This is a genomic window from Mesorhizobium sp. M0870 (assembly GCF_040319775.1).
GTDB lineage: Bacteria > Pseudomonadota > Alphaproteobacteria > Rhizobiales > Rhizobiaceae > Mesorhizobium.
Window position 1 is genome coordinate 1 of the sequence record NZ_JAMYOI010000037.1, and the last position, 56,804, is coordinate 56,804.

The following is a 56,804-nucleotide window of genomic DNA, read 5'->3' on the forward strand; positions in this document are numbered from 1 at the left end:
CCCTTTGAATACATCTGCAAAATCTGGACAAAAGAGCCCGAACGATTCAGGCTCCATCCAACCCATCAAACCTTGGGACTAAACATCTAGGCTGACGAGAAGGTCGCGTGCCGACAGCAGCACCCGCACGACACAGGTGCCGTGGCTCTTGGTGCGAACCTGCTTAAACCATCCGGTCCGTCCGATCTGAGCAAGGCCCGCCGCTCGTGGCGGCCCGATTTGTTCGGCATCATCGAGAGGGCGGCGCTTGACACGATCGGAAGTCCGCGCTTCGTTAACTCGTTCCAGAGCCAGATCGCAAGCGGTCACGGCTCCATGCCGATCCGCTCCGTCTCCGCAGTTCCACAGTCCCGCCCGCATCTCCCGGTCGGGCCCGGGTAGCCATTGCGCTGCAAGGCGGGTCTGATCGCTACGGCGGCGCCCGCCACCATCTCCATCAGTCGGTTCGGCGACATAGCCAATCATCTCCCGTAAGAGAAGTGCTTTCAGGCAAGTTCCGCAGGTTCAAGGAGATCGTTGACGGCGCCGCCACTTGGGAGCTGCGTCGAGTGCATGGTCGAGCTTGCCGCCCAAGGTACGTGGCTTCGAAACGCGTGCGATTGCGCCTCATTCAAGACCGGTAGCGGGTGGTCGCCGACATACAACGGGGCGCAGGCGACTGAAACGAACCCGTCGGCCACTACGGAGCAATCCTGCCGCCTGACCAGGCGCGTGGAAAAGTATCACAACGGTGACCACAGCTTCGCTTCAGGCCGTCAAAAGCTATTGCCGTGCGTTAAGGCGGGCTAGGTGGCCCGTCGGGAAGCCGGCACCAGCGGCTTTGTCGGGACAAGACACATGCTATTGGGATTTGGCCGTCGCAGCCGCGAGCATCGCTTCTCCCATCGCAATGGCCCCTTGGGCACGCAGCATTTCACCAGGGTTCTGAATGTCGCGCAAGTCTTTGTTCTGGCTGAGTTTTGATTTTCCAACCAGGCCGGTGATCTCGATCTCCAGAGCGACGATTGCCTTGACCATCGTGTCGATGAAGTCCTTCGGCGCGTCGTCCATCTTCCATGGGACCGGCTGCGAGGTTTCTTGCTTGTGAGTGAGCTTCGCCACGTTGCGGCGCACATCCCGCTCATCATCCCGGACAGTGATGCGTCCGTGGGCATGGACGACGAGATAGTTCCACGTCGGCACCTGCTTGTGGAATTCATGCTTGCTTGGATACCAGTTCGGCGAGATGTAAGCGTCGGCCGCACGGAAGATTACGAGAACCTCATCGCCATTGGCGACTTCCTCCCAGACTGGGTTCTTGCGAGCGACATGGCAATTGAGAACGCCCTTGTCTCCCTTCGAGCGGTCAAGCTCGAAGGGGAGGTGGTTCGCGTCCAGTGTGCCTCTGCTTTGGGTGACGAGGATACCGAGCGGGTGTTTGTCAATAAGCTCGAACAGGGCGTTCTGATCAGGGACGGCAAAATGAGGCGGAACGAACAACGGTTTATCTCCTGTCGCGAATGTGCGGTTGTTAGTAATCGGCGGAGCCTTACGGAACGGGCCCCTGAATCTTCGCTGCCGTCGACGAGTGCCCCGGATCTCGGTGTCCACCACGCTCAAGCACCGCCATCTTGAAGTGGGCGGGCACATCAGATGCCGCCGCATATGAGTGCGGTTGGTCAGTGACAAGCCGCGCACTCTCGCCTTCGCTTAAAATTACCACATGGGCACCTACCACAACGCTCAGGGCACCCTGACTGACCGAGATCAGCTCGCGCGTATCCGGACTATGAGCGTCCGCGGAAAACACGTCGCCCGGCATCATGACCCAGCTCCACAGTTCGAACATCGTGCGTCCCGAGGTCGATGAATGCAGTTGCGCAGAGCTTCCCTTGGCGCTCGTCCAAAGCCTCCTGGTCTCTGTCCGCTCGATGGGAAGGCGCACCGTGGAAGGGTGCTCGTTCAACAAATCGGCCACCGAGAGCGAAAACGCCGCCGCCAGCCGACACAGTATGCCGATACTGGGGTTCGCCCTACCCTGCTCCAGCGCGACCACGGTTCCCTTGGACAGGCCACTTAGTTTAGCCAGTCGATCCAGGGTCAGGTTTTGGTCACGCCTCAAGTCTCGGATCCGGGCCGCTATCGCTTGCCCAAGGACCTGCTCGGCATCAAAGGCTGTCGTAACATCGGTCATTATATTGACTTAGGACCTCGGCTCACCTATTGCGGTCAGTATAATGACCGGGGCGAAATTGCAACTGCCCGTTAGGAAGGAAATAACCGATGCGTTTTGAGACGAAGGCGATCCACTGCGGCCGAGGGGTCGACGCGTCCACGGGGGCCGTATCCATGCCGCTGCACACCAGCACGACGTTCGAACGCGGTGTCAACGGGTCATTTCCGTCCGGCTTCGAATACACAAGGGATGGAAATCCTACACGCAATGCGTTCGAGGCGGCCATGGCGACGCTTGAGGGAGGGGAAGACGGCATCGCCTTCGCTTCGGGCATGGCCGCAATCGCTGCAGTTTTCGAGAGCCATCCGTCGGCGGGTCGGATCGTTCTGCCGGATGACATGTATTTCGGCATTCGTTCGCTGATCGAAGAGACCGACATTGGGTCTCGCTTCGACTTTGCCCCAGTCGACATGCGCGATTTGGACGCTTTGCGCGCCGCGGTGACATCGAAGCGGACTGGCCTCGTCTGGATCGAGACGCCGTCAAACCCGATGATCCGCGTTGTCGACATTGCGGCCATCTGCGCAATCGCGCACGAGGCAAACGCCTTGGCGGTGGTGGACAATACGTGGGCCACCCCAGTGCTTCAACTGCCACTCGAAATCGGGGCAGACGCGGTGATGCACTCGGCGACAAAGTACATTGGCGGCCACTCGGATTTGATGGCCGGTGTCGTCATTGTCCCAAACGCGTCACCCCTCGGTCGCCCATTGCGGATGGTCCAGAAACACAAGGGCAGCGTCGCAGCGCCCTTCGACTGTTGGCTGGCGTTGCGGGGTCTGCAGACATTGCCGGTCCGCATGCGCGCCCATTGCGAAGGCGCCCAGAAAGTGGCCGAGGCCCTGGCGTCTCATCCCCGCGTCGAAAAAGTGCTCTTTCCTGGTCTGCAAACTGATCCGGGACACGATCTTGCTACGCGGCAAATGAGCCATTACGGAGCGATGCTATCTTTTATCGTCGAGGGCGGAGCCGATGCTGCAATGGCCGTGGCCGGCCGCCTGAAGATTGTTGTCCGGGCGACAAGCCTTGGCGGGACGCATTCTCTGATTGAGCATCGCGCATCCGTTGAAGGTGCGAAGTCCAAAGCGCCAGGTGGATTGCTGCGAATTTCTGTAGGGCTTGAACATCCTCAGGACATTATCGATGACCTGATGCAGGCCCTAGGCGAAACCTGCAAAGCGGGAGTCCAATGACGGGTGCAAGACTCTGGCGCCGCTTTATGTGGCGGCTGGCGCAGCCGACGATCGGCAGAACAATGTTCCTGCTGAGTAGAACGCACGTCCTCTGGTGAACCGCTACCGCCGTGTCGCATCGTCTCGGGCGCGTGGTCGCATGGGTGATGAACGTCTTCGGGTTTCTGGACGATGGCCACGCGCCCGACCGGAAGCGGAAATACCCAGATTTTGCCGTTGACCTGCTGATGCTCAACCTCGTCGGAGATCGCGGTCAACAGATGGGATGGATGTGCTGGCACTACGGCAGTTTGACAAGCCGGCCATCGGGGCGCTAGCACCGTCCAAAGCCAAGAGTCGCAGGGCAGAACTGACCGCACCAAGCGGGCTGCGGGACCCATCAGCTAACGGCCAGGTTGGTACCTCAACGCGCATCAGCACCGTGGATGCCACATTGTCCTTGTTGCGAGCGCGATCTCGGAACTTCGTTGTGACGCAGTCAGTGCACAGAGCCGCACCGCTGCAAGCAAATGAGCGGAAGAACGACACCCAGTGGAGGCGAGAAGTGATGCGGCGTCAAGATCCTCCGCGCTTTGCGGCAAACACACTGATCCCTCTTCACAACCCGGTCTTTCGTTCTATCTGGACAGCCACGCAGATATCCAGCCTTGGCTGGCTGGTGCAGAGCGTGGCTATAAGCTGGCTCATGGCCACGATTTCAGCCTCCGATCTGATGGTTGCGCTCGTACAGGCTGCATCGACACTGCCCGCGTTCTTCTTGTCGATCCTTGCTGGAGCCATTGCAGACAGCTTCAGCCGCCGTGGCGTGATGCTTGCCGGACACTGCCTGATCGCACTGGCATCCACGGCGCTGGCACTCTCTGTGGGACTGGGCTTTGCTAGTCCATGGCTGATCCTGGGACTGAGTTTCTTGGCCGGATGCGGCTTTGCCTTGAACGATCCAGCCTGGCACGCCTCGGTCGGCGATATCCTGGAAAAGCGCGACATACCCGCTGCAGTGACGCTGATGTCGGTGGGGTACAACGTGGTTCGGAGCATAGGACCGGCGCTGGGCGGTGTAATCTTAGCTTTGCTGGGCCCCCTTACGGCTTTCGCCCTCGCTGCGCTAAGTGACCTGGTCCCGTTGAGCGCTGTTTTGCGCTCACAGTGGCAAGTTCGCTCTTCGCCTCTTCCGCGCGAGCGGATGACTACGGCCATTCATGATGGCATGCGATTCACGGCGATATCCTCAGAGATCAGAGTGGCGATCGTGCGTGCAACCCTGTTCGGGCTATCAAGCATCTCGATCCTTGCTTTGCTCCCCCTCCTGGTTCGCGACCAACTGGCGGGAGGGCCAATTGTGTACGGCGTGCTATTGGCCGGCTTCGGCACAGGCGCCTTCATCGCCGGCATTGGCAGCAGCTACTTGAGACGCATCACGTCCCAGAACCGATTGATCACGCTCGCATCCGTTGCTTGCGCAACGTGCTGCCTTTTGATGGCCCTCACATCGTCGGTGGCTGTGGCGGCGATCGCGCTTGCAATCGGTGGCGCTGGCTGGGTTGTCACCTGGACCGGAACCGACGTGTGTGTGCAGTTGGCAAGCCCAAGGTGGGTCGTTGGTCGCACTCTGTCCATCTATTACGCCCTGACCTACGGCGGCATGGCAGCGGGTAGCTGGATCTGGGGTGCTGTCGCGCAGTACTATTCGCTGACGTGGGCTTTGGAAGGTGCTGCAGCGGCACTGTTGCTGGTCGCGGCTGTGGGAAAGCTATTGCCGGTGCGGCTATGGGAGGAATCGGATCAAGCGGCCGTCGACTTCAGGCCACCAGAACTGGCCCTCCCTTTGAAGCCCAGGAGCGGTCCGATCGTGATCAAGATGGAGTACTCGATACTCGAGGAGAGTATCGATGAATTTCTGAGCTGCATGCGCGAAAGGCGGCGCGTTCAGAGCCGCGCCGGTGCGCGGGACTGGACCCTCCAGCGCGACCTTCAGAAGTCGACGCTTTGGACCGAGACATTCCGCACGCCGACATGGACGGACTATCTTCGTCTAAACCATCGACTAACGGTGAATGACAGGGACATAGGCGAGCGCCTTGCCGCTCTGCACATGGGTGATTCTCCGCCTCGCATCTCACTTTCAATCGAGCGGTCGACAAGCCCCGCCCCCGGCAGCCAAGTCCAGCCTGTGCCTTTTGTATCGCGCCCGTGAGAAAACCAAGACTTGTCTGGGCTTGGACACGGAACGAGCTATTGCAAATCGTTCCGGCCGGTTAGGCGAGCATGAGGATTCGCGTGGCAATTATGTCCATCACGGGTCCCATGTTCCGCCCGAGACCCCCCTCTCTGCCGCCAGATCGGCTTGAGCACGGATTCAGGTCGCCTGTCCTTTGCATAGCGGCGGGCAACGAATAGCAAGGGGGCGGAGGGTATCCCCGTCTGCGAAGCGGGCAGAGAAGGAATCCGCAAGGCGGGTTGCTGGGGAGACGGGCGCGCGCCTCTTTCCGCCTAGTTTTCTCCGTTACAAAGTCCCCCCGGGACGGACTGCCAGTTCACGCCAGGGCCAACAGCATGGTTGCTCGCACGGGCGACCGCCGCGTCTGCCGGTCCTGCGAGTAGAATGAGGGAAGTGCGGCTTCATCCTCGATGCCAGAACTCGCGTCGCCGTACCGCGGCCGCCAGAGCCCCTTTCGCTGTCACGAGTCAGCCCACCTTTCTAGCTGGCAGCCCATCGGGAGCCGATCCGCAGCACCTGTCGGCGCGCCTTCCGTGTCAACGCAGAACATGATGCATATTCCCAGCGCTTTTTGACAGAGCGAACTACAAAATGCAGAACACTGACTCTCCGCCCAATGAATGCTGCGAGCAAGCAGCAGGCGGAGGAACTCCGTCTGGGCTGAGTATGTGTTTCAACGCGGACAAATAAATTGTAGCCAGTTCACGAAACGCCGGGCCCGCTCCTCTGGCGTCCGATCGTCCAGGAAATCCCCTCGGCGCGCACCACGCCAGACACCTCCTTACCGATATGATGCTCAAGCACCGGCCGCCAAGGCACCAGCGTGAACTCGCGCGATTTCTCGATGACACCGTATTTTCCGCCGGCGAGCTCGACGCAGCGGCGCAGCGTTCCGTCTATTCGATTGCCATGCCGCGCTTCAGAATACGAGAGCCCGAGTTCGTCCGAGAGCTGACTGGCAACACGGTTCAGCTCTCGTTGGCGCAGCATTGAAAGCATGTTGGCGCGATAGATGACCCGATCCTGCGCATCATGGGCAAGACCTTGCGCGATCAGCCACTGCTGTCGGCGGGCCTGGACCTGACGTACTTCGCGACCGAAGCCAGAGTCGCGCAAGGACTCAGGGTGGGCTGATACCAGCTCCTGGTCGATCCAGGTGGCGCCGTCGAAGCCTACTTGGCTCTCCAGCGGCATTGATGAGAGCTTGTCAACGACAACAGGCTGGGCCCTCGCTCGCTGACGCTCGTAATCCGCGACGCGGTTGAGATGGTCGGGCGCGACTGTCCATGTGCCGTCCGGCTCGCGCTCGACGCCACCGGTCGCACGGCGGATCGCCTCCAGTCGCCGCACGTGCGTTTCGGCAAAGCGTTCGGTGGCCGAGGGGTCATGCTTGAGATGTATATCGATGCTGTAGCGCCCGTCGTTGACCGTCGCGATGCCGGCAATTGTGCGGTCGACTTTTCTTGGCCCGGTGTCCCTCGGCTTGACCCGCACTATGCAGCCCTCTGGTGTCGGTTGGGTGGCCTCGCCTTTGCCGATATCAAAATAGTGGCTTTTGCCGTCCACGCCGTCGACGACGAGGTAATGGCGGTCAGTGATTTCGTCGGCCAGCCCGCGCCCGACGACACGTCCGACCACGGTTTGAGCCGACCCGTCGGATCGATCGTGGATAAGATGGTCGGCGGCACTGCGGACGAGCCCCTTGCCGGTCAGCTCGCGATGGATGGTCTTGACGATGTCGCCGCGCGCGCCGATGCGGCGTAGCGTGGCTTCGAGCTCATCCTCCAGGCGCCAGCGACCCGCAGGCATCTCCTCGGCGAGGCCCATCCGCTCGAGCTTGCGCAGGCGGCCCTGGTGCAGCGTCTGGCGAAAGGTGTCTCGGCTGGCCGGTGAGACACACCCCTCATCGTCGCGCATGCGCATCAGCTGCCGGTCGATGCTGGTGAAGCGTTCCTGATCCATCTCCTGGCGCAAGCGCTGCTCGATCTCGCGGTCGGTGCGCGGGCCAAGGTCGAGGCTAACCAGTTCGGCTGCGCGCTCGCGCAAGCCAGAGGAGATGTAGTCCCGCGCTATGACGAGGTTTTCGCCGTGATTGTCCCTGCCGCGCACGATGATGTGGGTGTGGGGATGGCCGGTGTTGAAATGGTCGACGGCCACCCAGTCTAGCCTGGTGCCGAGGTCTTCTTCCATTTGCGCCATGAGGCGCCGGGTGAGCGGCTTCAGGTCATCATACTCGATACCGTCTTCAGGGGCGACGATGAAGCGGAACTGATGACGGTCACCGTTCGCGCGATCGAGAAAGGCCCTGCCGTCCGCGCGGTCATTGTCGGCAGCGTAGAGCTCGCCACGCTCGCTTTCCCGGGTGACGCCGTCGCGCTGGAGGTAGCGGAGGTGCGCACGAGCCCCGTCGACTCCCTTGCCGGCCAGCTTGACGATGCGTGCCTTGACGACTGCGCGCCGCTGCCGAAACGCCGCGTGGCGGTCGCGCGCTCTAAGAACGGCGGCAGCGGCCCCGCCGCGCCCCACCCGGCTTCCGATGAAGCGGCTGCCGCGTCCGCTCCTGCCGCCTGCTCGGTTGACCGCGGCCTGCACCTGGCCAGCGTAGCGTTTGCCCGCCTTCGAGCCGCGCGAGCCAATTTTGCCGAGCTTCGGCGTGAATTCGTTATCCTGCATGCGGCCTCCGATGAGCCAGCAGCAATTTCAGAGGCTTGCCCGCCAGACCCTCCTGGACTCGGAGGCAACCTCCTGGGAAAACGATGTGCAGACAAACACTTCGCCGTCTCCAGGAGGCGCTGCCTTTATCTTGCCTTCCGCGCACCTGCCCCCCTGGCCCCCGCCCGGACCACGGTAGCCGCTGCCCTCACCTGCGATCCGGCCGGCCTGATCTTGCTCGCTCCGATCCGAGCGGCACCAGGAGTTGGCCATTCGGGCCGGTCACGGAAACACCGTTTCGGAGAAAAAACAGCGACTGCCCGGACGGGATTCCCGGCGCGCTTTTGGAATGGGATTTGCCGGTGAGCGCGTCCATATCGGCGGCCGAAATGCCCGCCGCCTTGATCTCTTCCAGATACGAAACCGTCTCGCTAGGCAGCGGTCGCCCGCGCTGCAAATGCTGCTCGTAGCGCTCCGGCCCGGCGTTATAGGCTGCAAACAGGCCTGGAAATCCGAAGCGGTCATACATGGCGCGCAGATAGGCAGTGCCTGCCAGAATGTTGTCGCGAGGGTCGTGCGGGGCGGCTCCCAGGCCAAGCTCTGCGCGCAACTCCTCGTAGGTGCCTGGCATCACCTGCATGAGGCCAATGGCGCCGGCGCTCGACGTGACCGGCCGCCCATTGAGCGTCGTCTGCCCCCGGCTTTCGGCATCCATGACGGCATAAATCCAGGTCTGTGGAATGCTGAAACGCCGGCTTGCTTCGGCTACGAAGGGCTGCCATCTTGCAAGCTGCGGACTATGGGAGATGACGACCGGCTTCGTGTTGGTCGCGGCGGAACAGGAGCATGGTGCGAGACACGCCATGCTCAGCATAAGGAGGGTCACTCGGTCCATAGCGGCACGAGCCTCCCGATGATGTTTTCGGTCGGCACCGGCCCGAAATAGCGGCTGTCGAACGAGCGATCTTTATCGCTGCCGAGCAGGAAAACCTCGTCGGCGGCGAGTGTTCGGCATGCATTCCACCAAGGCAGCGGACGGTGCTGCGTGTCGGTGGCAAGCCGGCGCGCGGCTATCTCGCCGCCGATGATGATGGCGTCGCCGAAGGTGCAGACATGCTCGCCGGGCAGCGCCGCAAGGCGCTTGATCAGCGGCACGTTGCTGGGGAGATAGAAGCGTTCGGCGGCGAGATCGGCGACCGGTCTTGGTGGGCGGACGAGTACGAGATCACCACGAGCGGGCGATCTGGATGCGACGCGATAGAGGCCGACCGGCGCACTCGCCGAGGCGTTCCAGACCAGCCAGGGCGATGGTTTGCCGAAGGCGGCGAAGCCGATCAGGCCAAGGCCGATTGTGGCAACGACGATCGTCTTGCGGGCTCGAATGCGCCGCAGATGGCTGCCGATCAGACGGATGGTGGGACGCCGGCTCATGAGCGGCCTCCCTCACCGGCCGAGCCGGATTCGTGCGCGCCATCCTCGGGCGCGGTCTCCGGCGCGTGCCCCTTCGACCAGTCGTCGAGTTCGTCGATGTGATAGCGGACATAACGGCCGTGCTTGCGGAATTGTGGGCCACCGCCTTTGAGGCGCATCTTCTCCAGCGTGCGCTGGGACAGCCCGATATAGAAGGCCGCCTGCGCGGTGTTGAGAAACGGACTGCCCTTCTTGGCGCGGGCTGCGCGTTCGTTTTCGTCGTCCATGATGATCCTCGGTTCGTTACGGGCAAGCGAGGCGAGGATCGGCGAGCGAGATCGTTTTGGGGACGGGCGAAGAGTGGGGGGCGAGTTTTCGCCGCCCCTTCGGCGGCCTCACGGGTCCTGAGAGAGGCCCTGCGCCGGTTGGCGGCGCAGGGCTTTGCGGGTCGGCCGGTCAGTCGACCGGGTTCCAGATGATGGCGTAAGTGTCGTCGTCATCCTGGCCGGCGGCGCGGCCCAGATTGGCGTAGAGCTTGCGCGGGCCAAACTCGGGGGCCGCAATCGACAGGCTCACATAGTCCTTGCCGGAGGTCTCGCCGGTGCGGATCCAGGCCGCACCCACTTCGACCCCTTGCGTCAGCACCCGGTAGTCCGGATGGGTGTCGGCGCTCTTTGCCTGATTGGGCACGATGTCGATGTCGGCGCGGACGCTGAGCGTCTTGAGCTGGCCCTTGTAGCCGCCGTTTTCCTGTTTGGTGACGTATCCGATTGCGGTCATTTTCAGTCTCCTCTTGGTGCTCGCAGGGGACCATTCCCCTGCGATGGCGGACCGTGATGGGCGCGTCCGGACCGCCGGAACCGGCACGGCCGCAGCGATAGCGGAGGACCCGAGCGGGGAGTTTTTTTGAAGCGAAGCGGCGCGAGGAAGCCGCCGCAGGCGGCGGGGAAAAAAGCTGCCGGCGAGGGTTTCGGGCCGGCCGGATCCGCCCATAGGTCGTCAAGCCAGGCGCAGGGGAATGGTCCCTGAGACACAATGGAGACAGGTTGCGCGATCGGGGGCACAACGAGCAGGCGGCAATATGCGGGGGGCCGGCGGCGCGGGCTCTCTCGGCAATCGGATGTACAATTGGCGCCATGCGCCTGGCGCCTCAGCAAGCAATCCGGGGCGGTGCGGGGCTGCCGAAATGGGGGCGAATTGGCGTTGGAATTTATCGCACGCGGCACTGGCTCGGCAAGACGATCAATCGGAGCCGGCGCGGCCCGGAGCGGCGCGCGCGTCCTCAGCGGCAGTACTCGAGAAAACGCCGCTCGGGCCGTGATCGACTATTCGCGCACGAACAGCGACTGCTTCCTTGCGCACAGATCGGCGAATAGGAAGCCTCGCGGCTGGTGTAGCTTTCGGCCGGGAATTTCACCCAGCGCGGCAGCCAGGTCTCAACCTGAAGCGGCCATTCTCGACGCCAGGGTAGTCTCGGTTTGGGACTCGACCTTCCAGGCGAAATTGCTGTCGGCGACATGCTTGAAGCCGATCTCGGTGAGCATCGAATCGGCGATTTCCTCGTCGCGCAAGCGATCGAAAGGCATCGTCCGGTTGCCACCATATGCCCACGACGCGCACGAGATTATCGTCGCCGAGCGCCCACCTTGCGCGCGAACATGCCGGCGGCAGCAAGGGGTCGCGATTGCCGCTGGCCACCACCGGGCAGGCCAATAGCTTGTGCCGCATTTGCCGAATGCGGCGTCAGCCTTGCAGCCGGCAAGGATGGCAGTCACCGTCTCGTTGGCTGCGCGCTGCGACCCGGGGCGCACCTTGGCGATGCAGATCGGCATAGTTCTGCATCGGGGCGGGTGAGTCCCGGGCGCCGTCGGGAATGGGCATCTCCTCGCTATCCGGCGTCGGCTCGGTCGTGGCCAGTTGAGCATCGGGCATCGTCATGCCGCAGGCCCTTCTTGCGCCTCGCCTTCCGCATCGGCCTGAAGGCCAAGCAGGAAATCGGCGGCCTTCGAAGCGAGGCTGGCGGCACGGAAAATGGAGCGGTTGTCCTCGCGCAGCACCTTCAGCCATGAGCCGATGTAATCGGCGTGACGCACGGTCGGCTCGATGCCGAGATTGCTGCAGACGAAGGCGGCAGTGATTTCGGCGACCAATTCTTCACGCGCGTAAGCCTTGGAGCCGAAGGAGCCGGAGAGGTCGCGAGCAAGCCGCGTCGGGTGGCCGGTCCAGTGGCCAAGCTCGTGAAAGCAGGTCCGGTAATAGTCGATCTGCTGATGGAACGCCGGCTGCGGCGGCACCTGAATGTGGTCGCTGCCCGGCATGTAGAAAGCGCGATCGCCGCCGACCCTGAAATCCGCACCGCTGGCGCGAATCAGGGTTTCGGCCTGCGGCACGATCTCGCACTGAGGCAGCGGCTCGGCGGGGGCATGGAGGGGTTCCGGAAGATTGTCGCACTGCGCGACATTGAAGACGGTGAAGCGCTTCAGAAAAGGCACGGCCTGTGGTGCATCGCCCTCGTGGCGTGCGCGCTCCTTCTCGTCCTTGGGGACAAAGCGGTCGGCATGCACGATGGTCGTGCCGCGCTCGCCTTTCCTGACATTGCCGCCCAGGGCAAGCGCCTGCCGGAAGGTCAGCCAATTCTGGCTGGGATAGCTGCGCTCGATGACGGCGCCCCACAGGATGAGGATATTGATGCCGGAATAGCTGCGCCCCGTGGACGCATTCCTCGGCAGGCCGAGGCCTGCTTTTGCGCTGCCCCATGGCTTGACCCATGGCACGGTACCGCGCTCCAGCTCGGCAATGATGCGGTCGGTGATCTCCTGATAGAGGCTGGCGCCCGGGCGCCTGCCCTTGCCTGCGCCAGCCTCTCCGCTGGTGGTACGCTTGCTGTTTGCACGCATGTGTTATCCTCCGCTCACCAATCGCCGCGCCTTTCCCCGGAAGCGGGGTGGGCGGCGAGTCGCGACCGGAAGGGCCCGCCCAGTAGGCGGACCGCATCCGAAGGACCGGAACGAAGAGGAGGACCCTGAGCGGCACGCGAAGGGTTGCGGGCTGCCGCAGCGGGTCTAGAAGGGAGTGCCGCCCCCCCCCGCGCCACCGGGAAAGGCCAACAGACAAACCGCGCCGCCCGCAAGGGCGGCGGCCGTCACAGCCCGAAGGGCTGCCCACGCCAAGGGGCGAAGCCGAATGGCCGAGACCGCCTGAGCTTGCCGAAGAAAAGCGGGCTCGGTTCACGAGCACCTGGTGCGCGTCGTCAGGCGCGCGGGCGCGCGCCAAGTTTTTTCGCACATGGTCAGGCGGCGCAGTTACGTCGAGAAACCCGACGGCATCGGCGCCGTGCGCGCGGCTTCCTCCGAAAACCAGCGCTCGCCTTTCAACAAATTGAGGCATTGTCCTAGACAATATTCCTGTCCGGATCATGATAGATGCGGCGCGCCCGCTAGGACCGGAGGCTGGACAGAATCTCGCACGGATCAGCGTCAATGGCCGCAGTTATGTCGAGAAACTCGATGACGTCGAGACGCCGCTCTGCGCCCTCGTACTTGGCCACGAAGGATTGGGGACGACCAAGCTTGTCAGCCAGCTGCTCCTGGGTCAGGCCTTTGGCCTTGCGCAGCGAAACCAGCTGGGCCAGAAACCGCTGGTGGCGGGGCGATCGAAGGGATTTGGGCATGGAGGCGAACCGGTCGGGTAAAGACCGGATCAGCGACTAATCCCGGTTTCGGATTATCCCATTTTGGGATATACTGCGTGCGCTCACAGGCGAGGTTCGCAGGCATGAATGGACCAATGGGAACAGATGAGACTCGAAGCTCAACTTTGAGCGATGAAGTCCCCTGGTCGGAGAACCTCACGAGCTACGACAGGGAGCATTTCACGATCTACCTGCGGATCCTGGATGCCTGCGCCGACAATGCCAGCGAAAAGGAGATGGCCGAGCGCATTCTCGGCATCGACCCGTCCATTGACCCGGTCCGCGCCCGCAAAGCTCTTCGCAGCCATATCGACCGTGCGAACTGGATGGTGACGACCGGCTACAAGGAACTGTTCGCCGGCTGATGCACAACGCCCACTGCCACGTGTTTCGAGCAGGCAAGTCTCTGTAGCCAAATTCGGCAGCGCACGGCCGCGACAGCCGGCGCGGCGGGAGCGGTCACAACTGGTTCGCGTGCTGTTTGACTGCCATTTCCAGTGCTTGCATCGAAGGCACAGCCTTGGAGAAGAGGAAGCCCTGAGCGGTTCGGCAGCCAAGCTTGTGCAGGGTTTGCCGATCCGCCTCTGTTTCGACGCCCTCGGCCATGACCTCGATCCCGAGCATGTCACCGAGTTCGATGACCGATTTGACAAGCAGTCGGTCCTCTCGGGACTTGGCCAGGCCGCGAATGAAGCCCTGGTCTATTTTCACCTTGCGTATCCGACGGTCCTTGAGAGATGCCAAGGTAGAAAAGCCGGTGCCGAAGTCATCGAGCGCGATGGAAATACCGGCATGTGAAAGCCGTCCGAGCTTTTCATCCACTCTGTCCGGGTCCACCGGCGATTCTTCGGTAATCTCGATTTCGAACATCGTCGCAGGCAGGCCTCTTGCCGCCAGACCATCCAGAACCATGTCGTCGATATCGCCGGCTTCCAGTTCGCGAGGGGAAACATTCATCGCCACACGAATGTCACGACAGTCAGCTTTCACCAAGCCGTCGATAAAAGCACAACAGTCGGCGAATACGGTTTGCGTCAGCAGCTGAAGCATTCCGGTTTCGCGTGCGGCCGTGATGATTTCGGGTGGAGAGATGGCACCATGCGTCGGATGGGACCATCTCAGCAAGGCTTCAAAACCGACCACGGTCTCGGTTTCGAGTTTCACGATCGGCTGGAACCAAGGTTGCAATCTTCCCGTCTTTATCGCCGAATGAAGATCCCGTTCGATCGACTGGCGACGTTGCAGTTCCCTGTCGAGTTCGGCATCGAAAAGGCAAAATTCGTTCCTGCCATGGCGCTTGGCCGTATACAGGGCGATATCCGCCCGCAACAACATTTCAGTCAGGCTCGGCGTCTGCGCCAAGTATATCCCTATCGATGCCCCGACCCGAACGGACGCGACCTCGATATAGGGGCGAGCAATTTTGGCTATGATATTGGAGGCGAGATCACTGGCAGAAAGCGAAGCTCTCGTTGAGGGAAAAACCAGCACGAATTCATCGCCGCCGATACGAGCGAGCGTTGAGCCTTCGGGTGCTTCCTGCTCTATGCGGCGGGCGATCATGACAAGCAGTTCATCACCGGTCCTGTGACCGTAGGTGTCATTGACAGATTTGAACCCGTCCAGATCAATCAGCATTGCCACGAAGGGGCCATCCGCGGTCTTGAACCGACCGATGGCGTGTTCAAGGCCCCGCCTGTTGAGAAGGGCGGTCAGATGGTCCTCCCTGGAGTTGCGCTCCATTTCCGACGCAAATCGCTCTGCCTCATGTCTCAGGCGGCTTGCTTCGCGGAAGCGCGCCTGCCCAACAAACGAAGCTCGGACCAAGCCGCCCATGAAGAGCAGAACGGTGAAAGCCAGAATGTAGCGTTCAAAATTGCCTTTCGCCAAAAGGCACGCCACCGTGATGAGGAGTGGAGGTGTGATGAAGCTGGTCGCCGCCGCGGCATACGAACTGCCATATGTAACCGCACCAGCTGAAATGCCCGCCAGGATGACCAGATGCATCGGTGCTTGTGGTGTTGTGTATCCAACAGTCAGCACGGCCGGGAAGGACCATGCAAACCCTGCCAGAAGGGCAAGGACGCCAAACATGCGAAGGCGCGGCAAAACGCCAAGCAAATCCTGATGGCGCCCCGTTTCCTTTAGCTGAAAACGGGCGAGTGCAAGCCGGGCGGCATTTAGCGCATTGACGACCAGGAACCAGCTGGCAGCGGCAAAGCCGCCGCCAGAAAGGGCCTGCACCGCGCAAATCAGGCCTGACAGGATCGCGCTTATCGGCATCGACACGAAGAGCCCGGCCCTCAGGTCAGCAAGCTGATCCTGACGGATTTTGGCCTCCAGCGATTCTTCTTCCTTTAGGGGTGCCATGAATGGACCAGCTTGCTTGCGTCGTTGTTCGCGAGGACCAAATCTATGCAAGCCCACTGAAGGACGGGTTAACTACCCAGCGAGGGTAACCAGTGCGCTCACCATGCTTCGGGTCACACCTTTGGCTTGCATTGCCGAATCATCAAGGCTTCGCCCGCGCGCGTGCCTTGATCCGAATCATGCCATGATCGGCAACGTCACCAGGAGACAGCCTTGCCCCGCGACGACGCGCGCCAGCAAGACAAGGAAGCCTCGCCGAGACAGCGTTCCAGAGCGGCAGCGCTCTGTGCGATTCACCGCCTGAGCATGGCCGAAATGCCATGGCGGACAAAGGGAAGATGTTGGGCAAAGCGGAGCCCAGCATGTCTTGCAAGCCGTGCCGCCGAGTGCTCGCTTGAGTAGAGACCGACAAGCATGTTGGTGGCATGATAGAGCGGCCCCGCCGACAGCCGCAGCCGGCTTTCGTATCTGCCGAGCATGTCGGGATCGGCAATGTCGCGGCGGGCGCGACATGCTGTCAGTATTTTATGAGCGAGTTGCTTCTGGCCGCTGAGGCCGATGTTGAAGCCATGCGCGGTCACCGGGTGCATGCCAATGGCAGCGTCTCCGATCAGTGCCGCACTCGGAGCCGAGAACTTGTGCGCCCAGGTCGTGACCAGCGGATAGGCATGGCGGGTGCTTGCCAGGGTCATCTGTCCGAGGCGTCCTCGACACCGGTTCATCAATTCCATGCGGAACAATTCGTCGTCGAGAGCAAACAGTCTGTCGGCCTCGCTTGAGCGCAAAGTCAGAAGCAGCGACGACACGCCTTCCATGAGCGGCAACATCGCTATGGTCTGATGGTGGTCGAACCATTCGACCGCGATCTGGTGATGGACGCGCTCGTGCCTCACTCGGCAAATCAGCATGGAGTGGCCAAGCGGATGGATGTTGGCGCCAATGCCGAGCAGGTCGCGCATCGGGGACAAACGCGAATCCGCTGCTACGAGCAGCCGAGCGGCCAATTGCCTGCCATCAGAAAGCGTTATGACCGCCTCGTCTTCGCTATTTGTTGCATTGACGACCGAGTTGCCGCACAGCAGCCGGGCATGATCCTGGAAGTGGACAATTTTGAACAGGGCATCGCGGATCCGACAATTTGGGACCAGAAATCCGAGTGGTTCCCCAGATCCGCTGGGAGCATCGAAGCTCAGGGCGAAAGGGCTGGATCCGTTGAGCACGCGCGCGCCATGAAGCGGTGATTTGTCCGATGCGGGGATGGCATCCCAGGCGCCGAGCTCGCGAAGGATTCTCACTGATGCGTGGGTCAGCGCGATCTCGCGACCGTCGAAAGCCGGATTCGCCAGGCTGTCGAGCGACTGCCGTTCAACCACTGCCACCTTGAGTCGGCTCCAGGCGAGCGATGCTGCGAAGGCAAGTCCGACCGGACCAGCTCCGACGACAATGATGTCGAATTTGTCGACATAGCCGGCCATCAGCGTGCCGCCATAGCGGCTATCTTCGACACGAAGCGCTCTTGAAGCATCGCAATCACCCACGGTTTGCCGCTCATCTCCCCAACTCGATAGACATGCGTTCTCCGTTGGAAGCCTGGTCAATGAAACCATGCCGATGAAGAGATAACGCTGATCTGGATCAACCAGGCTCGACAAACCCGTCAGCGGCGGGTTCACGGTCGAGTGGTCGATTGCCGTGAAAACGTCTCCATGTCTGGGCATTCTGAATGGTCGGCTTCCCAATCGCGTGTCCCTCCTGGCCAAAGGTTCGGCAACGTATTGTGGCAGATCCGTTCTTCGCACCGCGCCGATATCGTCATGACGCGGGCAATCGCCAGCAAAGATTCGGTCGACTGACGACCAGCATCCGCACAGTCGTTGGCGCCGCCAACCGGTTCAGCCTCGCGGCTCTTCCCGATCGATAAGGACCCGCTCGGCGGAGCCGTCGAGATCTTCGTATTGGCCGCTCTTCAAGATCCACAGGAAGCCCCGGTCCAAGCCCCACCAAAACAGGCAGCGGCCACCGCATTTCCGTCTGGACGGGCGTCTTGCTGCCGACAGCGTGCTCTCCTAACGCGCTAGACGCCGAAGGAACTCGCCGACGGCCTCATGTCCAAGTGATGTGGGAAGGGAGCAGAACCAAAGGGACTCTGCTTGGCGTCCCCGCTTTTTTCGCAGCTATGAAACCATCACTGAGAACGGATCCGTACTGAGGAGGAGGCGGTCCTTGACTTGCCCGACGCCGGCAACCTTCTCAGCCGCAACGATCGCTGCCTTCCGCTGACGCTCGTCGACAATCGCCCCCTTCAGTTCGACAAGGCCGTCGCTGACCCTCACATCGATCAAGTCACCACCGCTCCAGGTTTGTGGCTGCAGTTCGGCAAGGATAGCCTTGCGGATCAGTTCGTCATCGGGTGGCGTGGTTCCCTGTTTCGGCATGGCGGATCAGGACAAGCAGCAAATCAGTTCGCGTGATGATGCCGACGACCCTTTCCCGAATCGACAATCGGGACATTGTTGTGCGATGTTGCATCATCAGGTCGACAGGAGGCGCCGAGATGACGTGTGTGGTCATCACCTGATGGATGATCCGTCCATTCGAGCGCACACATAGTCATTGGCGGTTGTGCCCGGGCCAAGATCAAGCTCCAGCCAGCGCGGACGCACACGCTGGGTTCCGAGTTCCTCTCGGCGCAAGAAGTCGCTTTTGCTTACAATGCCAACCAAGGTGCCGTCGCTGGTCGTTACTGGCAGGCAGCTGACTTTGCTTGAAAGCATGACCGCTTCGGCGATCGTCGCGTTCGCATGCGTCGTGATGACTGGCTTTGTCATTAAGGATTCGGCTTGCATCCTCACCCTCCTGATCTTTCGTCGGACGACGATAGGACATCCCGACCCGCGGCGCGTTGATCTGAGTCACTTGGAACGAGTGGCATTCTCCGCGCCGTCGTCGCTGTCGATGAGAATGCGCTCCGCCGCGCCATCGAGATCCTCGTACTGGCCGCTTCTCAACGCCCAAAGGAAGCCGGACAGGCCGAGTGCGCCAAGGAATAGCGCTACGGGGATGAGGTAGACGAGCGTCGTCATGACGATTGAGCCAAGGCGCCGGCCCGCGCGGGCCTGTCTTGCCGCGCAATCGCGGACGACGCACCCGTTGCGAAGCCTTGCAGACGCATGGCATTTCCAACCACGAGCAATGACGAGGCTGACATCGCGACCGCGGCGATAAGAGGCGTAACATGGCCCAGAATGGCGATCGGCACGGCAACAGCATTATAAACGATCGCGATCACGATGTTCTGGCGAATCAGGCTTCCCGCCTTGCGCGAGACATCCAGCGCGAGAGGCACTGCCAGAAGGCTTTCGCGCAGGAATACGAAATCGGCCGCGTTGCGGCCAATGTCGGCGGCGGTGGCAGGAGCGATCGAGACATGCGCAGCGCTCAGCGCAGGCGTGTCGTTGAGACCGTCGCCAACCATCAGAACCCTGTGTCCGTCTTTCGCCGCCGTCTCAATGCGTTCGACCTTGCCGGACGGCAGCAGGCACGGAATAAAATTGTCGATACCCAGCATTTTTGCAACTTCGCCGCAGGCGCCCGCGGTATCGCCCGACAGCATTTCCACCGACACCCCAGCATGGGTCAATTGCCCGATCGCCGCCCTGGCGTCGGCGCGCAGCGCGTCCTCAAAATCGAAGGTCGCGACAATGAACCCGTCTTTTGTCAGCACCGTTCCGCCATAGCCATGTTTGCCTTCGCCGCCGGTCCGGGCCTTCCATCCAGCCCATCCGCGCCGGCCCAGCCGCCAGGTGCTACCTGTCGCTGTGGCTTCGATCCCGAAACCCGGGTGCTCGGTGACGGCATCGAATTTGTGCTGCCCGCCAAGGCGGGCAAAACCGGCTATGGCCTTCGAAAACGGGTGACGCGAGTGCGCAGCCATGTCTCCCGCGATTGCCAGCATGGCCGGATCAATCGAGTCCGCATTGACCAGCCGGGGCTGGCCGAGGGTGAGCGTTCCGGTCTTGTCGAACACCGCTTTATCAATCGTCGCCAGGCGCTCCATGGCCGAACCGTCCTTGACCATGATGCCGTTCTCGAACAGGCGCCGCGCCGCGACCACCTGGACGATCGGCACGGCGAGGCCGAGCGCGCACGGGCATGTGATGATCAGAACGGCAATGGCGATGGTTATCGCCCGGTGCCAGTCACCGGTCGCCGCCATCCAGCCAAGGAACGTCGCGAAGGCTGTGAGATGAACCACCGGGGCATAGAGCGCTGAAACACGATCGGCGATCCGGCGATAATGCGCGCGGCCGCCCTCTGCGGACTCCATCAGCCGAACCATTTCCGCCAGAAACGAATCTTTCGCGGCGGCGGTCGCCTCGATCGTCAGCGGGCCGGTTAGGTTGAGGACACCGGCCTGCACGGCTTCGCCTGCCGCTACGTTTCGAGGCGTGCTCTCGCCGGACACCAACGAGCAGTCCAGATCCGAGGCCCCTTGAATGATCTTGCCGTCGACGGGGATTCTCTCGCCGGCAGCGATCAACAGCAGCATGCCAAGTTCGATCTCGCCAACCGGCAGATAGTCGCGTGCACCATCGCCGCGCAGCACCATGGCGCCACGCGCCGCGAGCTGTGACAGGCCTTTGACGGCGGTGCGGGCGCGTTCGCGCATCACGTGATCGAGCGTGCGGCCGATCAGGAGGAAGAACAGCAGTGACACCGATGCATCGAAATAAGCGTGGTCGCCATGGGTGATCGTCTCATAGAGGCTCATGGCGTAGGCGAGGGATACCCCGACCGCGATCGGCACATCCATGTTCATGCGGCCGTGACGCAGCGCATTCCAGGCCGAGCGGAAGAAGATGCCGCCGGCGAAGGCCAGTGGCGGGATGGCGATAAGCGCCGAGACCCAGTGGAACAGGTCGCGGGTAGCGCCTTCAGCACCGGACCAGACAGAGACCGAAAGCAGCATGATGTTGCCCGCCGCAAAGCCGGCGACAGCAACGGCGCGGATCAGCTCCGAAAGCGTCTTGTCCTTGTTGTCGACCTCGGGGTCGAACAGATGCGCCTCGTAGCCCAGCCGTCCCAGCGCGGCGACGAATGGTGGTACCTGGTTTCCACGCCAGCGGACCGCGACCCGCTTCGTCGACAGGTTGACACGAGCGCTCTCCACTTGATCGAGCTTTCCCAGTGCTGTCTCGATCGCCTGGATGCAGGCCGCGCAATGAACCGTGGGGACCGAAAGATCGGTCTGGCGGAGATCATCGCCAAGCGATCGGCTCGCCAGCCTGATCTCCTGGCTGGACGGCAGGACCGATCCGGTGTTGACCAGATCAAGCGCCATTTCGGCGCCCGGTGCACAACAACTCATTGCAGCGCTCCATTGGAAATCATGATCCTGCGGACGTCGCGGTACGGTTTATGCAGACCGGCGTCGGCGTCGACTTCGACAATCCAGACGCCATCCTTCGGCATGTGCTGCGCGGCGAACTCCTGGCCGGAGGTGAGGGCGAGCGTGACGGACTTGTCCTCTTTCTCGTATGCGGGATGGCGAAACAGCACCTTGACGCCATGCAAGGGAACCGGCTTGCCGCCGGCGTCGGTGAGGCCGTAGCGGACTTCGCCCCATGCGATGGTCAGCTTGCCGGTCCAGCCAAGGGCTGCCTGCGCGCGACCCTCCTCGGCCTGCTTGTTGAATTGCTGGCTCGCCACATAGGTGTTTTCGACGACAAGGCCGGTCCAACTTGTGTTGGCGAGCGTGGCCATCGTCAGATTGACCGCGATGACCACACCGAAGAAGGCAAGGATGGTGAACAGCATGTGCCTGCCGGTGAATTCGCGGGTTTTTTGTGTTCTGGCGCTCATCTGGCAGTCTCCGGCGCGTTGAAGGTGGCGGTGTATTCGTCCGACTCGAAGCTCGCCTTGTCCTCGACACGGAACGTGAAGGTCTGCGCTGTGTCCTGGATTTGACCCGCTGGCTGGCGCACGAAGACCTTCAGCATTTTCAGGCGGTCGGGTTCGACCGGAATGGCGACAGAACGGCCTGCCGGGACGTCGTCGCCGACGACGCTCATCTCGGCGCCCTGCAAGCCCTGCATCGTGACAACAATGGTCCGCGGTTCGGGAATCATGTTGAGCAGCTTGACGGTGTAGCCGTTGCGGATCGAGCCGTCGGAGAGCGTGACGAATTGCGGATTGCGGTCGTGCAGCACGTTGACTTCGAGCCGATCGCGCGTCAGCAGCGAATAGAGCAGGCCGAGACCGATCAGCGACCACATAGCCATGTAGACATAGGTGCGTGGCCGAAAGATCTTGCGGATGTGGAAATGCGCCACTCTGTCCGAAAACAGGCCGTCATCCGTCCTGACCAGCGCCGGATTGACTGAGCTGGACCCGCCTGCAGTCGCCAGCATCATGTTGGCGTTGTAGTCGGAGAGCGTCGCATAGGCGATCAGCCCACGCTCCTTGCCGAGCTTGTCCATGACGCCGTCACAGGCGTCGATGCAGAGCGCGCAAGTGATGCATTCGAGCTGCTGGCCATCGCGAATGTCGATCCCCATCGGGCAGACCGCGACACAGGCATTGCAGTCGACGCAGTCGCCCACGAGCTGGCCTGCGGCCAGCACCTTCTTGGCGTGGCGCGAACGCGGTTCGCCGCGCCAGTCATTGTAGGTGACAGTGAGGGAATTTTCATCGAGCATGGCCGCCTGGATGCGGGGCCACGGGCACATATAGGTGCAGACCTGTTCGCGCATCAGACCGCCGAACGTGTAGGTGGTAGCCGCCAGAACCGCGACGGTGATGTAGGCGACAGGCGCTGCCGTGCCGGTGAAGAGTTCGCCGAGCAGCGTCGGCGCGTCAGCGAAATAGAAGATCCAGGCGCCGCCCGTCAGCGCGCCTATGGCCAGCCAGATGGCGTGTTTCGATACCCGCAGCACGAGTTTGCGGGGGGTCCAGAGACCGGCATCAAGCTTGATACGAGCGTTGCGGTCGCCCTCTATCGCGCGCTCGACGACCAGGAACAGGTCGACCCATACGGTCTGCGGGCATGTGTAGCCACACCAGGCACGGCCGACAGTCGACGTGATCAGGAAAAGACCGACGCCGGCCATGACCAGAAGGCCGGCGACATAGTAGAATTCCTGCGGCCATATCTCGATGAAGAAGAAATAGAAACGCCGGTTAGCGACATCGAGCAGCACGGCCTGGTCCGGGCTAAACGAGCCCCGATCCCAGCGCAGCCACGGCGTCAGATAGTAGATGCCGAGCGTGACCGCCATCACCAGCCATTTGAACTGGCGAAAGCTGCCCGAGGCCCGCTTCGGGAAGATCTTCTTGCGCGCAGCGTACATTGGCTGACGCACCTTGGCGGAGTTGACCGGCGTGGGTTCGATCCTTTCTATTTGCGTGTTATCAAGCACGAGAAGCTCCAGTCACCAGCGACGATTTCGCCGGAAACCGACTCATCGGTTCTGGATGATGCCGAGGCCCGGCTTGCGCCGGGCCTCGTCGCTTGGCGGGAGGGGGAGGACGAGAATAGGCTTCTGCTCCTATTCTCCGCCGCCAAGCGAATGGATGTAGACCGCCAGTTCCTTGACCTTGGTCTCGCCGAGGCGCGCGCCCCAGGCCGGCATCACGCCCTGTTTCGGCGCGGTGACCTGGGCGGCGATGGCCGCTTCGCCTGACCCGTAGAGCCAGATGGCGTCGGTCAGATCTGGAGCGCCGAGTTCCTTGTTGCCTTTTGCATTGTCGCCGTGACAGGCCACGCAATTTTCGGCGAAGACCTTGGCGCCGAGCGCGACCAACGATTGATCGCCGACAGTGCCGGACAGGCTGGCAACGTAGGTGCTGACCTGTTTGATCTGATCGGCGGTGATGATGTCGCCAAAGGCCGGCATTTCCGACAGGCGCGTAGCCGGGTCGGAGGCTAAGCGGATGCCATGAGCGATCGTCTGCTGGATCTGATCCACCTCGCCGCCCCACAGCCAGTCGTCGTCATTTAGGTTCGGAAAGCCCTTGGACCCCTGGGCGCCGGAACCGTGGCACTGCACGCAATTGACCTTGAACGCGGCGGCGCCGGCAGCGACGGCGAATTCGCGCAGCGTGTCATCCGCAGCAATCTCCGAAACACTTTTCGACTCTATTGCGGCGACATATTTGCCCTTTGCCGCTTCGGCCGCGGACAACTCGTTCTTGACTTCGTTGCGGCTGGAATAGCCAAGTACGCCCTTTGTCGCGGAGTGCAACAGCGGCCATGCCGGGTAGGCAATTGTGTAACCGATCGCCCAGACTATGGTCATGTAGAAGGTGATGACCCACCAGCGCGGGAGCGGGTTGTTGAGCTCGCGAATGCCGTCCCACTCATGACCGGTCGTCGAGATGCCGGAAACCTCGTCAATGTGATCGCTGCTCATGATCAGTCCTCCTTCAGAGGAATTTGAGCTGCTTCGCCGGCTTGCCTGCGGCTGCCGGGGCGAAGTGCAAAGGCAACGGATCCGATGAAGAAAAGAGCGATGGCAAGCAGGCCCCAGCTGTCAGCAAACTCCCGCATGAAATTGTACGTCATCGCCATTGTCCTCAGCGGTAGCCGGCGGTCTCATCGTAGTTCTTGAAATCGACAAGCGTGCCGAGCATCTGGAGATAAGAAACCAGGGCGTCCATTTCGGTGACTTGCTGCGGATCACCGTCGAAATCGCCGATCCTGGCCTTGGGGTAGCGGGCCTCGAGGCCGGACGTGTCGGCATTGGGATCAGCCTGCGCCATCAAATCAGCATTGGCGTTAGCGACCATGTCGTCGGAGTAGGGAACGCCGACGCGCCTGTTGGCAACCAGATGCGTCGAGAAATCCTTCACCGCGATCGGCGTATCCTTCAGAAAGCCATAGCTCGGCATGATGGATTCCGGCACCACGGAACGAGGGTCCGTGAGGTGCTCGACATGCCAAAGATTTGAGTAGCGATCGCCAACCCGAGCGAGGTCCGGTCCGGTGCGCTTCGATCCCCACTGGAAGGGATGATCATACATCGACTCGGCCGCCAGGCTGTAATGCCCATAGCGCTCGACCTCGTCACGGAACGGGCGGATCATCTGGCTATGGCATAGATAGCATCCCTCACGCACATAGATGTTGCGCCCGACGAGTTCGAGCGGCGAGTAGGGCCGCATGCCTTCGACCTTCTCGATCGTGTTGTCGAGATAGAAGAGCGGCGCGATCTCGACGATGCCGCCGATTGTCACGACCAGCAGCGACCCGAGGAGAAGAAGTGTAGCGTTCTTCTCGATGACCGCGTGTCTGTTCATCAACCTCATTTTCTGTCTCATCATCGCGCAAGCTGGAGGGCGGGAACGGAGCCGGGCATCGGATCCTCCTCGCGCCGGTAGCCAAGGATGGTCATGGCGATGTTCCACGCCATGATCAGGGCGCCGGAAAGGTACATGGCTCCGCCGATGGCGCGCATGATGTAGTAGGGGTGCATGGCGGCCACGGTTTCGGCGAAGGAGTAGACCAGGAAGCCCTGCTCGTCGTATTCGCGCCACATCAGGCCCTGCATGATGCCGGACACCCACATGACCGACGCGTAGACAACGATGCCAAGCGTCGCCAGCCAGAAGTGCCAGGTAACGAGGCGCAGCGAGTAGAGCCGTTCACGGTTCCACAGCTTCGGCACCATGTAATAAAGCGCGCCGAACGAGATCATGCCGACCCAGCCGAGTGCGCCCGAATGGACGTGTCCGATGGTCCAGTCGGTATAGTGCGACAGCGAGTTGACCGTCTTGATCGACATCATTGGGCCCTCGAAGGTGGACATGCCGTAGAAGGCGATGGCCATCACCATCATGCGGATGATCGGATCGGTGCGGAGCTTGTCCCAGGCGCCCGACAGCGTCATCAGGCCATTGATCATGCCGCCCCATGACGGCATCCACAGCATGATCGAGAACACCATGCCGAGCGTCTGCGCCCAATCGGGCAAGGCGGTGTAGTGCAAATGATGGGGTCCAGCCCAGATGTAGAGAAAGATGATTGCCCAGAAATGGACGATCGACAGCCGGTAGGAATAGACCGGCCGGTTCGCCTGCTTGGGTACGAAATAATACATCATGCCGAGAAAGCCGGCGGTCAGAAAGAAGCCCACGGCGTTGTGGCCATACCACCATTGCGTCAGAGCGTCCTGGACCCCGGAGAAAGCCGAATAGCTCTTCGAGCCCAGGAAGGAGGCGGGCATGGAGAGGTTGTTGACCACATGCAGCATCGCGATGGTGACGATGAAGGACAGGTAGAACCAGTTAGCGACGTAGATGTGGGGTTCCTTGCGCTTCAGGATCGTGCCGAGGAACAGGATGAGATAGGCGACCCAGACAATGGTCAGCCAGATGTCCACATACCATTCGGGCTCGGCGTATTCGCGGCTCTCGGTGATGCCGAGCAGGTAGCCAGTCGCTGCCATGACGATGAAGAGCTGGTAGCCCCAGAACACGAACCAGCCGAGATCGCCGCCGAACAGCCGGGCGCGGCAGGTGCGTTGCACGACATAGAGAGACGTGCAAAGCAGCGCGTTGCCGCCGAAGGCGAAGACGACTCCCGACGTATGCAGTGGCCGCAAACGGCCAAAGTTGAACCAGGGCTGGATGTTGAGATCGGGATAGGCAAGCTGCAGCGCGATGACCACGCCGACAAGCATGCCGATGACACCCCAGAACATGGTGGCGATGGCGCCATAGCGGATTGGCCCGTCCATGTAAGCGGACGGGTCGATCGGCGCGGCAGGCTTGAACTCAGTGTTGCGCAACAGGATCGCAGTGAAGCCAGCCAAGGCGAAGAACAAGACCCACATATGCTGGCGAAAGGGTTCATCCACCCCAGCGCCAGCGGCCACCAAAGCCGCGAATGCGAACAGGCTTAGAAGCACGATTTCTTTGCCGAATTTCATCGCAAGCCCCGATTTCCAATTCCGGCGGATGCCAAACCGCGGTGCCTTATTGCGCAGCCGTCGCCTGCTCGCCCTGATCCATGTCAGAGCCGCACCATTTTGCTTCGAGCAGCATCGAGTTCGGTGCGATCAGACTGTGTCGAATGTGGAAGTGCAGCACCGGCCGACGGTTTATGGACAGGCCCGGCGTCCCCAGTCGGGGCCCGGGTAGGAGGCGACCGCGGGCGTTGGGGAAGCGCACCTTCTGTGACGCTGGTAAGCAGGCCGATGCCTTACCGAACGTCGATCGTTTCAATGCCTTGGAACAGCCAGCGCCAGCGTTGCGCTGCCTTCGCGACATTTATAGTTTGGGGAGACGGCGATTTTCGCCTGCGTATGAGGCATATTGACTTCGGCCAAGTGTGGATGCTTCGCCGACGAGCCGAAACGCAACTGGCGTATACGATCGGATGGAGAACGGGCTGTCGCTACGCGATGTCTTCTGAGCCCAACGCGAGCATGCCCTGCCCCGAATGAAGTAAGTGGCGTGGGCCATGCAGCTCCGTGTCATTCAAACGGCTATTGCGCCTCGGCCGCCGCAGCGCCGTTCCAGCCGGCTCATGCTGTCCACGGTGACGCGGCGGTTGTTCTCGATCCGAATCACGCCGTCCATTCTCAGGCTGGTCAGCTGACGGCTCACGGTCTCGTTTGTGATGCCAAGGAAATCAGATATGTCGGCACGCGTCATCGGCAGCTCGAAGCATGCCGACATAGCCGCCGGGTCAACATTGGAGTCGATGTTCCGGGCAATCATGAGGAGAAAGCTCGCCACCTTCTCTGGTGCGGTCTTGCGCCCCAGAGTCACCATCCATTCGCGGGCCTCGTCAAGTTCGTTCAGCGCCTGCTTGAGCAGGCGATGCACAAATTCGGGTGACTGCTTCATCATCCGTTCGATGGCCGCTCTCGGAAACGAGCACAGCGAGACAGCTGTTGCCGCTTCCGCATTGATCGCACTTTTCATCTTGAAGGGCCGTCCCAGAAAATCCGGCGCGAACTGGAGACCGACGATCTGCTGGCGGCCGTCCGAAAGGCTCTTCGTGAGCTTCACCACGCCTGAAAGCACGTTTGAATAACAGTCCACCGCCTCGGCGTCGCCGATCAGTTCGACCCCCGGCTCGATATTGTGCCGCGACGACGTCTTGGCGAGCTGAGCCAAATCGTCTGGCTCGAGCGCGCCACAGACACCGCGGCGCCGTGCCTCGCAAGGCAGGCAAAGAACGGGAATGCCGGAACTGTGAATATCCTGCCGTAATGTCATTCGATCGCTCTACCGGTCCAGTGCGGGCAGGATAGCAATCCACGGTAGAAAAATCCTTGCGGCAGTTTGTCCGTGCTGAAGGTTGATCGAAATCAGGGCTTAGGCTCATCCAAGCATCCACAGTTCGGGCGACGCAAACACGGTGGACCACGACATGCGACAAAAGCTAGCTGCCAGATTTGGCGAGAACGTCCCGCGCTATACCAGTTATCCGACTGCGCCCCATTTCCATGCGGGCGTCGATGCCGTCGTTTACCGAGGCTGGTTGGAGGCGCTCGAAGGTGGTGACGAGATATCGCTTTACCTGCATATTCCCTATTGCGACAGGCTCTGCTGGTTCTGCGCGTGCCATACCAAACAGACCCGCCACTACGAGCCGGTGGCCGCTTATCTGCGCTCGCTGTATGCGGAGATCGCCACGGTTGGCGGCCTTGTTACCGGCAAGGGCCGAGTTCGCGCGGTTCATTTCGGCGGCGGTTCCCCGACGATGCTGGAACCTGAGGATATTGTGGCGCTGGGAAGCGTCCTGCGCAACAGCTTCGCCTTTCTTCCCGGCGCCAAGATCAGCGTTGAAATCGAACCCAATGATATGGACGATGCCCGCCTCGATGCGCTTGCCGAAATCGGCACGACCCGTGCGAGCCTCGGCGTCCAGGACTTCGATCCGAAGGTTCAGAAGGCAATCAACCGCGAGCAGAGCTTTTTGCAGACCAAAGCGGTAGTCGACGGTGTTCGTTCGCGCGGCGTCGAATCGGTCAATCTAGACCTGCTCTACGGCTTGCCGCACCAGACGAGGGAGAGCGTCTCCTCCACCGTCGCGCAGGCGCTGACCTTGGAACCCGACAGGATAGTGCTTTTTGGCTACGCCCATGTGCCGTGGTTCAAGAAACATCAGACCATGATAGACGAGGCATGGCTGCCCGGTCCCGCGGAGAGATTTGCTCAATTGCAACTGGCGGCGCGGGCGATCGTGGACCAGGGGTACGAAGCAATCGGCCTCGACCATTTCGCCAAACCCGGCGATGCCCTGGCCCTTGCCGCCCGCGCCGGAACACTGCACCGGAACTTTCAGGGTTACACCGACGATTGCTGCGAAACCTTGATTGGGCTAGGCCCATCGTCCATCAGCCAGTTTCGGCAGGGCTATGCGCAGAACATGCCTTCGACCAGCGAATATCGATGCACGGTTGATGACGGCGGGCTGGCCGCTGTTCGGGGTATCGCATTTTCCAACGACGACCGCGTTCGCGGCTGGATCATCGAACGTTTGATGTGCGACTTCGCCTTCTCGGCCATCGATCTGGTGGAACGCTTCGGCGAGGCCGGCCAGAGGCTCCTCCTTCAGTCAAGTTCCATGGCCCTCCACGATCCGGTTCGATTGCTTGAACTTGATGGCGACAGATTCGTTGTGCCGGCTGAAAGTCGCCCTTTCGTCCGAAGCATCGCGGCCAGGTTCGACAAATATTTCGAAACTGGAACGGCCAGGCACTCGGCGGCAGTCTGAGCGCCGCAGAGGAACGGTCATGGCTCTCACTCGATCGTGAACCGATTGCGATCGTTTTCCACTGTTGACCGGCGACCGTCGGCCGAGACGGTTCGAAGCGGACCAGACGCGTCTTGGCATGGCGACGATATCGCCCGCTCATGCCCTGCCTGTGAGATCATGGTTGTCGGCGACAGCTCCCTTCGACCTTGCAAGGAGAATGCAAGGTGCCGTGCAAGCGGCTGACAACACTTGGGCCGGTGGCAGAAGTCCGCAAGCACCCCGGCAGCGCGGTCAACGTTGAACCACCCGTTCACCCGAATATGCCGGTGCAGTTCCGGTGGAAAGGGCTTGGCCTAGACGGCTCTCTTGTTACCCCAGAGCATAACGTGCAGCTGCGGTAGCACGCGGGCTTCGAACCATTTGTCGCGGGTCACGCTGTCAACCAGCCACTCCATGCGCTTCAATATTCCGTCAAGGTCGACGGGCGCGTCATCATTTGCCGGGTGTGGCGGCGTGTGATTGCCGGGTTGCAGATAGATCGGAAGTTGCGGAAATTGCGCAGCGGCGTCTTTCGCGTAGGCGTAGTCCCTTTCGTCGAAAACAATGAGCTTGAGCACGATTTGGGGCTTGCCTTGTGCCGCCTGGAGGCACGCCTCGACAGCGGCCCAATCTGTCGTCATTTGGCTTGACGGCGGCTTTGGGCTGAGGATCAGCACGTCAAGGTGCGCAAACCAGTCCCTGGCAAGCGAACCTTGGGTTTCCAGCGCAAAACGGTAACCGTCACCATGGCCTCGGTCGATGAGCGCGCCGAGCGGCTGGATGGCCGGATTGCCGCCTGACAGTGACACCATAAGCGGGCGGCCACCGGAAAGCGCAAGCACATTTTTCCACACCGCGCCGACGGACATCATCTCCCATTCATGGCGGAATTGATTGTCCACAGCATGCAGGCTGTCGCACCAGGAACAGCGAAAGTCACACCCGCCGGTTCTGACGAAGATCGTCGGCAAACCTATGAGCACGCCCTCGCCCTGGATCGTCGGCCCGAAAATCTCGCTAACGCGGATTGCGGGATGCGTATTGGTCATGGCCGGTATTCCGCCCAGGTTTTCGGCGTTTCGCTCACCCGCACGGCCGCGGTTTCGCTCAGGCGTGCCTTGCACCAGTCGTAGAAATGTCTGGCCAGATATTCCGCCGTGACTTGCTCGTGTCCCAGCACGTCGTTGAGATGTCGGTGGTCGAAGCTCTCGTCGATGTAGCGTTTGAATGGCGCCAAATCGTGGTAGTCGCGCACGAAGCCGTGATCGTCCAGTCCATTCGCTGAAAGCTCCACTTCGACGATGTAGTTATGTCCGTGCAGGCGCGCGCATTGGTGATCGGGTGGCAATGAGGTGAGCTGATGCGAGGCTGAGAAGTGGAATTCCTTGGTGATGCGGAACATTACGCGGTGGTCCTTCGCAGCGCTCCGAGCCAGAAGTCGGAGTCCTCGTACTCGGTTGGGTCCGGGTGCCCAGCGATGTGAAACGCCTCACGCCGCTCGACGCAGGTCCCGCACCTCCCGCAATGACGCTCGGCGCCCTTGTAACAGGACCAGGTCTGCGCAAACGGCGTGCCGTATGTGGCTCCATCCCTAACAATGTCCGCCTTCGTCAGGTTCACATAGGGTGCATAAAGGCGAATCTGCGCGTAGCCGTCGAGCGCGTGGCCCTGCATCATCTGGAAAGCATCGATGAAGGCCGGACGGCAATCGGGATAGACAATATGATCCCCACCATGCACGGCCGTCGCCACCGCGTCAGCGTCTTGCGCTGCGGCGAGGCCGAAGGCAATGGCCAACATGATGGCGTTCCGGTTGGGCACCACCGTTACCTTCATCGTATCTTCGGCATAGTGCCCATCGGGCACGTCCACATTGTCGGTCAGCGCGGAGCCGGAAAGGCCGCCGCCGATCTCGTGGATGTCGATGATTCGCTGCGGGACGCCCAGGCGCTCCGCGCAAAGGGTGGCGAAGCCCAATTCCTTCCTATGCCGTTGGCCGTAATCGAACGATAGCAGGCCGGTAAGCTGGTGCTCCGCTGCCACCTTGTGAGCAAGAGTAACGGAATCCAATCCGCCGGAGCAGACGACGAGAGTCTTCATCGTTGGGTCCTTGTTTTAACCGGGTAGGCTGCGACCGGAGATTTCTCTGCGCTCCAGTACTTCAGGAAAACCATTTTGTGAAGTGAACGGAGACCAGTTTCGTGCGCTTGCGTGCGGTGCGCAAAACGCCCTCGCGGTGAGCTGGAAGGACACGGACTGGTGAGACGTCACGCTTCAGCGGAATGCTCAAGCGAACGCTGCTCGCGGACAAAGTTCTCGACGAGCAGAGCCTGGCGGTTCCGAGCGCCGAGGGACGCCACTGCAACGGTTGCAGGGTACAAGGAGCCCGGATGGCTTGCCGCAAAGATGACCGGCAAACCCTGAATAACCGGTGATGAGCCGACATCTGTGAACAAGCGGTGTGGTCGATTGCAATCACCCATGTCTTGCGCACAGGTACCTTATGTCAGTGGATGAACTGAACTTGATGGTTTTACAGATGGCAGTCGAAAGCGTCCGCTCGCTCTCGTTGAGCTTCGCTGAAAAAGCCGCCGAGATAGCCACCAGGAGCCGCGGCATCCTGCTTTTCGACGTGCGGATCGACGGTGACGCGCAGGTCCAGCGGGTCGCTGCCATCCGATATCACGGCGGCCAATTCGGCGTGCTGGCGTTGGATGTACACGGCCTAGTTACCCACTATTGCATCGTTAACGGTATGTTCTCACATTACATTGCGTCCTTGGAGAGCTGGCACAGGATGCCCCTGTCGATGCAGGCCAAGATGGATGCCAACGGCAATGCCCGTCTCTTCGTAGCCGCGTTGCGGGATGCCGGACATATGCTGGGCACCTAGCATTGGGCGAGAATGCATCTGTGAATTTTGCATGTGCGTCACTGCGATGGCGCCGGCATGATCGTCATGCTCCAAAACGGCTGCGGCCCCCCGCGAAGCGGTCGCCGCGATGATGGTGATCAACGGCGTTGCATCGATGCGAGCGTTTAGACAGAGGTCTCCTCCTGGCATCGAGCGCATGCAAGGAGCTACGCAAGCGCAACTGCATCAAGTATTTTGAAGGGACGACCTCGTGCATGGAGCTTGCGCTGCATACGGGCGGCGCGAGCCGCGTTGCCATCCAGCAGAGAGGGTGCTTGCGGTACTCTCAATGACCCGAGATCGCAAATGGACGTGGGTAAGCACCAGAACTGGCAACACCCATGGTGGTCCGCTGGACTCGCTGGAGGAAGCACAAGGTGTCGGCGGGCAGAGCGCAGCGAGTGCCTACCTCGATCTTTCTAGAAGCGCGCCGGCAGCCTGGGCGGGGGGGCTTGGGGTTAGACTGCCGGCGCACGCCACTCACGAAGAGCGGCCCCTTTTCGTGGTTCGAACACCCATAGTCAACCCGGAAACGTCAGGATGCCCGCCATGTTATTTTCAGAGCGGCGCGATGCCGGCCATGTTGGCCGATTCAGCCTAGGAGTAGCCACTCTCGTAGGCCGAGTTGATGCTCAAGCGCCAGCATCGCCTCGCCGAACTACCAAGAGTTCGCCGTTACAATCCTTCGTCGCGAGCCGATGCCCTCGTGCACGTTTCGTAGCACTCCGGGCGGCTACATCGCCTTGTTGTTCGCGAGCCCATGTGAAGGGTTCCTGCATCGGAAAGTTGACGAGATTCTCTTGGCGGTACTGCGCCAGAGGCATCCCAACGGAATCAGCGTCTACAATCAGCCGCAAGCTTCACATCACAAGAGCGGTAGTCCACCCATTGCGGATCATCCGACTGATCAGGCGGCGTCCGAAATGTGCGACTCTGCCTCAAGGATTCCCACAGGTATGGAAAGCGATCTCGCTATCCGATCCCGATATCCCTTGTTGTACCTCAGACCTCGCTCGATGTTTTGAATTTCCTCAGCGGCAAGCCCGCTCGCGACCGTCAGATCCTCGATCGAATACCCAAGGTGCTCACGATAAGCGCGGACGATGTGGGTCCCCTGCGACATAGCCGTCAAGACTGGTTCGGGAATGCGCGAATCGTTCATAAACATCTCCAAGAACATGGGAGCTCCCTCGGGAGATACCCCCCCGGCGGCGCAGACCAAGCAAATCAAAAAATGGACGTCCATTCAGCCGGACCGGCTTCATCCATGGAATGGGCCGCCTGAATTAGGAGCTGGGTCGGAATATGGCGGCTCACCTCCTTCTAATCAAGAAAGCCAACGGCGAGAATTATTCGCGAAGGATCGCAGGTCGGATGCGCTACAGCCGATCAGGCCATCTCAGGAGGGGGCCCTGGAACTCTGAACACCAACTCGAACTCCCGGTACGGACACTGCTTCCTTCGGCCAATCTCCACCGGCGGGGGAGCGAAAGACCCACTCTTGAAAGCCCCCGGCTGCGTGCTGACGTCGGCTCTAGGAAGCTCGATCGCCCTGTGCCCCGATCGACCGGCCGAAAAAAGGGATTCCAAATTCCAGCAAACACTGGTCATCTGGTTTTCATCCGGATCCAGACAAAGGGTAGCTTTCCATCGAGAGCTTCGCCATCTGTACAGGTTCACAATCATTCGACCGTGACCGATTTTGCGAGATTGCGCGGCTGGTCTACATCTGTCCCCATGAAGAGCGCCGTGTGGTAGGCAAGAAGCTGTATCGGCAGCGAGAAGATCATTGGCGCGATAATCTCGTCGACTACCGGCAGCACGAGCGTGTGCATGGTGTCGAGTTTCGATGCGGCTGCCCCATTTTTATCGGTGATGAGGATAATCCGCCCTCCACGGGCAGCCACTTCCTGCATGTTGGAGACGGTCTTGTCGAAAAAGCGGTCATGGGGCGCGATGACGATCACCGGCATGTTCTCGTCTATCAATGCGATTGGCCCGTGCTTCAATTCACCCGCTGCATAGCCTTCGGCATGGATGTAGGAAATCTCCTTGAGCTTCAGCGCTCCTTCCATCGCTAGCGGGAAACTGGTGCCACGGCCGAGATACAGGACGTCACGATACTTTGACAGTTCGCGCGACAAGAACTCGATCTCCGGCTGGATGCTGTTGAGTACCTGGCCCATGACGCGCGGCAATTCGGCGAGGCTCCTGACGAGCGCCTGCAGCTCGCCTTCGGGGACGGTCCCGCGGGCTCTGGCGGCGCTGATGGCGAGTGCGGCTAGAACGGCAAGCTGGCAGGTAAAAGCCTTGGTAGAGGCGACGCCGATCTCCGGTCCGGCAAGGATCGGGAAGACCGTATCGGCCTCCCGAGCGATGGTCGATTCGCAGGCATTGACGATAGCGCCAATTTTCAGCCCACGCTCCTTGCAGTACCTCAACGATGCAAGCGTATCGGCGGTTTCGCCGGACTGCGAAATGAAAAGAGCCGCGGACTGCGGCGGCAAAGGGATCTCGCGGTAACGGAATTCAGACGCAACGTCGATTTCAACTGTCAGGCGCGCATAGCGCTCGAACCAGTATTTTCCGATCAGTCCGGCGAGATAGGCGGTCCCGCAGGCAGAGATCGCCAAGCTCGGAACCTTGGCGAAATCGATGCCAGGAACCATGTCGCGGCCCTCTATGATGTTGATGTAACGACGAAGAGCATGGGCGACGACCTCGGGCTGCTCGTATATTTCCTTCTCCATGAAATGGCGATGGCTGCCCTTGTTGGCCAGATCGGCCGCGGCCGTGGAGATATGGCGCGGACGCTCGACGGGATGGCCGTCGATATCGAAGATATGGGCGCCCGAATTGCCGACAATGGCCCAGTCGCCGTCCATGAGATAGGTAATTTCATTGGTGAAGGGCGCAAGAGCGATCGCGTCGGAGCCCAGGAACATCTCGCCGTCGCCGTGACCGATCGCCAGCGGTGGTCCGTTGCGCGCCGCCGTGATGGTCGACGGTTCATCTTCGAAGAGGATGGCAAGCGCATAGGCGCCCCTGACGCGTTTCAGCATGGCACGCGTGGCCTCTTGCGGCCTCATGCCCTCGCGGCGGTATCTTGCCAAGAGATGCCCAACGACCTCGGTGTCGGTGTCGGTCTGGAACTCGGCGCCATCCGCCGCCAATTCGTCCTTCAGCTCGGTGAAATTCTCGATGATGCCGTTATGGACGACGGCGACACCGTCGGTAAAGTGCGGGTGCGCATTGCGTTCCGTCGAGGCCCCGTGGGTTGCCCAACGCGTGTGGCCGATGCCGACTTTGCCGCTCAGCGGCTCTTCCTTCAGTCGCCTCTCAAGATTGACAAGCTTGCCCTCGGCGCGCCGGCGGTGCAAGGCACCGTCGATGATCGTCGCAACGCCGGCGGAATCATAGCCGCGATATTCCAAACCCTTCAACGCGCCGATCAACCGATCCGACACCGGCTGTTGCCCAACGATGCCAACAATCCCGCACATGTTCGTCTCCGCATTTTTGCGAGCAGCATCAGCCCACGCGAGACGGATACCCATCCGGCCGCTTTAAGTGGCGGCCTTGTAGTAGTATTCCATGATATTGGTACAATTGATTGTAGTGATCACTACCATCCACCCCATGGATAGGTCGGCTGCTGTGGGGGCCTAAAGTTCTATTCGCGCCTGACGCTCTTATGAGAATCGCAGACTCACCCGCGGCAGGATCACGGCCTCAGAAAGGCCAGCAGGCCTTGGACAGTGGACGGACGACCGGCCTGCGAGCCCTAGTCAGGCAGTCCGGCATGTAGAAGCATTGTGCCGCCGACTTCGGGATCGGCGATGGTCTGTTTCGGCGACCGCCTGAGTTCGCTTCGCGGGCCGCGCGGCTCGCCCAGGACCGTCGTCGTCTCGCGCGGCGCCGGTGTCAGTTGACGATGGCATAATGCCCGCCGGGGGCGAGCGCCTCGCGCACGGCACGTGCCAGCCGCGGTCGGTCCGGGACGCCATGGAAAGCGTTGGCCATGAAGACGAGGTCGGCGGGGCGTGACACCAGAGTAGCGAGTTCATAGGCGTCGCCGGCGACGAATTTGCAATTGGTCACGCCGGCGGTCGACCACCTCCATGCCCGGCTTCAGCCCGGTTGCAACCAGCGCCATCTTCGCTGCGGTCCGGTTTGTCAGTGCTCGTTCCTGGCCTTGGCAAGAACACGAACTTCGGCTTCGGTCCGGAATGGCAATGTACCCCGATGGCGAAGGGCGGCCCGATCTGCGTCAAGCGCATCGCCGGGGAAGAGACGAAGTGATGGGCAACCCTCTCACAGTCAATTCGCGGTTGACTTATTTGTTCTCCGGCGAAGTGCGACAGCTGCTCGTATCCGGCAGCGTGAGCGATAGTTGATCAAATGCTGCCAATGAGTTTTGATACTGCAATCTTTAGACAGCCGCCTACCATGAATGTGCCATCGCGTTTCCGCGATCGAAGGAGCGAAGCCGGTGTCCAGTCGTCACTACATATTCCCGGAGAACAGCGAACCTCTGCGGCTATCGCGGCGGCTTGTGGAGGGAATGATCTTCGGAAAGGACGCTCTCACGCAATACGCCGGCACACGCCAGCGGGTCGTCTCGGTGATAGTTGAGAACGAAGGCACCGCGCCGAATCGGATTCTAGATGCCCAAGGAGCCTATTGGGTTTTCGATGCTGCGGGCGATATCCGAAAAGGCCTCACACGGTCGACTAGCGACATTATGAGCGCCACCTTCAATGATTCCGACAACAAGGGAACGGTGGTGGCACTTCAGCCAAAGCTCTCCAAGAAGAGGGCTGAGGAGGAGCACCGCTGGGTAGTGGGCAAGGCGCCGAACTCGACAGGATTGCCGCAGACATCTGGCCGAAGGTGAAGTCGGACAAGATGAGATCCGCGCAGGGGGTTTCGGTGAAGCGACCGCCGCTTACCTATGATGCTCGGCTCGCACTCGACGAGGCTACCGCAAATCTGTGGAAGATTTCGCACGCAGTAGATGAACTTAAGGAGCGTAGCCTGAAGGGCTTTGCCCATGAGGCTCGTTCGAGAGGTGCCGACCGCCCGGAGCACGAACTTCTCTACCAAGCCATCGCCCAGGTGGCAGATCAGCGACTCGAAATTCTGCGACGTCGCAGGACCGGGAAAGGCGTCTGGTATGCCATAGTGGGCGTAATAAAATGGAACGGCGACCACGTAGGCCAGAGCGTAGCCAGGTTCCACGAGAAGTGCGAAGGAAAGCGTTCAGCGGTCGTCGCGGCGAGAAAGCTTCTCGCCGAACATGCCAGTGAATTCGCGGAAAATATGACTGTGGAGGCCGAAGTGCTGACTGACCTTGAATGGCAGGGCAGGCTCCGTGAAGTGGAAGATTGAGGGTCGCGCCATGGCGGGCTACTTGATTTCGGTGTCGCAGATGCGTGGCCAAAGACCGACACATGCTGCCAGGCATATGCATCTGCGGACGGGTTTGACTTTTGATATTGGGATATGCAGGAAGGAAGGTCGCTTGCTGTACAGACGAGCTTATCGGCGAGGTCGAGAATCCTAGTACCGGTCAATGGTAGTGCATCCACAGCAGTCTGATTTCGACAGCCGTCGTCGAGCCGGAGTGCGCACCGGGGCAAAATCAAATGCTTCGGGCAAAAGCAGATGGACATCATTGGAGTGCAACACGAACGCGGCAAAGCTGCGCAGGTGATCATGGGCGGGCGATGGTAGCCTTCAAGGCCGACAAGCGGCAAACGCCCTGGGATCGTGTGCAGGGCAAGGTCGGCGGACCGGTTCCGAAGTGACGTAAGGAAGACAAGGCCGAGTGGCTGAAGCTCGACTGGTCGGCCGGGTCAAGACCCTTGGGCTAAGCGAAGCTGCGACACGCAAGGCTGCTGGATTTCTGGAAGGATAACAAAGAGCGCGGCCAGTCTCGAGCATATTGTAGGATTGTTACCGAAGCGGCGGCCGGGATGGACTCTCATCATTGTGGAACTACGTTTGGGATGATGGCACAGCCCTTTGAATCCGCCCCGGTAGGCGCTTCATATCAGCTGGTCGTGGACCACTATGAGGCAGCGGTTTCACTCCAGGAGCGCATTGTGACTCGCGCTCGACCAGTCGGCTTGTCAACGAAAAGCAATGACGAATTCCTGGAGTATCTGAATGCCGTGTTAGCGCGGGCGCGCCAAACCTTGGCTCGCGCCGATCAACGCAGTTAATTAAAAAAATGGAACATCCGGGGTTCGCAGGCATACAGTGTGCCATCGACGGCAACTCTAAGGGCGTCCGTCGGCTGTGAGCGATCAACATGCTTCCGCCCCAATAGGGAGAGGGAGCTATGACAGACTCCAGTTCACAAACTCACACTGCCGCGCAACGCGACACCCGCCAAAATTCCATCTATCGCAATTCGCTGCTGCTTCGAATGTGCTCGGCAGATTTGGCATTGCTGCAACCTCACTTGGAAAGCGTCTCCCTTGGACTGAAGACGCATCTCGAAGTGGCGGGGTCACCAATCAGAACCGTGTACTTCTTCGAGAGCGGTCTCGGGTCAGTGGTGGGCGAACTGCGGCCTGGTATTGAAGCTGAGATCGGAATCATTGGTTGTGAGGGCATGACCGGCTCAGCGCTTATCATGGGCGATGACCGATCAACGCACGATTGTTACGTGCAATTAGAAGCCCGCGCCTTTGTTATCGACGCGGGCCTCTTCACCAAGGCGCTTTTGACAAGCCCAACCCTGCGAACTTTTCTGCTCCGCTACGTTCACTACTTTCACCTCCAGGCAAGCTTCACTGCGCTCAGCAATGCCCGGATGAACATCGTCGATAGGCTCTCAAGATGGCTGGTGATGTGTGATGATCGCGTGGACGGAAACCGCTTGGCGATTACGCACGAGTTCTTATCAGTCATGCTCGGTGTCAGGCGGCCCGGCGTCACCATAGCGCTGCAAATATTAGAGGGACAAGGTCTGATACGATCGATGCGAGGAGAGGTCGTTATCCTTGATCGCACGCGTCTGATTGCGCTGGCTGACGGGTCGTATGGCAGGGCTGAAGCCGAATACGCTCGGCTAATCAGCCAACTGCCTTGGCCGCAGGCGCCTGATCGCCAATGATGTGCTCGAACAGGGAGATGGCCGATCTCCTGCATTGAGGCCATGTCCGGGTAAGCCGCCTAAACAGAGCCTTCACCGCCGACGTTGCCGAGCATCAGATCCAAGACGAAGCTGTCATGCCGGCACCGTTGCATGCGCCGCCCGAGGAAAACCGCCCCTCGCATCCATTCAGGATTCCGAAGCACGATACGGCTGTGCACCACCTTCCGGCCACTGCAAAGGGGACCCGAGATGACTCGGTCCGTAGAGGAGGTTTTCGAAGAGCATCTGAGGCGATATCGAGGAGGATCTTGGGGCGCACTGCCATCTAACCTCGATTAAGCAGGCATTCATGCGCTGGTTGGAGCAATGGCGAGACTCATTGCACCAGCCCAGTTCAAGGCATGTGCGGACAACCGCTTTGGGCGCCGAACAGATCGATTGGCGGCATACCCTTATCTTGCCTCACAAGACTTGTGGTCCGGGAAGGCTGTTTCGGGACTTTTCGAAATCAGCGGATCACAGGCTCGCCATGGAAGCGGCGGCGTGATGGAGGAGAAACCCCGAAGCCAACTTCCATCATCAGCCGTGGCCTGTGCGCCGGCACGGTGCCCATATGGAACCCGAACGGATCCTCGACGAAACCGAAACCGGCCTCGCCGGTCAGCGTGACCGGGCTCTGCTTGCTGTACACGTCCAGAATCTCTTGCGCGGGATGGCCGACGACAAGCGTAAGTTGGTGCTTGAGGGCGCGGCGATCATGGCTGCCGCGGACATAGACATGCGGGCCGGTGCCCTCGTCGACGGGCACGAGATAGAAAAAGAACTTCAGCATCCGCCAGTCGTCCAGATCGAAGTGGTATTTGCCGAGCGAAGCCAGGTTCTTGTCGGCGTCCGACGCCTGGCCGGTCGGGAAGCTCCACCAGACGCGCGTTGTGATCAGCGTCGCCTGGCCGCCGAGATAGTGCGCGGCAATATCCATGAGCAGCGGATCGTTTTGGATGGCAACGGCCGAGTTACAGCCCAGAATGCGCTCGAAATCCCAGAATGCGCTCGAAATAATGACCGCTGAGCAACGGACGGCCAAACCGCGCCTCAGCCTCCGCATGCTCCGCCGGCATGAATTCGAGTCGGCGATCGAAATTGCCGAAACAAGGTGTGCACCTGGCGAATGCGGCTACATCTTCAGCCACCATTGTTGGCAGGACGAGGCCGGGAAAAAGCCCATCCATCCGCAGCGCGTCGACAACGTCCTGGCAATTGATACCGGCAAACATCGTGTCCTGGGCTCTTTGCGACCTTCGGACCGGCTTTGCACCACGCCAGTGCATTCTCCGTGCCGGCATGGTGCGCGCCAACATGAACATGGGCAGCCACGCCGGGTTCTCGCGAATATTCGACAGGTAGGTCGGAATGCGTACGGCTATGCGACGCAGCATGCTGCCGTTTCGCGCGATAGTCTCAAGGCTTGCCGCGCCGGCTTTGTCGGGGTTCATAACGGTCATCGGGATCCTCAAGGCATGAATGCACTCATCGACGAAGGTTGGGTCCCAGTGCTTCGCCGCGATTCGCCGCGGAAGAACTAGGCGCTTGCCACGTTTTGTGCAACGCACAATTGCACTCAGAAATGGAGGTTGCGCGTTCGAATAAGACAATCGCAACCACCCCAATTACCTCAGGAACTGTCTGTAGCCGCCGCCCATCAGGTAGCGGCCACGTTGGATGGCGCGACGTACCTGATCGCGAAGATGGCCACCTGGATGACGCCAATCTTCTTCGACGCGGCGTGTCCCGAACAAGGCAATGGCGACCTCCTGATGAGATGCTCCGGCAAGCGAGCCATCCAAAGCCTGGAGTACGATACGCAGACGCGCTCCGCGGTGTTCCGGCGGAAAGCAAGCAGCTGACAGGCGGGCGCAACCATTGACGTGGTTCAAGAACTGAAGGGCAGCGACATGGAACTTGAGGTGCTGCGGCTGAACGATCGCGTCAACATATAGCCGCAACGGGCGGAGGACGGACGCACCGGAAACGGCGATCTGCAGACTCCGGCAGTTCTCCCTCAGCAGCACGTGCTGCACGCCCGCAGCTGTCAGCAGGATGTCCTTGCAGCATGAGAGCGAAGAAAGGTGAAGCGGTTCAAAATCGTGGTCGAGCCCAAGCGGCTCCGCGGCCGCTCGTAGAATACAGGCGCAATCGCGCGGATCCCAAAAGACCCTTGCCGATGTAGCGTCCGAAAGTGGCGCGTCGGCGAAAAAGAAGGCTCCATTGTCTTAGGAGAGCTGATCCTGTCGTCAACTCGATTATCTGCATGTCGCCTTGGGGTCCGACAATGCAGGCGTACGGTGCCATTTTGGCGTGGTCGCGCTGGAATTGTGGATTGCGCCGAAGAAACTCCCAGGCCCAGCCAGTGCGTGGCAATCGTCTAGCATAGTGGTAAGCGTCGTGGCGACGCCAGTCCGGCCAGCATACAAGGCCGACCGTCGCTTCCTTGGACAGACCAGCATCCTTCATGGCTCAGGTGTCCACTATGGCGCTATGCCGACGGGCCTAGAACCGGTTGCCACAGTACCGGTCCAATCAGACGTCCCCTGCTGCGGATGCGCAAAAGGCTCGCGTGGGAAATCTCGAGAAACCCAGCCACCGCCTCCGTTTTGCCGACGCATTTGGGTTCTCCGATGCGCGACAATGGCCACGTAGCCAGGCGGAGGATCCGCTCCATGCGCGTATCCGTCACCGTTACTATCCGGGTCAGATCCTTGGCCAAGCCGAACTCGATCATGCCCGCGAAGAGCTCGTAGGTCGCCAGGGCCAGCCCGCCCGCAGCCTTGGGCGCCGACGGAGGAAGATCGAGCGCGAAACGACTGCTCTCCCATATGTCGGTGGTCGAGGGCACGACGTCAGCACCCAGCAGCACCGGGAACGTGTCGCGCAACATTGTGGGTCCGGTGCTGGGCAGAAGACGCACGCAACCGCGAATTCGCCAGTCGGATCCTTTGAGGAGCAGATAGACGGGCTTCAGAGCATCAAACGAATCGGATTCCATCTGGTCTTCGGTATCAACTTCCCAATCGAGCCTTTCCTTGAACACCCGAAACCTGAGCCCGTGCATCTCTTTGAGTTCGCCTGCAAACTCGTTGTAAAAGTCTGGTGTTATCAGTTGCATCATGGTCGCCTCCATGTGGGATGTGTTCCCGCCATCGAAAGGCAAAGCTGACAGCGATGCAGCCTGTAGAGGTTTACAGGTATCGTGGCTGAAGAATCAGGATCTCGTCTGGCCGGAGGCAGCCATGCGTGCAACGGCCTGGTTGATCGTTCGAACGCCAAACTTTGCCTTGGCGTTTTCCAAGTGAAAAGTCACGGTGCGCTTTGAGACGCCGAGAAGCTGGCTGATATCCCAAGCCGACTTGCCGCGCGCCGCCCATTTCAGGCACTCGAACTCCCGCGGGGTGAGCGTTACACCATCCACCACGCGATCATCGGCGAGCCTGCGCCGGACATGGATATGAAAGTTGATGGCCACCAGCTGCAATGCTTTTTCGTAACGTGCCAGTGACCGCAACAGAAGCGGACGGGACTCGTCGGAAGCAAAGGTCAGGGCAGCAAACCGGCCGAGATGATCATGCATGGACATCGTCAGGCCGCCGCAGATGCCAAACTCAGCCGCACTCTCCAGAATTTGTTGCTGCGAATTCGGCAGACAGTGTCGAGCGCGGTCCACACCCCAATCGAATGTATCCCAGCCTTGCAGCCCGCGCAGGATGACCGGATCAAGACTGTGGTACCGCTGTTGCAGATAACGTGATGTCCAGGATGAAGGATAGTTTGAAATCAATTGGGGGGCGTCGCCGGAGGCCGACGGGTAAGTGAAATAGGCGAATAGCGGGAAGTCGAAGCCGGCTGCAGCGGAGGCCATTGCCTCACAGAGATCGGCAGCATCAACACTTGCAGACAGTTGCTCGACGAAGTTCTCAAACACGCGATGCATTTGCCCTGTGCGTAACCTCCGTTCGCTCAATGCCAGGCAGAGACCTTGTTTTAAACGATCCCGGACGGATACAGCGCGTGCCGAGAACGTGGCTAATCTATTGAACCAATCCGAAATAGTCTGACGTTGTCTATGAGGCGTGTGCCGCCGAGCCAGGCCGCGGCAAGCAACCGTGCCGGTCGATCAAGGCTTGTTATCGGGTGCAGATCTGCCTCCTCGCGAAGTTCCAGGTATTCGACCTCGCGATAGCCTGCAGCCAGAATTGCTGCGCGAGATTCTGCAAGCGTTGGCAGGACGGGTGAGCCGCGCCCAAGCCGCTCAGCCGTCTTGAGCAGGACCGATGATAGCTTGGGAGCAACAGCGCGTTGCGCTGGCGAGAGCCGCACATTGCGCGATGATAGCGCAAGACCGTCGGCTTCACGGACTGTCGGACAGGCAACAATGGTGATTGGAATATCCAAATCCCGGGCCATGCGCCTGACCAGGTGAATTTGCTGAAAGTCCTTTTCGCCAAAGAAGCCGAAGTCAGCGCTGGTTTGCAGGAAGAGCTTGGCGACGACGGTCGCCACGCCATCGAAATGTCCCGGCCGGAAGGCACCGCACAGGCCCTCGCTGACACCGGACACCGAAACGGTGGTGGCGAAGCCCGCCGGATACATCTCCTCTGCATCTGGCGCATAAAGCAGGTGCGCGCCAACCGGTGCCAGCTTGGCGGCATCCTCGTCCTCGGTGCGCGGATACGCGGCAAGATCGGCCTGGCTATTGAATTGCTTCGGGTTGACGAAGAGCGTCACGATCACACGGTCTGCCTTCTCGAGTGCAGCGCGCACCAGGCTGAGATGGCCCTCATGCAGGACGCCCATCGTTGGCACCACGGCAATCCTCACGCCCTCGCGGCGCCATGCGGCGACGGTTTCGCGAAGCTGGTCAGCGCTCCTGACGATCGGCACGCTCACGCTGCTTCTCCGCATTTGGTGGCGTCCGTGTCGGCGGGCTTGGGCGCATCGGCAAACACGTGCTCGGCGGCCGGAAACTGGCGCTCCTTCACCTCGTGCGCATAGGAAGCGATCGCAGCCGCAGCCGCCTCCCCCAGTTCAGCATAGCGCTTGACGAATTTGGGTCGGAAGTCGCCGAAGAGGCCCAGCATGTCGTCGACGACGAGAATCTGGCCGTCACAGGCTGCTGAGGCACCGATGCCAATGGTCGGGGCCGCCACCTCCCCCGTGATCCGGCGGGCGAGCGCCTCAGGAACCTTCTCCAGGACGACCGCAAAGGCGCCCGCTTCGCTCACGGCAAGTGCGTCGCGCCTGATGCGCTCGGCATCCCCGCCCCTGCCCTGCACGCGGTAGCCACCGATGGTGTTGATGGCCTGCGGCGTCAAGCCGACATGAGCCATGACCGGCACGCCGCGTGCGGCGAGGAAGCCGATCGTCTCTGCCATCGTTTCGCCGCCTTCGAGCTTGACGGCAGTGCAGCCGGTCTCCGACATGACGCGCGCAGCATTTCGGAAAGCCTGCTCTGGGCTTTCCTCGTAGGAACCGAACGGCAGGTCGACGACCATCAGCGCCTGCTTGATGCCACGGCGAACCGCCTGGCCATGCGTGATCATCATCTCCAGCGTGACACCGAGCGTCGAGGGCAGACCGTGGAGAACCATGCCGACGCTGTCGCCGACGAGCACCACATCACAATGGGGATCGACAAGCCGCGCGACTGGGGTGGTATAGGCGGTAAGGCAGACGAGCGGCGTCCCACCTTTGCGCGAACGAATATCCGGCGGTGTGATCGCCTTGGTATCACCAAACGCGCTCAATGGATCCTCCTTCCCCTACGTTGCCGCGGGTGTCGCCTTTCGCACATTTTTGTGCAGGTGCGAAGAGCTAAAAAATGGCCGTGCAGCTGTGGGGGTGTTGACGTGCCGACAGGCGCGCTTACACTAAATCGATTAAGGTGCCCCCCGAGCTGGCAGACCAATTCGCGAACATGGACGATCAGGCAATACGACTCAGGAAAGACAGAGCCGCCGTGAATGCCGACGACGTCAAAGTGGACCTGATCGCCTTTGTGGTCGCCGTAAACGACAGTGAACCCTGTGTGCTCACCATCGGCCAGGCGGACACCTTGCCCTCCGGTCCCTTTGCGCTTGAGCACCGATCGCTGCAATCCGGCTTGAGGGGGTGGGTCGAGCAGCAGACCGGCCATCGGCTGGGGTACATTGAGCAACTCTACACGTTCGCTGATCGGGATCGCATCGGCGCCGAGCGCCAGCAGCGCGTCATCTCCATCAGCTATCTTGCATTGACCCGCAAGGAACAGGCAGCGGGCCCGCCCAAGTGCGGATGGCAGAGTTGGTATGAATATTTTCCATGGGAGGACCATCGCTCCGGCACGCCTCCGGTCGTGCTGGATGTTCTGCGACCACGCCTGATTGAATGGGCAAACGGCGTCCGCGATGCGGCCACGCGACGTGAACGCTGGCAGCGGGCGACGATAGCCTTTGGCTTCGACGACCGCCTTTGGAACGAGGAACTCACGCTGCAACGCTATGAGTTAGTTTACGAAGCAGGCTTGGTCCAAGAGGCCGTAAGAGGGCGGGACGGGGCGCCCCCTCCGCTGGTGCCCAGCAAGTCCATGGTCGCCGATCATCGCCGCATCGTGGCGACCGGCATTGCGCGGCTGCGCTCCAAGATCAAATACCGGCCGGTCGTCTTTGAGCTGATGCCGACGGTCTTCACGCTTTTGCAGCTGCAGCGAACCGTGGAGGCGCTCGCCGGCAGGCTCATCCACAAGCCGAACTTTCGCCGACTGATCGAACAGCAGGAACTGGTCGAGGAGACCGGAGAGGCCACCACTGAGACCGGCGGCCGGCCAGCGAAGCTTTTCCGTTTCCGCCACGCCGTTCTCGACGATAGGCTCATCGCCGGGACAAAATTGCCGCTGGCGCGGGGTTGACATCCCTTATACTCACAGCAAGTATATGCTGGTTATTTTCAATTAGAGTATAAGGGGGGAGGGTTGATGAGCGCCATGCTGCCTGCGGCCGCGTTGCTCTACGAGCGCGTCCGGCGAGTGATCCCGCCGATCGAATGGCCGGCTTTCGTCGACGATATCGAGGCGATCCTTGCACTGAAGCGCGAGCGCAACGCCATCATCCTGGCGCACAACTATCAGACGCCCGAGATTTTCCATTGCGTGGCCGACATCGTCGGCGACAGCTTGGCATTAGCCCGCACGGCTGCGACGATCGAGGCGCAAGTCATCGTGCTGGCCGGCGTCCATTTCATGGCCGAAACGGCCAAGCTCCTCAATCCGGACAAGACCGTGCTCATTCCGGATCTCAGCGCCGGTTGCTCGTTGGCGGAATCAATCACGGCAGAAGACGTGCGCTTGATGCGCCAGCGTTATCCCGGCGTTCCGATCATTACTTATGTAAACACGTCGGCCGAAGTGAAAGCCGAGTCGGATATCTGCTGTACATCCGGCAACGCCAAGGCGGTCGTCGAATCCCTTGGGGTTCTCCGGGTGATCATGCTGCCGGACGAATATCTGGCCCAGAATATCGCCGCCCAGACCGATGTACAGATCATCGCCTGGAAAGGGCATTGCGAGGTGCATGAGCGCTTTACACCGGCCGACATCCGCGAGTTGCGCGAAAGCCATCCCGGCGTGGTCGTGCTCGCCCATCCCGAATGCCCGCCCGACGTCGTGGCTGAAGCAGATTTTTCCGGCTCGACGGCTGCCATGTCCGACTATGTCGAAAGGCAAAGGCCGCCACGTGTCGTGCTGATGACGGAATGCTCGATGAGCGACAACGTCGCGTTAGCGCACCCAGAGGTCGAGTTCATCCGGCCCTGCAATTTGTGCCCGCACATGAAGCGGATCACGCTTGCCAACATCCGCACGGCGCTCGAGCAGAACCAACATGTCGTAACCATCGAACCCGGGATCGCCGGGCGCGCGCGGCTTGCGGTCGAACGGATGCTGGCAGTTTGAGCGCCGACCTCCGCAGCTTCTTCGGGCGTCCCATCATCATCGGCGGCGGCATCGCCGGACTGATGACCGCGCTTCAACTGTCGCCGGAGCCGGTGCTTCTTCTGTCAAGGTCGCTGCTGGGAGCTGACAATTCGAGCACCTGGGCACAGGGCGGTCTGGCTGCAAGTTTCGGCGAAGACGACGATCCGGCAATGCACCTGGCCGATACGCTTGCTGCCGGGGATGGTCTCTGCGACAGAGACGTGGCGAGCCGCATCCTCCAAGCCGCGCCCAAGGCCATAGAGGGGCTTGCGGCCTTTGGGGTTCCCTTTGACCGCACGCCGAAAGGATCACTGTGCCTCGGATTGGAGGCCGCACACAGCCGACGTCGCATCGTTCATGCGCATGGGGACGGCACCGGGCGTGAGATCATGCGTGCCCTGATCGCGGCTGTGCGTTCCACTCCGTCGATAGTTGTCGTGGAGGGCGTGGAAGCGCGCCGGCTGGCCGTGCGAGAGAATGCGATCCGGGGCGTCTGGGCGAGCTGTTCGATCGGACCTTTCTTCTTCGGCTCACGGCGGGTCGTCCTCGCCACCGGTGGCATCGGGGGACTGTTTCTCGACACCACGAACCCTTGGGGAAGTTGCGGACAAGGCCTTGCACTTGCGGCCCGCGCTGGAGCTGTCCTAGCCGACCTCGAATTCATCCAGTTCCACCCGACCGCGCTTGACGGCCCGGAACGCCCTATGGCGCTGGTCAGCGAGGCTGTCCGAGGCGAAGGTGCTGCCCTGATCGATGAAACCGGCCAGGCTTTTCTCCAGAGCGTGCCAGGGGCGGAACTTGCGCCTCGCGATGTCTTGGCCCGGGCCGTGTGGAACCATCTTGCGGACGGCCACCGTGTTTTTCTCGACGCCCGACAACGGCCTGGCCCGGCATTCGCTCGACATTTCCCGACAATCGCATCAGCCTGTCGTGGAGCGGGCATCAATCCCGCCCGCGATCTCATCCCCATTCGGCCGGCCCAACACTACCACATGGGTGGCGTTGCCGTGGACAGCTCCGGCAGAACCTCCGTCAAGGGGCTGTGGGCCTGCGGTGAAGTCGCTTCGACAGGACTGCATGGCGCCAACAGGCTCGCCAGCAATTCCTTGACAGAAGCCATCGTGTGCGCCCGCTGGGTCGCTGAAAGTGTCGCCGGGGCGCCTGCGCGCAGAACAAGGCCTGCGTTTGCCAACGTTTACCCACCGCCCGCTCCGATACCCGTGCGTGTTTTCCTGTCGCGCGCACTCGGCATCGTCCGGGATGGTGAAGGTTTGAAAGCAGCCACACGTGCCTTATTGCCGCTCGCCGAAAGCAAGGATGCGGTCTCGGATCCGGCGGCTGTCGGGCTAATGATCGCGGTTGCCGCCTTGTTGCGCGAAGAAAGCCGCGGCGCTCATTACCGGACAGATTTTCCTCATCATGCGACTGCCGCCCGACGGTCCGAAATCACGCTCGAAGCCGCCTTGGGCGCTGCGCGCGAACTCGGACACTCGCCAAACTTGGAAGGGGCAAAGTGATGAGGCTCTCACCGCTTCCCACGGTCATGCTTGAGCCGCTTGTACGGGCATCGCTTCTTGAAGACCTTGGCAGAGCCGGCGACTTGACCACGGATGCCATCGTCCCGAAGGAATACCAAGCGGGAACCGTGTTGGTGGCGCGACAGTCCGGAGTTGTCGCCGGCCTCGATCTGGCGATGCTCGCTTTCGGCTTGATTGATCCTGCTGTCGAAATCTCGGTGGAGCGCGCAGACGGCTGCAATGTCGTGGATGGAGAGATCATTGCATCAGTGGTTGGCCCGGCCCGGGCCATTCTCACAGCCGAAAGGACGGCACTCAATTTTTTGTGCCATCTGAGCGGCATCGCCACGGCAACGGCATCGATCGTCGCTGCGGTTCGTGGGTATGGCGCGAAGATCGTCTGCACCCGCAAGACGACGCCCGGATTGCGGGCAGTCGAAAAGTATGCCGTGCGCGCAGGTGGCGGGTCCAATCACCGCTTCGGTCTGGACGATGCAATTTTGATCAAGGACAACCACATCGCCATCGCAGGCGGCGTCCGCCCAGCGCTCGAGCGAGCACGAAGAGCGGCCGGTCATCTCGTCAAGATCGAAGTCGAGGTCGATACTCTGGCCCAGTTGGAGGAGGTACTTGGCTTCGCTCCCGATGCGGTTCTGCTCGACAACATGTCCCTCCCCGATCTTCGCCGCGCCGTCGCAATGGTCGGTGGCCGCGCTATCACCGAGGCTTCTGGCGGGATCACGTCCCATACAGCGCGGGCGGTTGCCGCGACCGGCGTTGATCTGATTTCGGTCGGCCGACTCGTCCACAGCGCGCCGATCCTGGATATCGGCCTCGACCATCGGGGCTCATGATTGTCTGAGTCAGGATTGGGTCAACTGTCCTCTCCGATCGTCAACAGTCAGATAGCAAAGACCCCGCAAGACAGACCGGAGGAACAGCATGGACATGCAAACGGCAGGTTCAACGCAGACATCGCCACAGGCTCAATCCCCTGACCCCGGAGCGTGGACCCTGGAGAAGGCTCAGGCACTTTACCATGCCCCCTTCAACAATCTCCTCTTCCTGGCGCAAACGGTGCACCGCCAGAATTTCGATCCAAACAAGGTCCAGCTCAGCCGGCTGCTCAGCATCAAGACGGGAGGATGCCCGGAGGATTGTGGCTATTGCAGCCAGTCGGCGCGTCACGAAACCGGCCTGAAGGCGTCGAAGCTGATGGAGGTCCGGCGCGTCATCGCCGAGGCGACCAAGGCGCGTGATGCCGGCGCCACGCGTTATTGCATGGGCGCGGCCTGGCGAAACCCCAAGGCGCGCGACATGGATGCGATGGTGGCGATGGTCGAGGGCGTCAAGGCGCTGGGCATGGAGACCTGCATGACGCTGGGCATGCTCGATCTTGAGCAAGCCGCTCGTCTGAAGCAGGCGGGTCTCGACTATTACAACCACAACATCGATACGTCGGAACGCTACTACAGCGAGGTCATCAGCACGCGCGGCTATGCCGAGCGGCTCGACACGCTTGAGCACGTTCGCCAATCTGGCATCAAGGTCTGCTGCGGCGGCATTATCGGCATGGGCGAGGAGCCGGTGGACCGGATCGACATGCTGGTGACGCTGGCCAATCTGCCGGAACATCCGCAAAGCATTCCGATCAACATGCTGATTCCGATCGCCGGCACGCCGCTTGCCGATGCCAAGCCCATTGAGCCGATCGAATTCGTGCGCGTGATCGCGCTGGCGCGCATCATGATGCCGAAATCGCATATCCGTCTCTCCGCCGGCCGTATGGCCATGACTGACGAGATGCAGGCGCTGTGCTTTTTTGCCGGCGCCAACTCGATTTTCGTCGGCGACACGCTGCTGACGGCGGACAATCCCGGTGAGGACAAGGATAGCCTTCTGTTCCGCCGTCTCGGCATCGAGCCGATGGAACTCGAGGCGCAATGAACGGGGCGCCGCTTGCCAGTTATGATGCGACCTTGAAGAGGCTGGCGCGCAAGGACCGGCTGCGGACGCTTTCGCCCCGCGCCGGGCTGGACTTCTCGTCGAACGACTATCTCGGGCTGGCCTCGTCCAGGAGACTTGGCGATGCTGTTGTGGCGGCGATTGCGCGGGGCACGCCGGTTGGCGCCACCGGGTCGCGGCTGTTGCGCGGCAATGCACCGGAACACGAGCAGCTCGAGGCAGACGCGGCGGCATTCTTTGGAGCCGACCGCGCGCTGTTCTTCGGCAGCGGCTACATCGCCAACTTCGCTCTGCTGAGTGCCCTGCCGCAGAAGGGCGATCTTTTGGTTCTCGATGAGCTCGCCCATGCCAGCATGCATGAGGGTGCGCAGGCCGGGCGCGCACAGTTCGTGCTGGCCGCGCACAACGACGCCACCGCTGTCGAGGATGCGATCACGCGTTGGCGCGCCGCAGGCGGCATGGGGCGCGTCTGGATCGCGGTGGAGAGCCTTTACAGCATGGATGGCGACCGCGCGCCTTTGGAAAGCCTGGTCGCGCTTGCTGATCGGCACGAGGCATTCATCGTCATTGACGAGGCGCATTCGACCGGCGTCTGGGGACCGGACGGCCGGGGGCTTGCCGCCGCTTTCGAGGGCCGCGACAACATCGTCGCGCTCCATACCTGCGGCAAGGCGCTCGGCGCATCTGGTGGGCTCGTGACGGGGCCGAGGACACTGTGCGAGTATCTGATCAACCGTTGCCGGCCATTCATCTACGCCACCGCGCCATCGCCGCTGATGGCAGTGGCAGTGCGCGAAGCACTCGCAATGCTCGCCGACGAGCCTATGCGGCGTGTTCAGCTGCATGAACGCGTTGCCCTCGCCGGCCGCCAGCTGGCCGAGCGCTGCGGCGTGATACCCAGCGGCTCGCAGATCCAGCCCCTCGTAATCGGCGATGTCAGGCGCACCATGGCAGTGGCGGCGCGCCTGCAGGCCCGCGGCTTCGACATACGCGGTATTCGTCCTCCGACCGTGCGCACGTCGCGGCTGCGCATCTCACTGACGCTCAATATCGGCGAAGCCGACATTTCCGCCATGGTCGAGGCGCTGGTCGAGGTGTTGGCCCAAACATCACCGGAGGCGGTATGACCCAACGCATCGTCATCACCGGAACCGACACGGGAGTTGGCAAGACCGTGTTTGCGGCTGGGCTCGCCGGTTTGCTCGACGGCTTTTACTGGAAACCGGTGCAATCGGGCCTCGACGGCGAGACCGACAGCGAAGTGGTCGCGCGGCTTGCCGGCTTGCCCTCAGAGCGCGTGCTGCCGGAAGCCTACCGCTTGCGGAGCCCGCTGTCGCCGCATCGTTCGGCCGAGATCGACGGCGTGGCGATCAAGGCTGCCGATCTTGCTTTTCCCGTCCTACCGACGCCGCTCGTCATCGAAGGCTCCGGCGGCCTGATGGTGCCGCTTAACCGGCGCACAAGGCTCATCGACATCTTCGCTGAATGGCGGCTGCCCGTTATTCTGTGCGCCCGCACCACGCTCGGCACCATCAACCACACCTTGCTCTCGATCGAGGCGCTCCGCGCCCGATCCATCCCGTTGGCCGGCATCGCTTTCATCGGCGATGAGATGGCCGATACGCAACGGACCATCGTGGAATTCAGCGGTGCGCCGCAGCTCGGCAGGCTGCCGCACCTCGATCTGCTGACGGCCAAGACACTGAGGGACGCAATGATTGCCGGCTTCGCCTTCGCCTCGATTACTGGAGGTGACTGATGTCGCAGTCTCATGTCTGGCATCCCTTCACCCAGCACGCGCTCGAGCCTGCGATCCCAGAAATCGTCCGGACTGAAGGCGCCTATCTCCGCAGGGCCGACGGCGCCCGCATCCTGGACGCCATCTCCTCCTGGTGGGTCGTCACACATGGCCACCGCCATCCCCGCATCATGAAGGCAATCGAGACAACCGCGTCGAGCCTCGACCAGATTATCTTTGCGGGCTTCACGCACGAGCCAGCAGAGCGCTTGGCCAAGGCGCTTGTCGGCCTCGCTCCCGCTGGACTCGACTGGGTGTTCTATTCCGACAGTGGCTCGACCTCGGTCGAAGTAGCGCTGAAGATGGCGCTCGGTTATTTCCGCAACATCGGCGCCCCACGCTCGCGCATCGTCGTCATGCATCACAGCTATCATGGCGACACGATCGGCACGATGAGCGTCGGTGCGCGTGGCGTGTTCAACGCCGCCTACGAACCCTTGCTGTTCGAGGTCGCCACCATCCCCTTTCCGGCAGCGGGGCGCGAGCAGGAGACGCTGGATCGTTTAGAGGCTGTGACCCGCGATCGACGAGCCGCAGCCTTAATCGTCGAGCCGCTGGTGCTGGGCGCCGGCGGCATGCTGATGTATCCGGCTTCAATTCTGGCCGAATTGAAGAAGATCACTGAGGCCTCCGGCACGCTGCTGATCGCCGACGAAGTGATGACCGGCTGGGGGCGGACCGGAACCATGTTCGCCTGCGAGCAGGCATCGATCTCTCCAGATATCCTGTGCACCTCGAAAGGCCTGACCGGCGGCGCCATCCCGCTGGCCGTAACGCTTGCCACCGATGCCATCTTCCAGGCTCATTATTCCGAGGACCGGAAGAAGACGTTTTTCCATTCGAGCTCCTACACTGCCAACCCGATTGCCTGCGCGGCAGCACTTGCCAATGTCGAGATCTGGCGGGACGAGCCGGTGGCCGAGCGCATTGCGGCCTTGAGCGCAATGCAGGCCACCGGGCTTCGACGCTTTCGCGACAACAGCTTCTTCACCGACTGCCGGGCGACCGGCACGATCGCGGCGCTCGACCTGCGAACCGGTTCCGCAGGTTATCTCGCCGAGATCGGACCGAAACTGCGCGCTTTCTTCCTCGAGCGAGGGCTACTTGTGCGCCCGCTCGGCAATGTCCTCTACCTTCTGCCACCCTATTGCATCACCGGCGACGAGCTCGAGCGACTCTATGACGCCATTGAGGAGGCGGGCGAACGCTTCGGGTCCAGGCCATGAGCAAGTCGTCGCGCATTCTCGGGTTTGGCCATCATGCGCCTGGGCGAAAGGTGGCGAATGCCGAAATCGAGAGCAATCTCGGTCTTGATCCAGGCTGGATCGAAAGGCGTACCGGGATACGGTCGCGCTTCTGGGCAACCGACGAAGACACGCTGTCTGGTCTTGCTGCGCAGGCCGGCGACATGGCGCTGGCGAACGCCGGTATTGCGCGCCACGACATCGGTCTGCTGTTGCTTGCCACCTCGACGCCCGACCATCTTCTGCCGCCGAGCGCGCCGCTGGTCGCACACAAGCTTGGCCTTGGCAGCGCAGGCGCGGTGGATCTGACAGGCGCCTGCGCCGGCTTCATCTATGCGCTGATGTTTGCGGACGGATTTACCCGCCTGCACGGCAAAGCGAGCCTTGTTATCGCCGCCAATATCCTCAGCCGCCGCATCAATCCAGCCGAGCGCGCAAGCTCGGTCCTGTTTGCCGATGCCGCCGGCGCCCTGGTGATCGGTCAGTGCGATGATGCTGATCGGGGCATTCTCGGTGCCTCGGTGGCTTCGGACGGCTCGCGATACGGGCTGATCCAGATTCCCGCAGGAGGAAGCAACAAGCCGTTCCACGGTGACCTCGATCTCGCGCAAACCCGAATGAGGATGACGGACGGCCGCGAAGTGTTCGCAAAGGCCGTCGAGATGATGACCAATTGCTCAATAAGCGCGCTAGCCGCTGCCGGAGTGCGGCCACACGATCTCGGCCGGTTCGTGCCCCATCAGGCCAATACTCGGATTTTCGACGCGGTCGGGAGGAACCTCGGCATCGCGGACCAAGCAATTGTCAAGACGATTGCCGAATACGGCAACTCTTCGGCCGCGACGATCCCGCTGTCGCTCTCGCTCGCCAACCAGACGGAGCCATTCCAGCCTGGAGAGAAAATCCTTCTGTCGGCGGCGGGTGCGGGTCTCAGCGGCGGCGCTCTCGTGGTTGGAATCTAGCCGGCCGGCTCACGCGCGCAGGACTGGTCATGAATGGGAATAGGGCAACAGAACCAATGCCAAAATGGCCTTCTGAAGCTCGACATGACCGAGCTGACGCAGCACGACCCCGTGCGAGCCTCTGGATGAGATCAAATGCATCACCTGTTGCATCATTCGTGCCATCTGAATAAAGCTCAAATACAAAGGGTGAGCCGCCCCATATATGTCTGATACCCGACATTGTTCACATAAAAGGCTCGATGCTTACACGCTCTTTGCTCTCTTCTCTTTGCTGTCTGCTCTTTTCTCTTTGCTCTTTGCTCTTTCGTCTTGACTAGCAGGAGCATGCGGCTTATCTCATTGCCGCGTTAGCACTCGCTTCCGCTGAGTGCTAAGCACGCTCCGGCAACGGAGAACCGTTCAACATCCGCACCAAGGACATCCAAAAATGGCAAAGTCGAATTTCCGGCCGCTGCATGACCGCGTGGTCGTTCGCCGGGTCGAATCCGAATCCAAGACCGCCGGCGGGATCATCATCCCGGATACGGCGAAGGAAAAGCCGCAGGAAGGCGAGATCATCGCCGTCGGCTCCGGCGCTCGTGACGAAGCTGGCAAGCTGGTCCCGCTGGACGTCAAGGCCGGCGACCGCATCCTGTTCGGCAAGTGGTCGGGTACCGAAGTCAAGCTCAATGGCGAAGACCTTCTGATCATGAAGGAATCCGACATTATGGGCATCATCGGCTGATATCAGGCCTTTCCTTCGCACCATCAAATCTGAATTTCGGGCGAGATGCCCAGGAGTAAAAAAATGGCTGCCAAAGACGTAAAATTCTCCCGCGATGCCCGTGAGCGCATGCTTCACGGCATCAACATCCTCGCCGACGCGGTGAAGGTCACCCTCGGCCCCAAGGGCCGCAACGTCGTCATCGACAAGTCGTTCGGCGCACCGCGCATCACCAAGGACGGGGTCACCGTCGCCAAGGAAATCGAACTTTCCGACAAGTTCGAAAACATGGGCGCGCAGATGATCCGCGAAGTTGCTTCGAAGACCAACGACATCGCCGGTGACGGCACCACAACCGCGACCGTTCTGGCGCAGTCGATCGTCCAGGAAGGCAACAAGGCCGTTGCCGCCGGCATGAACCCGATGGACCTGAAGCGCGGCATCGATCTGGCCGTGACCGAAGTCGTCGCGGCGCTCGGCAAGGCTGCCAAGAAGATCAAGACCTCCGAGGAAGTTGCCCAGGTCGGCACGATCGCCGGCAATGGCGACGAGTCGGTCGGCAAGATGATCGCCGAAGCGATGCAGAAGGTCGGCAACGAAGGCGTCATCACGGTTGAGGAAGCCAAGACCGCCGAGACTGAACTCGAGGTCGTCGAAGGCATGCAGTTCGACCGCGGCTATCTCTCGCCCTACTTCGTCACCAACGCCGACAAGATGGTTGCCGAGCTCGAGGACGTCTACATCCTCCTGCACGAGAAGAAGCTGTCCAACCTGCAGGCGATGCTGCCGGTTCTCGAAGCCGTCGTGCAGACCTCGAAGCCGCTGCTCATCATCTCGGAAGACGTCGAAGGCGAGGCCCTGGCCACGCTGGTCGTCAACAAGCTGCGTGGCGGCCTGAAGATCGCCGCCGTCAAGGCGCCGGGCTTCGGTGATCGCCGCAAGGCCATGCTGGAAGACATCGCCATCCTCACCGGTGGCCAGGTCATCTCCGAAGACCTCGGCATCAAGCTCGAGAACGTCGGCCTCAACATGCTCGGCCGCGCCAAGAAGGTGTCGATCTCCAAGGAGAACACCACCATCGTCGACGGTGCC

At 61.1% G+C, this 56,804-nt stretch carries 56 protein-coding genes and 1 pseudogene (1 of these 57 running past the window's edge); 19 read left to right on the forward strand and 38 right to left on the reverse strand.

Going from position 1 to position 56,804, the window contains the following annotated elements:
* Positions 1-840 precede the first annotated feature (840 nt).
* Together NKH97_RS29340 and NKH97_RS29345 are read right to left on the reverse strand one after the other, a co-directional pair.
* Positions 841-1,479 (reverse strand): FMN-binding negative transcriptional regulator, encoded by a 639-nt coding sequence (locus NKH97_RS29340; RefSeq protein WP_352799335.1) that lies wholly within the window; start codon positions 1,477-1,479, stop codon positions 841-843.
* Between the two features lie 49 nt (positions 1,480-1,528).
* Positions 1,529-2,173, reverse strand: a complete 645-nt coding sequence (locus tag NKH97_RS29345; protein WP_352799337.1) for a helix-turn-helix domain-containing protein — start codon at positions 2,171-2,173, stop codon at positions 1,529-1,531.
* A gap of 89 nt (positions 2,174-2,262) precedes the next feature.
* Here NKH97_RS29345 and NKH97_RS29350 point away from each other — a divergent pair, with 89 nt between their 5' ends.
* Both NKH97_RS29350 and NKH97_RS29355 read left to right on the forward strand, forming a co-directional pair.
* Positions 2,263-3,408, forward strand: a complete 1,146-nt coding sequence (locus tag NKH97_RS29350) for a trans-sulfuration enzyme family protein (protein ID WP_023740430.1) — start codon at positions 2,263-2,265, stop codon at positions 3,406-3,408.
* Positions 3,409-3,955: 547 nt separating this feature from the next.
* Positions 3,956-5,602: an MFS transporter gene (locus NKH97_RS29355; RefSeq protein ID WP_023809301.1), complete on the forward strand. Its 1,647-nt coding sequence runs from the start codon at positions 3,956-3,958 to the stop codon at positions 5,600-5,602.
* 726 nt (positions 5,603-6,328) lie between these two features.
* Here the strand turns inward: NKH97_RS29355 and rlxS are convergent.
* The 9 genes from rlxS to NKH97_RS29400 all read right to left on the reverse strand — a co-directional run bounded on the left by rlxS (position 6,329) and on the right by NKH97_RS29400 (position 13,358).
* On the reverse strand, positions 6,329-8,299 hold the full coding sequence (gene rlxS, locus NKH97_RS29360) for a relaxase/mobilization nuclease RlxS (RefSeq protein WP_352799339.1): 1,971 nt from the start codon (positions 8,297-8,299) through the stop codon (positions 6,329-6,331).
* 187 nt (positions 8,300-8,486) lie between these two features.
* A complete protein-coding gene (locus tag NKH97_RS29365; protein WP_352487489.1) occupies positions 8,487-9,173 on the reverse strand; it encodes a lytic transglycosylase domain-containing protein in 687 nt (228 codons plus the stop codon).
* Entirely contained in the window at positions 9,161-9,709 is a 549-nt protein-coding gene (gene traF / locus NKH97_RS29370) for a conjugative transfer signal peptidase TraF (RefSeq protein WP_352799341.1), read from the reverse strand. The genes NKH97_RS29365 and traF overlap by 13 nt, the downstream gene beginning before the upstream one ends.
* On the reverse strand, positions 9,706-9,975 hold the full coding sequence (locus NKH97_RS29375; protein WP_023740428.1) for a helix-turn-helix transcriptional regulator: 270 nt from the start codon (positions 9,973-9,975) through the stop codon (positions 9,706-9,708). Before NKH97_RS29375 ends, traF begins: the two co-directional genes overlap by 4 nt.
* A 169-nt stretch (positions 9,976-10,144) precedes the next feature.
* Positions 10,145-10,468: a DUF736 domain-containing protein gene (locus NKH97_RS29380; protein WP_023735798.1), complete on the reverse strand. Its 324-nt coding sequence runs from the start codon at positions 10,466-10,468 to the stop codon at positions 10,145-10,147.
* Between the two features lie 656 nt (positions 10,469-11,124).
* Complete coding sequence (locus NKH97_RS29385; RefSeq protein WP_352799344.1) at positions 11,125-11,274, reverse strand: hypothetical protein; 150 nt, start codon at positions 11,272-11,274, stop codon at positions 11,125-11,127.
* A gap of 157 nt (positions 11,275-11,431) precedes the next feature.
* The gene (locus NKH97_RS29390; protein ID WP_155930546.1) at positions 11,432-11,626 is read right to left on the reverse strand and encodes a hypothetical protein; all 195 of its coding nucleotides are present in this window, start codon (positions 11,624-11,626) and stop codon (positions 11,432-11,434) included.
* Positions 11,623-12,585, reverse strand: a complete 963-nt coding sequence (locus NKH97_RS29395; RefSeq protein WP_352799346.1) for an ArdC family protein — start codon at positions 12,583-12,585, stop codon at positions 11,623-11,625. The genes NKH97_RS29390 and NKH97_RS29395 overlap by 4 nt, the downstream gene beginning before the upstream one ends.
* 539 nt (positions 12,586-13,124) lie before the next feature.
* Positions 13,125-13,358, reverse strand: coding sequence for a helix-turn-helix domain-containing protein (locus NKH97_RS29400; protein ID WP_023735803.1), 234 nt, complete (start codon positions 13,356-13,358; stop codon positions 13,125-13,127).
* 104 nt (positions 13,359-13,462) lie between these two features.
* On the opposite strand from NKH97_RS29400, the gene NKH97_RS29405 reads away from it, so the two are divergent.
* Positions 13,463-13,744: a DNA -binding domain-containing protein gene (locus tag NKH97_RS29405; RefSeq protein WP_081731037.1), complete on the forward strand. Its 282-nt coding sequence runs from the start codon at positions 13,463-13,465 to the stop codon at positions 13,742-13,744.
* Between the two features lie 94 nt (positions 13,745-13,838).
* Here the strand turns inward: NKH97_RS29405 and NKH97_RS29410 are convergent, their stop codons facing one another.
* The 14 genes from NKH97_RS29410 to NKH97_RS29475 form a co-directional block, all read right to left on the reverse strand.
* A complete protein-coding gene (locus NKH97_RS29410; RefSeq protein ID WP_352794768.1) occupies positions 13,839-15,749 on the reverse strand; it encodes a putative bifunctional diguanylate cyclase/phosphodiesterase in 1,911 nt (636 codons plus the stop codon).
* Positions 15,750-16,042: 293 nt separating this feature from the next.
* Positions 16,043-17,224, reverse strand: a complete 1,182-nt coding sequence (ubiM, locus tag NKH97_RS29415) for a 5-demethoxyubiquinol-8 5-hydroxylase UbiM (RefSeq protein ID WP_352794789.1) — start codon at positions 17,222-17,224, stop codon at positions 16,043-16,045.
* A 417-nt stretch (positions 17,225-17,641) separates the two neighbouring features.
* The gene (ccoS, locus tag NKH97_RS29420; protein ID WP_084025756.1) at positions 17,642-17,758 is read right to left on the reverse strand and encodes a cbb3-type cytochrome oxidase assembly protein CcoS; all 117 of its coding nucleotides are present in this window, start codon (positions 17,756-17,758) and stop codon (positions 17,642-17,644) included.
* 165 nt (positions 17,759-17,923) lie between these two features.
* Positions 17,924-18,184: a BON domain-containing protein gene (locus NKH97_RS29425; protein WP_023762791.1), complete on the reverse strand. Its 261-nt coding sequence runs from the start codon at positions 18,182-18,184 to the stop codon at positions 17,924-17,926.
* Positions 18,185-18,319: 135 nt separating this feature from the next.
* Complete coding sequence (locus tag NKH97_RS29430; RefSeq protein WP_245272648.1) at positions 18,320-18,595, reverse strand: CBS domain-containing protein; 276 nt, start codon at positions 18,593-18,595, stop codon at positions 18,320-18,322.
* A 66-nt stretch (positions 18,596-18,661) separates the two neighbouring features.
* Positions 18,662-18,832 carry a cbb3-type cytochrome oxidase assembly protein CcoS gene (gene ccoS, locus NKH97_RS29435; RefSeq protein ID WP_023762793.1) on the reverse strand — a complete coding sequence of 57 codons (171 nt, stop codon included), beginning with the start codon at positions 18,830-18,832 and terminating at the stop codon, positions 18,662-18,664.
* On the reverse strand, positions 18,829-21,117 hold the full coding sequence (locus tag NKH97_RS29440) for a heavy metal translocating P-type ATPase (RefSeq protein WP_352799350.1): 2,289 nt from the start codon (positions 21,115-21,117) through the stop codon (positions 18,829-18,831). Before NKH97_RS29440 ends, ccoS (NKH97_RS29435) begins: the two co-directional genes overlap by 4 nt.
* Positions 21,114-21,611: a FixH family protein gene (locus NKH97_RS29445; protein WP_352799352.1), complete on the reverse strand. Its 498-nt coding sequence runs from the start codon at positions 21,609-21,611 to the stop codon at positions 21,114-21,116. Before NKH97_RS29445 ends, NKH97_RS29440 begins: the two co-directional genes overlap by 4 nt.
* Entirely contained in the window at positions 21,608-23,167 is a 1,560-nt protein-coding gene (gene ccoG, locus NKH97_RS29450; RefSeq protein WP_352799354.1) for a cytochrome c oxidase accessory protein CcoG, read from the reverse strand. The genes NKH97_RS29445 and ccoG overlap by 4 nt, the downstream gene beginning before the upstream one ends.
* A 129-nt stretch (positions 23,168-23,296) precedes the next feature.
* Positions 23,297-24,160 (reverse strand): cytochrome-c oxidase, cbb3-type subunit III, encoded by an 864-nt coding sequence (gene ccoP / locus NKH97_RS29455; RefSeq protein ID WP_352799356.1) that lies wholly within the window; start codon positions 24,158-24,160, stop codon positions 23,297-23,299.
* A gap of 2 nt (positions 24,161-24,162) precedes the next feature.
* On the reverse strand, positions 24,163-24,312 hold the full coding sequence (locus NKH97_RS29460; RefSeq protein ID WP_023735812.1) for a CcoQ/FixQ family Cbb3-type cytochrome c oxidase assembly chaperone: 150 nt from the start codon (positions 24,310-24,312) through the stop codon (positions 24,163-24,165).
* Between the two features lie 11 nt (positions 24,313-24,323).
* Complete coding sequence (ccoO, locus tag NKH97_RS29465; protein ID WP_023735813.1) at positions 24,324-25,055, reverse strand: cytochrome-c oxidase, cbb3-type subunit II; 732 nt, start codon at positions 25,053-25,055, stop codon at positions 24,324-24,326.
* Between the two features lie 11 nt (positions 25,056-25,066).
* On the reverse strand, positions 25,067-26,677 hold the full coding sequence (gene ccoN / locus NKH97_RS29470) for a cytochrome-c oxidase, cbb3-type subunit I (RefSeq protein ID WP_352441140.1): 1,611 nt from the start codon (positions 26,675-26,677) through the stop codon (positions 25,067-25,069).
* A gap of 550 nt (positions 26,678-27,227) precedes the next feature.
* Positions 27,228-27,974 carry a Crp/Fnr family transcriptional regulator gene (locus tag NKH97_RS29475; protein WP_023735815.1) on the reverse strand — a complete coding sequence of 249 codons (747 nt, stop codon included), beginning with the start codon at positions 27,972-27,974 and terminating at the stop codon, positions 27,228-27,230.
* Between the two features lie 154 nt (positions 27,975-28,128).
* Between NKH97_RS29475 and hemN the strand changes: the two genes are divergently transcribed.
* Positions 28,129-29,478: an oxygen-independent coproporphyrinogen III oxidase gene (gene hemN, locus NKH97_RS29480; protein ID WP_352799358.1), complete on the forward strand. Its 1,350-nt coding sequence runs from the start codon at positions 28,129-28,131 to the stop codon at positions 29,476-29,478.
* Between the two features lie 335 nt (positions 29,479-29,813).
* On the opposite strand, the gene queE is transcribed toward hemN, so the two are convergent.
* From queE to queC, 3 genes are read right to left on the reverse strand one after another with little or no spacing between them, the layout of a single operon-like run.
* Positions 29,814-30,548, reverse strand: coding sequence for a 7-carboxy-7-deazaguanine synthase QueE (queE, locus tag NKH97_RS29485; protein ID WP_023735817.1), 735 nt, complete (start codon positions 30,546-30,548; stop codon positions 29,814-29,816).
* Positions 30,545-30,901: a 6-carboxytetrahydropterin synthase QueD gene (gene queD / locus NKH97_RS29490; protein WP_023735818.1), complete on the reverse strand. Its 357-nt coding sequence runs from the start codon at positions 30,899-30,901 to the stop codon at positions 30,545-30,547. Before queD ends, queE begins: the two co-directional genes overlap by 4 nt.
* The gene (gene queC / locus NKH97_RS29495; RefSeq protein ID WP_352799360.1) at positions 30,901-31,599 is read right to left on the reverse strand and encodes a 7-cyano-7-deazaguanine synthase QueC; all 699 of its coding nucleotides are present in this window, start codon (positions 31,597-31,599) and stop codon (positions 30,901-30,903) included. Before queC ends, queD begins: the two co-directional genes overlap by 1 nt.
* 403 nt (positions 31,600-32,002) lie before the next feature.
* On the opposite strand from queC, the gene NKH97_RS29500 reads away from it, so the two are divergent.
* Positions 32,003-32,392 (forward strand): hypothetical protein, encoded by a 390-nt coding sequence (locus NKH97_RS29500; RefSeq protein WP_023735820.1) that lies wholly within the window; start codon positions 32,003-32,005, stop codon positions 32,390-32,392.
* A gap of 928 nt (positions 32,393-33,320) precedes the next feature.
* Here the strand turns inward: NKH97_RS29500 and NKH97_RS29505 are convergent.
* The 3 genes from NKH97_RS29505 to NKH97_RS29515 all read right to left on the reverse strand — a co-directional run bounded on the left by NKH97_RS29505 (position 33,321) and on the right by NKH97_RS29515 (position 36,514).
* Positions 33,321-33,593, reverse strand: a complete 273-nt coding sequence (locus NKH97_RS29505; RefSeq protein WP_023762805.1) for a helix-turn-helix domain-containing protein — start codon at positions 33,591-33,593, stop codon at positions 33,321-33,323.
* Between the two features lie 502 nt (positions 33,594-34,095).
* Complete coding sequence (gene glmS / locus NKH97_RS29510) at positions 34,096-35,916, reverse strand: glutamine--fructose-6-phosphate transaminase (isomerizing) (RefSeq protein ID WP_352799363.1); 1,821 nt, start codon at positions 35,914-35,916, stop codon at positions 34,096-34,098.
* A gap of 421 nt (positions 35,917-36,337) precedes the next feature.
* A complete protein-coding gene (locus tag NKH97_RS29515; RefSeq protein WP_352799365.1) occupies positions 36,338-36,514 on the reverse strand; it encodes a class I SAM-dependent methyltransferase in 177 nt (58 codons plus the stop codon).
* A 391-nt stretch (positions 36,515-36,905) separates the two neighbouring features.
* Here NKH97_RS29515 and NKH97_RS29520 point away from each other — a divergent pair, with 391 nt between their 5' ends.
* From NKH97_RS29520 to NKH97_RS29530, 3 genes are all read left to right on the forward strand, one after another.
* Positions 36,906-37,310: a hypothetical protein gene (locus tag NKH97_RS29520; protein ID WP_352799367.1), complete on the forward strand. Its 405-nt coding sequence runs from the start codon at positions 36,906-36,908 to the stop codon at positions 37,308-37,310.
* Positions 37,311-37,345: 35 nt separating this feature from the next.
* A complete protein-coding gene (locus tag NKH97_RS29525) occupies positions 37,346-37,804 on the forward strand; it encodes a hypothetical protein (RefSeq protein WP_352799369.1) in 459 nt (152 codons plus the stop codon).
* Positions 37,805-38,759: 955 nt separating this feature from the next.
* A complete protein-coding gene (locus NKH97_RS29530; RefSeq protein ID WP_352723291.1) occupies positions 38,760-39,539 on the forward strand; it encodes a Crp/Fnr family transcriptional regulator in 780 nt (259 codons plus the stop codon).
* A gap of 490 nt (positions 39,540-40,029) precedes the next feature.
* Here NKH97_RS29530 and NKH97_RS29535 read toward each other — a convergent pair.
* The 7 genes and pseudogenes from NKH97_RS29535 to panB form a co-directional block, all read right to left on the reverse strand.
* Positions 40,030-41,023 (reverse strand): annotated as a pseudogene (locus NKH97_RS29535) (hypothetical protein).
* A gap of 165 nt (positions 41,024-41,188) precedes the next feature.
* Complete coding sequence (locus NKH97_RS29540; RefSeq protein WP_245264243.1) at positions 41,189-41,590, reverse strand: DUF2285 domain-containing protein; 402 nt, start codon at positions 41,588-41,590, stop codon at positions 41,189-41,191.
* A 67-nt stretch (positions 41,591-41,657) separates the two neighbouring features.
* Positions 41,658-42,032 (reverse strand): transcriptional regulator domain-containing protein, encoded by a 375-nt coding sequence (locus NKH97_RS29545; protein ID WP_352799372.1) that lies wholly within the window; start codon positions 42,030-42,032, stop codon positions 41,658-41,660.
* 22 nt (positions 42,033-42,054) lie between these two features.
* Positions 42,055-42,687, reverse strand: coding sequence for an acyl-homoserine-lactone synthase (locus NKH97_RS29550; protein ID WP_352799374.1), 633 nt, complete (start codon positions 42,685-42,687; stop codon positions 42,055-42,057).
* Between the two features lie 93 nt (positions 42,688-42,780).
* Positions 42,781-43,506, reverse strand: coding sequence for a LuxR family transcriptional regulator (locus NKH97_RS29555; RefSeq protein ID WP_023735835.1), 726 nt, complete (start codon positions 43,504-43,506; stop codon positions 42,781-42,783).
* 92 nt (positions 43,507-43,598) lie between these two features.
* Positions 43,599-44,462 carry a pantoate--beta-alanine ligase gene (panC, locus tag NKH97_RS29560; RefSeq protein WP_352799376.1) on the reverse strand — a complete coding sequence of 288 codons (864 nt, stop codon included), beginning with the start codon at positions 44,460-44,462 and terminating at the stop codon, positions 43,599-43,601.
* Positions 44,459-45,319: a 3-methyl-2-oxobutanoate hydroxymethyltransferase gene (gene panB, locus NKH97_RS29565; RefSeq protein WP_352799379.1), complete on the reverse strand. Its 861-nt coding sequence runs from the start codon at positions 45,317-45,319 to the stop codon at positions 44,459-44,461. The genes panC and panB overlap by 4 nt, the downstream gene beginning before the upstream one ends.
* 170 nt (positions 45,320-45,489) lie before the next feature.
* Here panB and NKH97_RS29570 point away from each other — a divergent pair, with 170 nt between their 5' ends.
* The 11 genes from NKH97_RS29570 to groL form a co-directional block, all read left to right on the forward strand.
* Complete coding sequence (locus NKH97_RS29570) at positions 45,490-46,458, forward strand: NUDIX hydrolase (RefSeq protein WP_023735838.1); 969 nt, start codon at positions 45,490-45,492, stop codon at positions 46,456-46,458.
* A 66-nt stretch (positions 46,459-46,524) separates the two neighbouring features.
* Complete coding sequence (gene nadA / locus NKH97_RS29575; RefSeq protein ID WP_352799381.1) at positions 46,525-47,499, forward strand: quinolinate synthase NadA; 975 nt, start codon at positions 46,525-46,527, stop codon at positions 47,497-47,499.
* Complete coding sequence (locus tag NKH97_RS29580) at positions 47,496-49,037, forward strand: L-aspartate oxidase (protein ID WP_352799393.1); 1,542 nt, start codon at positions 47,496-47,498, stop codon at positions 49,035-49,037. Before nadA ends, NKH97_RS29580 begins: the two co-directional genes overlap by 4 nt.
* The gene (gene nadC / locus NKH97_RS29585) at positions 49,037-49,891 is read left to right on the forward strand and encodes a carboxylating nicotinate-nucleotide diphosphorylase (protein WP_352799383.1); all 855 of its coding nucleotides are present in this window, start codon (positions 49,037-49,039) and stop codon (positions 49,889-49,891) included. The genes NKH97_RS29580 and nadC overlap by 1 nt, the downstream gene beginning before the upstream one ends.
* A gap of 94 nt (positions 49,892-49,985) precedes the next feature.
* On the forward strand, positions 49,986-50,984 hold the full coding sequence (gene bioB, locus NKH97_RS29590; RefSeq protein ID WP_352799395.1) for a biotin synthase BioB: 999 nt from the start codon (positions 49,986-49,988) through the stop codon (positions 50,982-50,984).
* Complete coding sequence (locus NKH97_RS29595; RefSeq protein WP_352799385.1) at positions 50,981-52,129, forward strand: 8-amino-7-oxononanoate synthase; 1,149 nt, start codon at positions 50,981-50,983, stop codon at positions 52,127-52,129. The genes bioB and NKH97_RS29595 overlap by 4 nt, the downstream gene beginning before the upstream one ends.
* Complete coding sequence (bioD, locus tag NKH97_RS29600; RefSeq protein ID WP_352799387.1) at positions 52,126-52,761, forward strand: dethiobiotin synthase; 636 nt, start codon at positions 52,126-52,128, stop codon at positions 52,759-52,761. Before NKH97_RS29595 ends, bioD begins: the two co-directional genes overlap by 4 nt.
* Positions 52,761-54,026 carry an adenosylmethionine--8-amino-7-oxononanoate transaminase gene (locus NKH97_RS29605; protein ID WP_352631748.1) on the forward strand — a complete coding sequence of 422 codons (1,266 nt, stop codon included), beginning with the start codon at positions 52,761-52,763 and terminating at the stop codon, positions 54,024-54,026. Before bioD ends, NKH97_RS29605 begins: the two co-directional genes overlap by 1 nt.
* The gene (gene bioZ, locus NKH97_RS29610) at positions 54,023-55,006 is read left to right on the forward strand and encodes a 3-oxopimeloyl-[acyl-carrier-protein] synthase BioZ (RefSeq protein ID WP_023766585.1); all 984 of its coding nucleotides are present in this window, start codon (positions 54,023-54,025) and stop codon (positions 55,004-55,006) included. The genes NKH97_RS29605 and bioZ overlap by 4 nt, the downstream gene beginning before the upstream one ends.
* Positions 55,007-55,436: 430 nt before the next feature.
* Positions 55,437-55,733 carry a co-chaperone GroES gene (gene groES / locus NKH97_RS29615; protein ID WP_019863563.1) on the forward strand — a complete coding sequence of 99 codons (297 nt, stop codon included), beginning with the start codon at positions 55,437-55,439 and terminating at the stop codon, positions 55,731-55,733.
* A gap of 63 nt (positions 55,734-55,796) precedes the next feature.
* A protein-coding gene (groL, locus tag NKH97_RS29620) for a chaperonin GroEL (protein ID WP_352707998.1) crosses the window boundary here: on the forward strand, positions 55,797-56,804 show its 5' portion. The gene runs 648 nt beyond the window's last position; only the first 1,008 of its 1,656 coding nucleotides appear in the window; the start codon lies at positions 55,797-55,799; the stop codon falls past the right edge of the window.

Coding starts and splice junctions, on each gene's coding strand:
- NKH97_RS29475 (WP_023735815.1), bottom strand. CDS start 27,974: ATGACATTACGGCAGGATATTCACAGTTCCGGCATTCCCGTTCTTTGC.
- bioB (WP_352799395.1), top strand. CDS start 49,986: ATGCAAACGGCAGGTTCAACGCAGACATCGCCACAGGCTCAATCCCCT.
- glmS (WP_352799363.1), bottom strand. CDS start 35,916: ATGTGCGGGATTGTTGGCATCGTTGGGCAACAGCCGGTGTCGGATCGG.
- ccoS (WP_023762793.1), bottom strand. CDS start 18,832: ATGACGACGCTCGTCTACCTCATCCCCGTAGCGCTATTCCTTGGCGCA.
- NKH97_RS29500 (WP_023735820.1), top strand. CDS start 32,003: ATGTCAGTGGATGAACTGAACTTGATGGTTTTACAGATGGCAGTCGAA.
- nadC (WP_352799383.1), top strand. CDS start 49,037: ATGAGGCTCTCACCGCTTCCCACGGTCATGCTTGAGCCGCTTGTACGG.
- NKH97_RS29380 (WP_023735798.1), bottom strand. CDS start 10,468: ATGACCGCAATCGGATACGTCACCAAACAGGAAAACGGCGGCTACAAG.
- bioZ (WP_023766585.1), top strand. CDS start 54,023: ATGAGCAAGTCGTCGCGCATTCTCGGGTTTGGCCATCATGCGCCTGGG.
- hemN (WP_352799358.1), top strand. CDS start 28,129: ATGCGACAAAAGCTAGCTGCCAGATTTGGCGAGAACGTCCCGCGCTAT.
- NKH97_RS29390 (WP_155930546.1), bottom strand. CDS start 11,626: ATGACGATGCCCGATGCTCAACTGGCCACGACCGAGCCGACGCCGGAT.
- NKH97_RS29350 (WP_023740430.1), top strand. CDS start 2,263: ATGCGTTTTGAGACGAAGGCGATCCACTGCGGCCGAGGGGTCGACGCG.
- queE (WP_023735817.1), bottom strand. CDS start 30,548: ATGACCAATACGCATCCCGCAATCCGCGTTAGCGAGATTTTCGGGCCG.
- NKH97_RS29400 (WP_023735803.1), bottom strand. CDS start 13,358: ATGCCCAAATCCCTTCGATCGCCCCGCCACCAGCGGTTTCTGGCCCAG.
- NKH97_RS29425 (WP_023762791.1), bottom strand. CDS start 18,184: ATGCCGAAACAGGGAACCACGCCACCCGATGACGAACTGATCCGCAAG.
- NKH97_RS29550 (WP_352799374.1), bottom strand. CDS start 42,687: ATGATGCAACTGATAACACCAGACTTTTACAACGAGTTTGCAGGCGAA.
- NKH97_RS29460 (WP_023735812.1), bottom strand. CDS start 24,312: ATGACGTACAATTTCATGCGGGAGTTTGCTGACAGCTGGGGCCTGCTT.
- NKH97_RS29530 (WP_352723291.1), top strand. CDS start 38,760: ATGACAGACTCCAGTTCACAAACTCACACTGCCGCGCAACGCGACACC.
- NKH97_RS29405 (WP_081731037.1), top strand. CDS start 13,463: ATGAATGGACCAATGGGAACAGATGAGACTCGAAGCTCAACTTTGAGC.
- NKH97_RS29440 (WP_352799350.1), bottom strand. CDS start 21,117: ATGAGTTGTTGTGCACCGGGCGCCGAAATGGCGCTTGATCTGGTCAAC.
- queD (WP_023735818.1), bottom strand. CDS start 30,901: ATGTTCCGCATCACCAAGGAATTCCACTTCTCAGCCTCGCATCAGCTC.
- NKH97_RS29395 (WP_352799346.1), bottom strand. CDS start 12,585: ATGCGTGCAAACAGCAAGCGTACCACCAGCGGAGAGGCTGGCGCAGGC.
- ubiM (WP_352794789.1), bottom strand. CDS start 17,224: ATGGCCGGCTATGTCGACAAATTCGACATCATTGTCGTCGGAGCTGGT.
- traF (WP_352799341.1), bottom strand. CDS start 9,709: ATGAGCCGGCGTCCCACCATCCGTCTGATCGGCAGCCATCTGCGGCGC.
- NKH97_RS29430 (WP_245272648.1), bottom strand. CDS start 18,595: ATGCAAGCCGAATCCTTAATGACAAAGCCAGTCATCACGACGCATGCG.
- bioD (WP_352799387.1), top strand. CDS start 52,126: ATGACCCAACGCATCGTCATCACCGGAACCGACACGGGAGTTGGCAAG.
- NKH97_RS29345 (WP_352799337.1), bottom strand. CDS start 2,173: ATGACCGATGTTACGACAGCCTTTGATGCCGAGCAGGTCCTTGGGCAA.
- NKH97_RS29375 (WP_023740428.1), bottom strand. CDS start 9,975: ATGGACGACGAAAACGAACGCGCAGCCCGCGCCAAGAAGGGCAGTCCG.
- NKH97_RS29595 (WP_352799385.1), top strand. CDS start 50,981: ATGAACGGGGCGCCGCTTGCCAGTTATGATGCGACCTTGAAGAGGCTG.
- NKH97_RS29570 (WP_023735838.1), top strand. CDS start 45,490: ATGGACGATCAGGCAATACGACTCAGGAAAGACAGAGCCGCCGTGAAT.
- NKH97_RS29385 (WP_352799344.1), bottom strand. CDS start 11,274: ATGCCTTTCGATCGCTTGCGCGACGAGGAAATCGCCGATTCGATGCTC.
- queC (WP_352799360.1), bottom strand. CDS start 31,599: ATGAAGACTCTCGTCGTCTGCTCCGGCGGATTGGATTCCGTTACTCTT.
- ccoN (WP_352441140.1), bottom strand. CDS start 26,677: ATGAAATTCGGCAAAGAAATCGTGCTTCTAAGCCTGTTCGCATTCGCG.
- NKH97_RS29410 (WP_352794768.1), bottom strand. CDS start 15,749: ATGGCACCCCTAAAGGAAGAAGAATCGCTGGAGGCCAAAATCCGTCAG.
- NKH97_RS29445 (WP_352799352.1), bottom strand. CDS start 21,611: ATGAGCGCCAGAACACAAAAAACCCGCGAATTCACCGGCAGGCACATG.
- nadA (WP_352799381.1), top strand. CDS start 46,525: ATGAGCGCCATGCTGCCTGCGGCCGCGTTGCTCTACGAGCGCGTCCGG.
- rlxS (WP_352799339.1), bottom strand. CDS start 8,299: ATGCAGGATAACGAATTCACGCCGAAGCTCGGCAAAATTGGCTCGCGC.
- NKH97_RS29605 (WP_352631748.1), top strand. CDS start 52,761: ATGTCGCAGTCTCATGTCTGGCATCCCTTCACCCAGCACGCGCTCGAG.
- NKH97_RS29355 (WP_023809301.1), top strand. CDS start 3,956: ATGCGGCGTCAAGATCCTCCGCGCTTTGCGGCAAACACACTGATCCCT.
- NKH97_RS29545 (WP_352799372.1), bottom strand. CDS start 42,032: ATGAAGGATGCTGGTCTGTCCAAGGAAGCGACGGTCGGCCTTGTATGC.
- ccoO (WP_023735813.1), bottom strand. CDS start 25,055: ATGAGGTTGATGAACAGACACGCGGTCATCGAGAAGAACGCTACACTT.
- NKH97_RS29365 (WP_352487489.1), bottom strand. CDS start 9,173: ATGGACCGAGTGACCCTCCTTATGCTGAGCATGGCGTGTCTCGCACCA.
- NKH97_RS29505 (WP_023762805.1), bottom strand. CDS start 33,593: ATGTTCTTGGAGATGTTTATGAACGATTCGCGCATTCCCGAACCAGTC.
- groES (WP_019863563.1), top strand. CDS start 55,437: ATGGCAAAGTCGAATTTCCGGCCGCTGCATGACCGCGTGGTCGTTCGC.
- NKH97_RS29555 (WP_023735835.1), bottom strand. CDS start 43,506: ATGCATCGCGTGTTTGAGAACTTCGTCGAGCAACTGTCTGCAAGTGTT.
- ccoP (WP_352799356.1), bottom strand. CDS start 24,160: ATGAGCAGCGATCACATTGACGAGGTTTCCGGCATCTCGACGACCGGT.